The 56,040-nt window shown below is 62.9% G+C and carries 56 protein-coding genes (2 of these 56 running past the window's edge); 33 read left to right on the top strand and 23 right to left on the bottom strand.

Annotated features, from left to right (window positions below):
- From ACMT3I_RS13065 to ACMT3I_RS13035, 7 genes are all read left to right on the top strand, one after another.
- Positions 1 to 68, top strand: partial view of an L-lactate dehydrogenase gene (locus ACMT3I_RS13065; protein ID WP_414804943.1) — the 3' portion only. Its footprint begins 886 nt before the window's first position; the window shows 68 of its 954 coding nt (coding positions 887-954); its start codon lies off the left edge, out of view; the stop codon is at positions 66 to 68.
- Between the two features lie 160 nt (positions 69 to 228).
- On the top strand, positions 229 to 1,746 hold the full coding sequence (locus ACMT3I_RS13060; protein WP_414804942.1) for an amino acid permease: 1,518 nt from the start codon (positions 229 to 231) through the stop codon (positions 1,744 to 1,746).
- Positions 1,747 to 1,807: 61 nt separating this feature from the next.
- Positions 1,808 to 2,953 (top strand): LLM class flavin-dependent oxidoreductase, encoded by a 1,146-nt coding sequence (locus ACMT3I_RS13055; RefSeq protein WP_414804941.1) that lies wholly within the window; start codon positions 1,808 to 1,810, stop codon positions 2,951 to 2,953.
- A 1-nt stretch (position 2,954) separates the two neighbouring features.
- Entirely contained in the window at positions 2,955 to 3,584 is a 630-nt protein-coding gene (locus ACMT3I_RS13050; RefSeq protein ID WP_414804940.1) for an FMN reductase, read from the top strand.
- A 233-nt stretch (positions 3,585 to 3,817) separates the two neighbouring features.
- Entirely contained in the window at positions 3,818 to 5,131 is a 1,314-nt protein-coding gene (locus ACMT3I_RS13045; RefSeq protein WP_414804939.1) for an MFS transporter, read from the top strand.
- On the top strand, positions 5,128 to 7,032 hold the full coding sequence (locus ACMT3I_RS13040) for a glycoside hydrolase family 2 protein (protein WP_414804938.1): 1,905 nt from the start codon (positions 5,128 to 5,130) through the stop codon (positions 7,030 to 7,032). The genes ACMT3I_RS13045 and ACMT3I_RS13040 overlap by 4 nt, the downstream gene beginning before the upstream one ends.
- Positions 7,033 to 7,304: 272 nt before the next feature.
- Entirely contained in the window at positions 7,305 to 9,584 is a 2,280-nt protein-coding gene (locus ACMT3I_RS13035) for a polyribonucleotide nucleotidyltransferase (protein WP_414804937.1), read from the top strand.
- Positions 9,585 to 9,835: 251 nt separating this feature from the next.
- Here the strand turns inward: ACMT3I_RS13035 and ACMT3I_RS13030 are convergent, their stop codons facing one another.
- From ACMT3I_RS13030 to map, 4 genes are all read right to left on the bottom strand, one after another.
- Complete coding sequence (locus ACMT3I_RS13030) at positions 9,836 to 10,312, bottom strand: Lrp/AsnC family transcriptional regulator (RefSeq protein ID WP_414804936.1); 477 nt, start codon at positions 10,310 to 10,312, stop codon at positions 9,836 to 9,838.
- A gap of 46 nt (positions 10,313 to 10,358) precedes the next feature.
- On the bottom strand, positions 10,359 to 11,108 hold the full coding sequence (locus ACMT3I_RS13025; RefSeq protein ID WP_414804935.1) for an SDR family NAD(P)-dependent oxidoreductase: 750 nt from the start codon (positions 11,106 to 11,108) through the stop codon (positions 10,359 to 10,361).
- Positions 11,105 to 11,833: a TetR/AcrR family transcriptional regulator gene (locus tag ACMT3I_RS13020; RefSeq protein ID WP_414804934.1), complete on the bottom strand. Its 729-nt coding sequence runs from the start codon at positions 11,831 to 11,833 to the stop codon at positions 11,105 to 11,107. The genes ACMT3I_RS13025 and ACMT3I_RS13020 overlap by 4 nt, the downstream gene beginning before the upstream one ends.
- A gap of 167 nt (positions 11,834 to 12,000) precedes the next feature.
- Positions 12,001 to 12,771 carry a type I methionyl aminopeptidase gene (gene map / locus ACMT3I_RS13015; RefSeq protein WP_414804933.1) on the bottom strand — a complete coding sequence of 257 codons (771 nt, stop codon included), beginning with the start codon at positions 12,769 to 12,771 and terminating at the stop codon, positions 12,001 to 12,003.
- An 85-nt stretch (positions 12,772 to 12,856) separates the two neighbouring features.
- Between map and ACMT3I_RS13010 the strand changes: the two genes are divergently transcribed.
- The 5 genes from ACMT3I_RS13010 (at position 12,857) to ACMT3I_RS12990 (ending at position 17,523) form a co-directional block, all read left to right on the top strand.
- The gene (locus ACMT3I_RS13010) at positions 12,857 to 13,126 is read left to right on the top strand and encodes a helix-turn-helix domain-containing protein (protein ID WP_414804932.1); all 270 of its coding nucleotides are present in this window, start codon (positions 12,857 to 12,859) and stop codon (positions 13,124 to 13,126) included.
- Between the two features lie 246 nt (positions 13,127 to 13,372).
- Positions 13,373 to 14,518 carry a pyruvate dehydrogenase (acetyl-transferring) E1 component subunit alpha gene (pdhA, locus tag ACMT3I_RS13005; protein ID WP_414804931.1) on the top strand — a complete coding sequence of 382 codons (1,146 nt, stop codon included), beginning with the start codon at positions 13,373 to 13,375 and terminating at the stop codon, positions 14,516 to 14,518.
- A gap of 125 nt (positions 14,519 to 14,643) precedes the next feature.
- On the top strand, positions 14,644 to 15,603 hold the full coding sequence (locus tag ACMT3I_RS13000; protein WP_414805035.1) for an alpha-ketoacid dehydrogenase subunit beta: 960 nt from the start codon (positions 14,644 to 14,646) through the stop codon (positions 15,601 to 15,603).
- On the top strand, positions 15,603 to 16,814 hold the full coding sequence (locus ACMT3I_RS12995; RefSeq protein ID WP_414804930.1) for a dihydrolipoamide acetyltransferase family protein: 1,212 nt from the start codon (positions 15,603 to 15,605) through the stop codon (positions 16,812 to 16,814). Before ACMT3I_RS13000 ends, ACMT3I_RS12995 begins: the two co-directional genes overlap by 1 nt.
- A 49-nt stretch (positions 16,815 to 16,863) precedes the next feature.
- On the top strand, positions 16,864 to 17,523 hold the full coding sequence (locus tag ACMT3I_RS12990; protein WP_414804929.1) for a VOC family protein: 660 nt from the start codon (positions 16,864 to 16,866) through the stop codon (positions 17,521 to 17,523).
- Position 17,524: 1 nt separating this feature from the next.
- Here the strand turns inward: ACMT3I_RS12990 and ACMT3I_RS12985 are convergent, their stop codons facing one another.
- Complete coding sequence (locus ACMT3I_RS12985) at positions 17,525 to 18,454, bottom strand: HAD family hydrolase (RefSeq protein WP_414804928.1); 930 nt, start codon at positions 18,452 to 18,454, stop codon at positions 17,525 to 17,527.
- A 106-nt stretch (positions 18,455 to 18,560) separates the two neighbouring features.
- On the bottom strand, positions 18,561 to 19,280 hold the full coding sequence (locus ACMT3I_RS12980; protein ID WP_414804927.1) for a TetR/AcrR family transcriptional regulator: 720 nt from the start codon (positions 19,278 to 19,280) through the stop codon (positions 18,561 to 18,563).
- Between the two features lie 87 nt (positions 19,281 to 19,367).
- On the opposite strand from ACMT3I_RS12980, the gene ACMT3I_RS12975 reads away from it, so the two are divergent.
- From ACMT3I_RS12975 to ACMT3I_RS12955, 5 genes are read left to right on the top strand one after another with little or no spacing between them, the layout of a single operon-like run.
- Complete coding sequence (locus tag ACMT3I_RS12975; protein WP_414805034.1) at positions 19,368 to 20,975, top strand: carboxyl transferase domain-containing protein; 1,608 nt, start codon at positions 19,368 to 19,370, stop codon at positions 20,973 to 20,975.
- Between the two features lie 7 nt (positions 20,976 to 20,982).
- Positions 20,983 to 23,205, top strand: a complete 2,223-nt coding sequence (locus tag ACMT3I_RS12970; protein ID WP_414804926.1) for a biotin carboxylase N-terminal domain-containing protein — start codon at positions 20,983 to 20,985, stop codon at positions 23,203 to 23,205.
- Entirely contained in the window at positions 23,192 to 24,514 is a 1,323-nt protein-coding gene (locus ACMT3I_RS12965) for an acyl-CoA dehydrogenase family protein (RefSeq protein WP_414804925.1), read from the top strand. Before ACMT3I_RS12970 ends, ACMT3I_RS12965 begins: the two co-directional genes overlap by 14 nt.
- Positions 24,511 to 25,023: a MaoC family dehydratase gene (locus ACMT3I_RS12960; RefSeq protein ID WP_414804924.1), complete on the top strand. Its 513-nt coding sequence runs from the start codon at positions 24,511 to 24,513 to the stop codon at positions 25,021 to 25,023. The genes ACMT3I_RS12965 and ACMT3I_RS12960 overlap by 4 nt, the downstream gene beginning before the upstream one ends.
- Positions 25,020 to 25,865: an HpcH/HpaI aldolase/citrate lyase family protein gene (locus ACMT3I_RS12955; protein WP_414804923.1), complete on the top strand. Its 846-nt coding sequence runs from the start codon at positions 25,020 to 25,022 to the stop codon at positions 25,863 to 25,865. The genes ACMT3I_RS12960 and ACMT3I_RS12955 overlap by 4 nt, the downstream gene beginning before the upstream one ends.
- Here ACMT3I_RS12955 and ACMT3I_RS12950 read toward each other — a convergent pair.
- The gene (locus ACMT3I_RS12950) at positions 25,862 to 26,452 is read right to left on the bottom strand and encodes a glutathione peroxidase (RefSeq protein ID WP_414804922.1); all 591 of its coding nucleotides are present in this window, start codon (positions 26,450 to 26,452) and stop codon (positions 25,862 to 25,864) included. The genes ACMT3I_RS12955 and ACMT3I_RS12950 overlap by 4 nt on opposite strands.
- Positions 26,453 to 26,736: 284 nt before the next feature.
- Here ACMT3I_RS12950 and ACMT3I_RS12945 point away from each other — a divergent pair, with 284 nt between their 5' ends.
- Positions 26,737 to 27,699, top strand: a complete 963-nt coding sequence (locus ACMT3I_RS12945; protein WP_414804921.1) for an aldo/keto reductase — start codon at positions 26,737 to 26,739, stop codon at positions 27,697 to 27,699.
- A 47-nt stretch (positions 27,700 to 27,746) separates the two neighbouring features.
- Here ACMT3I_RS12945 and ACMT3I_RS12940 read toward each other — a convergent pair whose 3' ends face one another.
- Positions 27,747 to 28,337, bottom strand: coding sequence for a TetR/AcrR family transcriptional regulator (locus tag ACMT3I_RS12940; RefSeq protein ID WP_414804920.1), 591 nt, complete (start codon positions 28,335 to 28,337; stop codon positions 27,747 to 27,749).
- Positions 28,338 to 28,580: 243 nt separating this feature from the next.
- Between ACMT3I_RS12940 and ACMT3I_RS12935 the strand changes: the two genes are divergently transcribed.
- Together ACMT3I_RS12935 and ACMT3I_RS12930 are read left to right on the top strand one after the other, a co-directional pair.
- Positions 28,581 to 29,993 carry a M16 family metallopeptidase gene (locus ACMT3I_RS12935; protein ID WP_414804919.1) on the top strand — a complete coding sequence of 471 codons (1,413 nt, stop codon included), beginning with the start codon at positions 28,581 to 28,583 and terminating at the stop codon, positions 29,991 to 29,993.
- A gap of 121 nt (positions 29,994 to 30,114) precedes the next feature.
- Positions 30,115 to 30,717 (top strand): histidine phosphatase family protein, encoded by a 603-nt coding sequence (locus ACMT3I_RS12930; protein WP_414804918.1) that lies wholly within the window; start codon positions 30,115 to 30,117, stop codon positions 30,715 to 30,717.
- A gap of 37 nt (positions 30,718 to 30,754) precedes the next feature.
- On the opposite strand, the gene ACMT3I_RS12925 is transcribed toward ACMT3I_RS12930, so the two are convergent.
- Positions 30,755 to 31,288, bottom strand: coding sequence for a GNAT family N-acetyltransferase (locus ACMT3I_RS12925; RefSeq protein WP_414804917.1), 534 nt, complete (start codon positions 31,286 to 31,288; stop codon positions 30,755 to 30,757).
- Positions 31,289 to 31,397: 109 nt separating this feature from the next.
- On the opposite strand from ACMT3I_RS12925, the gene dapB reads away from it, so the two are divergent.
- Together dapB and ACMT3I_RS12915 are read left to right on the top strand one after the other, a co-directional pair.
- A complete protein-coding gene (gene dapB, locus ACMT3I_RS12920) occupies positions 31,398 to 32,210 on the top strand; it encodes a 4-hydroxy-tetrahydrodipicolinate reductase (RefSeq protein ID WP_414804916.1) in 813 nt (270 codons plus the stop codon).
- Complete coding sequence (locus tag ACMT3I_RS12915; protein WP_414804915.1) at positions 32,207 to 32,656, top strand: hypothetical protein; 450 nt, start codon at positions 32,207 to 32,209, stop codon at positions 32,654 to 32,656. Before dapB ends, ACMT3I_RS12915 begins: the two co-directional genes overlap by 4 nt.
- A gap of 8 nt (positions 32,657 to 32,664) precedes the next feature.
- Here the strand turns inward: ACMT3I_RS12915 and ACMT3I_RS12910 are convergent, their stop codons facing one another.
- From ACMT3I_RS12910 to ACMT3I_RS12875, 8 genes are all read right to left on the bottom strand, one after another.
- Positions 32,665 to 33,486, bottom strand: a complete 822-nt coding sequence (locus ACMT3I_RS12910) for a hypothetical protein (protein WP_414804914.1) — start codon at positions 33,484 to 33,486, stop codon at positions 32,665 to 32,667.
- A complete protein-coding gene (locus ACMT3I_RS12905) occupies positions 33,483 to 34,391 on the bottom strand; it encodes an ABC transporter ATP-binding protein (RefSeq protein ID WP_414804913.1) in 909 nt (302 codons plus the stop codon). Before ACMT3I_RS12905 ends, ACMT3I_RS12910 begins: the two co-directional genes overlap by 4 nt.
- Positions 34,388 to 34,819, bottom strand: a complete 432-nt coding sequence (locus tag ACMT3I_RS12900) for a GntR family transcriptional regulator (protein WP_414804912.1) — start codon at positions 34,817 to 34,819, stop codon at positions 34,388 to 34,390. Before ACMT3I_RS12900 ends, ACMT3I_RS12905 begins: the two co-directional genes overlap by 4 nt.
- Before the next feature lie 111 nt (positions 34,820 to 34,930).
- Positions 34,931 to 35,821 carry a TIGR01777 family oxidoreductase gene (locus ACMT3I_RS12895; protein ID WP_414804911.1) on the bottom strand — a complete coding sequence of 297 codons (891 nt, stop codon included), beginning with the start codon at positions 35,819 to 35,821 and terminating at the stop codon, positions 34,931 to 34,933.
- Between the two features lie 70 nt (positions 35,822 to 35,891).
- Positions 35,892 to 36,317, bottom strand: coding sequence for an OsmC family peroxiredoxin (locus ACMT3I_RS12890; RefSeq protein WP_414804910.1), 426 nt, complete (start codon positions 36,315 to 36,317; stop codon positions 35,892 to 35,894).
- Positions 36,318 to 36,441: 124 nt separating this feature from the next.
- A complete protein-coding gene (locus tag ACMT3I_RS12885; RefSeq protein WP_414804909.1) occupies positions 36,442 to 37,002 on the bottom strand; it encodes a DUF4395 domain-containing protein in 561 nt (186 codons plus the stop codon).
- A complete protein-coding gene (locus tag ACMT3I_RS12880; RefSeq protein ID WP_414804908.1) occupies positions 36,983 to 37,495 on the bottom strand; it encodes a thioredoxin family protein in 513 nt (170 codons plus the stop codon). Before ACMT3I_RS12880 ends, ACMT3I_RS12885 begins: the two co-directional genes overlap by 20 nt.
- A gap of 51 nt (positions 37,496 to 37,546) precedes the next feature.
- Positions 37,547 to 38,791: an amidohydrolase gene (locus ACMT3I_RS12875; protein ID WP_414804907.1), complete on the bottom strand. Its 1,245-nt coding sequence runs from the start codon at positions 38,789 to 38,791 to the stop codon at positions 37,547 to 37,549.
- 122 nt (positions 38,792 to 38,913) lie between these two features.
- Between ACMT3I_RS12875 and ACMT3I_RS12870 the strand changes: the two genes are divergently transcribed.
- Entirely contained in the window at positions 38,914 to 39,417 is a 504-nt protein-coding gene (locus ACMT3I_RS12870; protein ID WP_414804906.1) for a nucleoside deaminase, read from the top strand.
- A 36-nt stretch (positions 39,418 to 39,453) separates the two neighbouring features.
- On the opposite strand, the gene ACMT3I_RS12865 is transcribed toward ACMT3I_RS12870, so the two are convergent.
- From ACMT3I_RS12865 to ACMT3I_RS12845, 5 genes are read right to left on the bottom strand one after another with little or no spacing between them, the layout of a single operon-like run.
- Positions 39,454 to 39,702 (bottom strand): hypothetical protein, encoded by a 249-nt coding sequence (locus ACMT3I_RS12865; RefSeq protein ID WP_414804905.1) that lies wholly within the window; start codon positions 39,700 to 39,702, stop codon positions 39,454 to 39,456.
- Positions 39,703 to 39,744: 42 nt separating this feature from the next.
- Positions 39,745 to 40,782, bottom strand: coding sequence for an agmatine deiminase family protein (locus ACMT3I_RS12860; RefSeq protein WP_414804904.1), 1,038 nt, complete (start codon positions 40,780 to 40,782; stop codon positions 39,745 to 39,747).
- Positions 40,783 to 40,785: 3 nt separating this feature from the next.
- Positions 40,786 to 41,796 carry a nitrilase-related carbon-nitrogen hydrolase gene (locus ACMT3I_RS12855; protein WP_414804903.1) on the bottom strand — a complete coding sequence of 337 codons (1,011 nt, stop codon included), beginning with the start codon at positions 41,794 to 41,796 and terminating at the stop codon, positions 40,786 to 40,788.
- A complete protein-coding gene (locus ACMT3I_RS12850; RefSeq protein WP_414804902.1) occupies positions 41,796 to 43,430 on the bottom strand; it encodes an amidohydrolase in 1,635 nt (544 codons plus the stop codon). Before ACMT3I_RS12850 ends, ACMT3I_RS12855 begins: the two co-directional genes overlap by 1 nt.
- Positions 43,423 to 44,937 (bottom strand): APC family permease, encoded by a 1,515-nt coding sequence (locus ACMT3I_RS12845; RefSeq protein ID WP_414804901.1) that lies wholly within the window; start codon positions 44,935 to 44,937, stop codon positions 43,423 to 43,425. The genes ACMT3I_RS12850 and ACMT3I_RS12845 overlap by 8 nt, the downstream gene beginning before the upstream one ends.
- Positions 44,938 to 45,081: 144 nt before the next feature.
- Here ACMT3I_RS12845 and ACMT3I_RS12840 point away from each other — a divergent pair, with 144 nt between their 5' ends.
- Positions 45,082 to 45,714: a TetR/AcrR family transcriptional regulator gene (locus tag ACMT3I_RS12840; protein WP_414804900.1), complete on the top strand. Its 633-nt coding sequence runs from the start codon at positions 45,082 to 45,084 to the stop codon at positions 45,712 to 45,714.
- Positions 45,715 to 45,789: 75 nt separating this feature from the next.
- Here ACMT3I_RS12840 and ACMT3I_RS12835 read toward each other — a convergent pair whose 3' ends face one another.
- Positions 45,790 to 46,797 carry a DUF2510 domain-containing protein gene (locus ACMT3I_RS12835; RefSeq protein WP_414804899.1) on the bottom strand — a complete coding sequence of 336 codons (1,008 nt, stop codon included), beginning with the start codon at positions 46,795 to 46,797 and terminating at the stop codon, positions 45,790 to 45,792.
- A 170-nt stretch (positions 46,798 to 46,967) separates the two neighbouring features.
- Between ACMT3I_RS12835 and ACMT3I_RS12830 the strand changes: the two genes are divergently transcribed.
- The 9 genes from ACMT3I_RS12830 to ACMT3I_RS12790 all read left to right on the top strand — a co-directional run.
- Entirely contained in the window at positions 46,968 to 47,537 is a 570-nt protein-coding gene (locus ACMT3I_RS12830; protein WP_414804898.1) for a dihydrofolate reductase family protein, read from the top strand.
- Complete coding sequence (locus ACMT3I_RS12825; protein ID WP_414804897.1) at positions 47,534 to 48,382, top strand: SDR family oxidoreductase; 849 nt, start codon at positions 47,534 to 47,536, stop codon at positions 48,380 to 48,382. The genes ACMT3I_RS12830 and ACMT3I_RS12825 overlap by 4 nt, the downstream gene beginning before the upstream one ends.
- Before the next feature lie 37 nt (positions 48,383 to 48,419).
- Positions 48,420 to 49,397 carry a 4-hydroxy-tetrahydrodipicolinate synthase gene (dapA, locus tag ACMT3I_RS12820; protein WP_414804896.1) on the top strand — a complete coding sequence of 326 codons (978 nt, stop codon included), beginning with the start codon at positions 48,420 to 48,422 and terminating at the stop codon, positions 49,395 to 49,397.
- 32 nt (positions 49,398 to 49,429) lie between these two features.
- Positions 49,430 to 51,106 (top strand): ribonuclease J, encoded by a 1,677-nt coding sequence (locus ACMT3I_RS12815; RefSeq protein WP_414804895.1) that lies wholly within the window; start codon positions 49,430 to 49,432, stop codon positions 51,104 to 51,106.
- A gap of 256 nt (positions 51,107 to 51,362) precedes the next feature.
- Positions 51,363 to 52,409, top strand: coding sequence for an efflux RND transporter periplasmic adaptor subunit (locus tag ACMT3I_RS12810; protein WP_414804894.1), 1,047 nt, complete (start codon positions 51,363 to 51,365; stop codon positions 52,407 to 52,409).
- On the top strand, positions 52,406 to 53,113 hold the full coding sequence (locus ACMT3I_RS12805) for an ABC transporter ATP-binding protein (protein ID WP_414804893.1): 708 nt from the start codon (positions 52,406 to 52,408) through the stop codon (positions 53,111 to 53,113). Before ACMT3I_RS12810 ends, ACMT3I_RS12805 begins: the two co-directional genes overlap by 4 nt.
- Positions 53,110 to 54,399: an ABC transporter permease gene (locus ACMT3I_RS12800; protein ID WP_414804892.1), complete on the top strand. Its 1,290-nt coding sequence runs from the start codon at positions 53,110 to 53,112 to the stop codon at positions 54,397 to 54,399. Before ACMT3I_RS12805 ends, ACMT3I_RS12800 begins: the two co-directional genes overlap by 4 nt.
- 76 nt (positions 54,400 to 54,475) lie before the next feature.
- The gene (locus tag ACMT3I_RS12795) at positions 54,476 to 54,967 is read left to right on the top strand and encodes an N-acetyltransferase family protein (RefSeq protein ID WP_414804891.1); all 492 of its coding nucleotides are present in this window, start codon (positions 54,476 to 54,478) and stop codon (positions 54,965 to 54,967) included.
- Positions 54,968 to 55,142: 175 nt separating this feature from the next.
- On the top strand, positions 55,143 to 56,040 hold the 5' portion of the coding sequence (locus ACMT3I_RS12790; RefSeq protein WP_414805033.1) for an MFS transporter. Its footprint extends 653 nt past the window's final position; the window shows 898 of its 1,551 coding nt (coding positions 1-898); the start codon lies at positions 55,143 to 55,145; the stop codon falls past the right edge of the window.

The raw sequence follows: 56,040 nt of genomic DNA, 5'->3' as shown, positions 1-56,040 counted from the left end.
ACCGCGAAGAACAGCAGCTGCAGCACTCGGCTGAAACGCTGCGCGGCTCGATCGACCTCTTCACCTGATTGTCGAGGTCGGGCTGCCCGCCGGCCCCGGCCAAGCCCCGCCGGGCAGCAGCCACCGCATCCCGGGATTGCCCACTGTGCACCTGATGACCGCAGTCATACGATGAAGTAGCTGCGGCGCGAGTCGTCGTACTCTCGCCCTTGACGGAAGGCGCACCTGATGAGCCTGTGGCGCACGAAGAGCATCGAAGATTCACTGTCGGACTCCCACGAGAGCGGCCATAGCCTGAAGCGCACGCTCGGCGTCTGGGATCTCATGGTGATGGGCGTGGCCGTCGCTGTCGGCGCCGGGATCTTCTCGGTGGGAGCCAAAGCCGCCGGAAGCTATGCCGGCCCATCGGTCACGCTGGCCTTTGTGCTCGCGGCCGTCACCTGCGCCCTGGCCATCATGTGTTACGCGGAGTTCGCCTCGACAGTACCGATCGCCGGATCGGCATACACCTTCACCTATGCCACGCTCGGTGAGCTGCTCGCCTGGATCATCGGCTGGGACCTCATCCTTGAAATGCTCACCGCCGGCGCGGTGATCGCCAAGTACTGGGGCATCTATCTCAGCGACGTGTTCGCGCTCTGGAACTGGGACATCCCATCGACGATCAACATCCTGGGCGTCGAGGTGAGCTGGGGCGCGTTCATTATCGTCGCCATCTTCACGACCCTGCTCGTGATCGGAACCAAGCTGTCGTCACGCGTCGCCGCCGTCTTCACCGTGATCAAAGTCTTCATCGTGCTCTTCGTCATCGTGGTGGGAGCCTTCTTCATCAACCCGGCGAACTACACGCCGTTCATCCCGCCGGCGGTGCCGGCTGCCGAAGGGGCAAGTGACGTCTGGACCCAGTCACTGTTCTCGTTCATTACCGGAGCGGCCCCAGCTCAGTACGGGGTCTTCGGGCTGCTGGCTGGCGCCTCCCTGGTCTTCTTCGCCTTCATCGGATTCGACGTGGTGGCGACATCCGCTGAAGAGGTGAAGGACCCGCAGCGCACCCTGCCGCGCGGTATCTTCGCCGGCCTCGCCATCGTGACGCTCCTCTACATCGGTGTCAGCCTCGTTCTCACCGGCATGGTGTCGTACAAGGTACTGGCCGCTGATCCCAACGCCTCGCTGGCGACAGCATTCGTTGCGGTGGGGGCGACCTGGGCTGCCCAGGTGATCTCGGTCGGCATTCTGATCGGCCTGACCACGGTGATCATGGTGCTCTTGCTCGGTCTGTCGAGAGTGGTCTTCGCGATGAGCCGCGATGGTCTGCTGCCGCGCAGCCTCAGCGTCACCAGCGACAAGAGGCACACGCCGGCGCGCATCCAGATCATCGTCGGTGTACTCGTTGCGCTGATCGCGGGGCTGACGGATGTCGGTGTGCTCGAAGAGATGATCAACATCGGCACGCTCTCGGCTTTCGTGTTGGTAAGTATCGCGGTCATCGTGTTGCGCAAGAAGCGACCAGACCTGAAACGCGGCTTCCGGGTTCCGTTCTCGCCATACCTGCCGATTCTCTCTGCAGTACTCTGCCTCTGGCTGATGCTCAACCTCACGACACTCACCTGGGTGCGGTTCCTGGTCTGGCTGGTTCTCGGGCTGATCATCTACTTCGGCTACGCCAGGGGTCACGCAGTCGTCGGGCTGAAGGCCAAGGCCGAATTCGATGAGACTGTCAGGGAAAATACAGAACCACGGGAATAGGAATGGCGGATGGACCGTTGAGTCCGATATACATGCAAACGCATTGAAAAGAGGGCTTGACATGCAGTTCGGAATCTTCACCGTCGGCGACGTGACAACCGACCCAACCACTGGCCACACGCCGAGCGAAAACGAGCGCATCAAGGCCACTCTGGCGATCGCCCAGAAGGTCGAAGAGGTCGGCCTCGACGTCTTCGCCACCGGCGAGCACCACAACCCGCCGTTCGTGCCATCGAGCCCGACGACGCTGCTCGGCTACATCGCGGCCAAGACCGAGAAGATCATCCTCTCCACCGCGACAACGCTGATCACCACCAACGACCCGGTGAAAATCGCCGAGGACTTCGCCATGCTGCAGCACATCGCTGACGGCCGCGTCGACATCACGCTCGGCCGTGGCAACACCGGCCCTGTCTACCCGTGGTTCGGTAAGGACATCCGTCAGGGCATCCCGCTTGCGCTGGAGAACTACGCACTGCTTCGTCGCCTCTGGCGTGAAGAGAGCGTCGATTGGTCCGGTGAGTTCCGGACCCCCCTGCAGGGATTCCAGTCGACCCCTCGTCCGCTCGATGACGTGCCGCCGTTCGTCTGGCACGGTTCGATCCGCAGCCCTGAAATCGCAGAGCAGGCCGCGTTCTACGGCGATGGCTTCTTCGCCAACCACATCTTCTGGCCCGCATCGCACACGCAGAAGATGGTCGGCTTCTACCGTCAGCGCTTCGAGCACTACGGCCACGGCACGGCCGAGCAGGCGATCGTCGGACTCGGAGGCCAGGTCTTCATGCGCAAGAACTCGCAGGACGCCGTCAACGACTTCCGGCCGTACTTCAACAACGCTCCGGTATACGGCCACGGCCCGAGCCTGGAAGAGTTCACCGAGCAGACGCCGCTCACCGTCGGCAGCCCGCAGCAGGTCATCGACCGTACCCTCGCCTTCCGTGACTACGTTGGCGACTACCAGCGCCAGCTGTTCCTGATGGATCACGCCGGCCTGCCGTTGAAGACAGTGCTCGAGCAGCTCGACCTCCTGGGTGAGGAAGTTGTTCCCGTGCTCCGCAAGGAGTTCGCGAAGAACCGTCCGGCATCAGTGCCTGACGCTCCGACCCACGAATCTCTGAAGGCCGCCGCCGCAGCTGCAGCCTCGGTCAGCACCGCTGCAGAGCGCGCAGAGATCAACACATCAGCTACCGCCACGAAGGAGGCCTAACATGACTACGCGCACCATCGCCGTGCTCTCCGCTGGCCTCAGCCAGCCGTCATCCACACGGATGCTGGCCGACAAGATCGCGGCAGCGACAGTTGCCCGTCTGGCCGATGATGGCATCGAGACAAACGTCGTGAGTTTTGACCTGCGTGACTACGCGCAGGACATCACGAACAACATGCTCACCGGGTTCCCGAGCCCGAAACTCGATGAGGTCATCGAAGCCGTGACTGGTGCAGACGGTCTCATCGCTGTCACGCCGATCTTCACCACGAGCTTCAGCGGCCTGTTCAAGTCGTTCTTCGACGTGATCGACAACAGGGCTCTGACCGACATGCCTGTCGTGATCGGCGCGACGGCCGGAACCGCACGTCACTCGCTGGCACTTGACTACGCCATCAGGCCGATGTTCACCTACCTGCACTCCGTTGTCGTTCCGACAGCTGTGTTCGCTGCCTCCGAAGACTGGGGAAGTGGCGCAGACAAGGTCAAGACCCTGCCAGACCGCATCGATAGGGCGGCTGGTGAACTGGCAGCCCTGATCGCGGTGTCCGACCGTTCGAGCGAGGTGCGAGATCCATTCGCACTCGACGCCTCGTTCAGCCCCACCGGTGGCTTCCAGCCCGAGTTCTAAACCCGATCGTCGGGCTGGCCGGCCCGTCGGTCGGCCAGTTCGCTGGCTGGCGCTTGCGTCGAGAATCGCCGTTTCGCCCGAGAGTCGCCGTTGCCACGGCGACTCTCGGCAGGAACGGCGATTCTCGCGTTCCGGGCCGTGTGGGGAGTCCCAGCCCCGGGAACTCGTCGACTGGCCAGGAACTGCGCCACTAGAGTGGGAGCTTTCCCGGTCAATGGCGAACAGGATCCACTATGACGACGGTGTCAACGGGGCACACGGCCTCCGGCAAGAGGAGTGCCCTCTCGAAACGAGTGTGGTTCGCGCTCGTGATCGTTGGCCTGATGGGCCAGCTCGCCTGGACTGTCGAGAACATGTATCTCAACGTCTTCGTCTACGACACCATTTCGGACGATCCGACGGTCATCGCTGCGATGGTGGCGGCTAGCGCGCTGACTGCAACTGTCGCCACACTTCTCTTCGGCGCCATCAGTGACAAAGCAGGCCGCAGACGGGTCTTCATCGCCGGGGGCTACGTGCTCTGGGGCCTTTCGACAATGGCGTTCGGCCTGATCTCCGTCGAGGGGTTCGAGAAGTTCGCATCGGTGGCGGATGCCGTCATCCTCACTGGTATCGCCGTCGTACTGCTCGACTGTGTGATGAGCTTCTTCGGATCGAGTGCGAACGATGCGGCGTTCATGGCCTGGGTGACCGATGTCACGAACACCGAAAATCGGGGCAGGGTCGAATCAGTCCTCGCCGCGCTACCCCTGCTGTCGATCCTTATCGTGTTCGGGACTGTCGACGGCTTTGCGGCCAGCGGACAGTGGTCGACGTTCTTTACCCTGATCGGTGGTGCGATCATCGTTGTCGGTGTGATCGCCTGGTTCCTCGTGCGTGATGCTCCCGGCATCGCGGCGCAGCCAGACGGCGTTTTCAGGTCGATCGCCCACGGGCTGCGGCCGAGTGTGGTGCGGGCCAACCCGCGCCTCTATCTGGCCTTCTGCGTGACGCTCGTGCTCGGCATCGCCACCCAGGTGTTCCTGCCGTACCTGCTCATCTACATTCAGCGCTATCTGAAGATCGAGGCGTACGCGCTGGTGCTCGGTATCGTGCTCGTCGGCGCCGCAACGTTCAGCGTTCTTGGCGGCCGCGTCATCGACCGGGTGGGCAAGCTGAACTTCCTGCCCTCGGCAGTCGTGCTGTACGCACTGGGTCTGTTCCTGATGTTCTTCGCCCGCGACACCGTCTTCGTGATCGTCGCTGGCACGGTGATGATGACCGGGTTCATGCTGTCGGTCGCCGCGATCGGCGCAGCAGTGCGCGACTACACACCGGTCGATCGCGCCGGTGCAGTGCAGGGCATCCGAATGCTGTTCACCGTGCTGCTGCCGATGCTCACCGGCCCATTCATCGGCGCTGCAGTCATCCGCGGTGCCGATGAATACTACGAAGACCTCGGCGTGCTCAAACAGGTGCCGAGCCCTGGCATCTTCCTGGCTGCCGCGATCGTCGTATTGCTGGTGCTCATTCCTGCCAGGATGTTGCGTAAGCAGGCAGCCCGATGAGTCGGCGACACACCACGCTCGCGCTGGAACCGCTGCTGACACCCTGGGGCGAAGTTCTGAACGTCGATAGTCCACTGCCCGAATATCCGCGGCCCCAGCTGGTGCGCGACAGCTACCAGAATCTCAATGGCCGTTGGCAGTACGCGATCAGCCCTGCAGACGCTTCGGGTATAGATGCCGCTCCTGCGGTATTCGACGGCGACATCGTGGTGCCGTTCTCACCCGAATCACTGTTGTCCGGAGTGCAGCGGCAGGTGCAACCCACCGACGTGCTGCACTACAGTCGAGAATTCGTCCTCGCCGGTGCCGTGATGCCATCTGCTGACGAGCGCGTTCTTCTGCATTTCGGTGCTGTCGACCAGCGGGCGCAGGTGTGGCTGAACGGCATCCTGCTCGGTGAACATATCGGTGGCTACCTGCCGTTCTGTTTCGATGCCACCGACGCGCTTGCTGTCGAGGGAATCGGGCACGGTGTCGGCAGCCACACCCTGCGCGTCGTGGTGCACGATCCGAGCGACACGAACGAACTGTCGCGCGGTAAACAAAAGTTGAAGCGCGGTGGCATTTGGTACACCGCGCAATCAGGCATCTGGCAGACGGTCTGGCTCGAGCGTGTCCCGGTCCTTCGGATCGACAGCCTGACTCTGGTGCCGCAGCTTGACGCCGGCGGTGTGCAGGTGACGGTGCACACGACGAATGCCGTCTCGCACCCTGCGACGAAGCACCCGTCGATAGAGGTTCGCTGTCGTATCGAGCTGCGTGCAGAGGGCGAGCTGGTCGCGACGGTCGACGCGTCAACGAATCAGTCAGTACTGCTGACCGTGCCAGACCCACAACTCTGGACCCCAGAGACCCCATTCCTCTACGACGTCACAGTGACGATGGGGGATGACCGGGTCGAGAGTTATGTCGGCTTGCGATCGTTCGGAATGGGGCCAGACGCGCACGGCATCCCGCGGCTGCTACTGAACGGCAAGCCGTACTTTCACGCAGGCATCCTCGACCAGGGCTACTGGTCTGACGGACTGTACACACCGCCGTCCGACGCAGCGATGGTGCACGACATCCAGAGCATGAAGGACCTCGGCTTCACGATGCTGCGCAAGCACATCAAGATTGAGCCGCTGCGCTGGTATTACCACTGCGACAGACTCGGGATTCTGGTCTGGCAGGATCTGGTCAATGGTGGCGGCGACTACAACCCGATAGTCGTCACGGCACCGGTGCTCACCCCACTCACGTTGAACGACAACAGGTACGGTGCGTTCGCCCGCACGGATGCCATGGCCAGAGAGCACTGGAAGGCGGAGCTCGTCGAGACGGTTGAGCTGCTGCGCAACGTTACGAGCATCGCGGTCTGGGTACCGTTCAACGAGGGTTGGGGACAGTTCGATGCGCTCGAGGCCACGGCTACGCTGCGCCGAATCGATCCGACCCGCACGGTCGACCACGCCAGCGGATGGCACGATCAGGGCGGGGGAGACCTCACCAGTCTGCACGTCTATTTCCGGCGGTTCAGGGTGCCCAAACGTCGAGAAGCGACAGCCCATCGCGCGCTCGTCGTGTCGGAATACGGTGGCTACAGCCAGCGGCTCCCTGAACACAGCGTCAGCGCACGGGAATTCGGGTACAAACGGTTTGCGACGACGGCTGCGCTCGCCGAGGCATTCGTCAGACTGCACGAGCGCGAAATTATCCCGGCGATCGCGGGCGGTTTGTCAGCCACGGTATACACCCAGGTGTCTGACGTCGAAGACGAAACCAACGGTGTGCTCAGCTATGACCGCAAGGTGGTGAAGATCCCGAGAGACGTACTGCGCAGCGTCAATGCCCAGCTGACACTCGGTGATCCGGTGGTGGTGCGGTCCGACGCGAAGCAGGGACGCGAAATGAATCGATAGGGCATTACCAGCCTTGTTTGAGAGCCCTCTGTTAGACTCGTCACGGTCAATCCTCTGGATTGGTCACAGAACAGTGCTCACAGAGTGCTGTGGAGCAGGCTGGCAGGACGCTGGTCCTCGGTGGTGGTTTCCCAACACGTTGGTGAATTTCTACTGGTGGCCAGCACAAACACGGGATAGATCCGTGGCTGAAGTTTCTGCCTGTTCCCTGCTCCGATGTATCCACTCGCGCGCCATACGGGCAAACGAGTCTAAACAAAGGAGTAGACCTCTTGGAAGGTCCAGAAATCACGTTCGCAGAAACCGTTATCGATAACGGCAAGTACGGAACACGCACCATCCGCTTCGAAACTGGGCGCCTTGCCCAGCAGGCGCAGGGTTCTGCCGCCGCTTACATCGACGAAGAGACAATGCTTCTCTCCGCCACCAGCGCGAGCAAGCAGCCGAAGGACAACTTCGACTTCTTCCCGCTGACCATCGACGTCGAAGAGCGTATGTACGCTGCTGGCCGCATCCCGGGTAGCTTCTTCCGTCGCGAAGGACGCCCATCCACCGAGGCGATCCTCACCTGCCGTCTGATCGACCGGCCCCTGCGCCCGTCGTTCGTCGACGGCCTCCGCAACGAGATCCAGGTTGTTGTGACCGTTCTCGCCATCGCTCCCGATGAGCTGTACGACGTGCTCGCGATCAACGCGGCATCCATGTCGACCCAGCTCGCAGGCCTGCCGTTCTCCGGACCGATCGGTGGCGTTCGCGTTGCTCTCGTTCCCGACGAGAACGGTGGCGGCCAGTGGGTTGCCTTCCCGAAGCACTCGCAGCTTGAAGACGCTGTGTTCAGCATGGTCGTTGCCGGCCGTCTGATCGACGGTGGCGCCGATGTCGCGATCATGATGATCGAGGCAGAAGCAACCGACAACGCGTGGAACCTCATCAAGGCCGGCGCTATCAAGCCGAACGAAGAGGTCATTGCTGAGGGCATCGAAGCATCGAAGCCGTTCATCAAGCAGCTCATCGAAGCTCAGCAGAAGGTTGCGGATGCCGCAGCTAAGCCGACCGCTGACTTCAAGCTCTTCCCGCCCTACGAGCAGGAGACCTACGACGCAGTCGCAGCTCTTGCTGAGGACGAACTGAAGAACGTTTACCAGATCGCAGCCAAGGTCGAGCGTCAGGATGCTGACGATGCACTCAAGGCTCGCGTCAAGGATGCAATCGCAGCCAAGATCGAAGCAGGCGAACTGCCCGCTTCAGCTCTGGGCCAGGTTGGCGCGGCATACAAGTCGGTCACCAAGAAGGTTGTGCGCACCCGCGTGCTCAACGAAGGCATTCGCATGGACGGACGCGGCCTGGCCGACATCCGCCCGCTCGATGCAGAAGTTGCTGTCATCCCGCGCGTGCACGGCTCGGCGATCTTCCAGCGCGGAGAGACCCAGATCCTGGGTGTCACCACGCTGAACATGCTCAAGCTAGAGCAGACGATCGACTCGCTGAACCCGGTCACCAAGAAGCGTTACATGCACAACTACAACTTCCCGCCTTACTCGACCGGTGAAACCGGTCGCGTCGGAACGCCGAAGCGCCGCGAGATCGGCCACGGAGCGCTCGCTGAGCGTGCCCTGGTTCCCGTGCTGCCGACGCGTGAGGAATTCCCGTACGCCATCCGTCAGGTGTCTGAGGCTCTCAGCTCCAACGGTTCGACGTCGATGGGTTCTGTCTGCGCTTCGACCCTGTCGCTGCTGAACGCCGGTGTGCCGCTGCGCGCACCCGTCGCCGGTATCGCCATGGGCCTGATCTCCGACACGGTTGACGGTGAGACCCGCTACGCGGCTCTGACCGACATCCTCGGTGCAGAAGACGCACTGGGCGACATGGACTTCAAGGTTGCCGGCACCGCCGACTTCGTGACCGCGATCCAGCTCGACACCAAGCTCGACGGCATCCCCGCCTCGGTTCTCGGTGGCGCACTGAAGCAGGCACGCGACGCTCGTACGACGATCCTCGCCGTGCTGAACGCTGCAATCGATGCTCCTGACGAAATGGCACCGACCGCGCCTCGCGTGATCTCGGTCCAGATCCCCGTCGACAAGATCGGCGAGCTGATCGGCCCGAAGGGCAAGACGATCAACGCCATCCAGGACGAGACCGGCGCTGACATCTCGATCGAAGAAGACGGCACCGTGTACATCGGCGCTGTTGACGGACCGTCGGCTGAGGCTGCGCGTGCGCAGGTCAACGCCATCGCGAACCCGACCAACCCCGAGGTTGGCGAGCAGTTCCTCGGAACTGTCGTGAAGCTCGCCGCATTCGGCGCCTTCGTCTCGCTGCTCCCGGGCAAGGACGGACTGCTGCACATCTCTGAGGTGCGCAAGCTCGCCGGTGGCAAGCGCGTTGAGAACGTCGAAGACGTACTCGGCGTTGGCCAGAAGGTCCTCGTTGAGATCACCAAGATTGATGACCGTGGCAAGCTGTCGCTCGCCCCGGTGCTTGAAGAAGGTGCTGACACGGAAGGCCGTGGCGCCACTGGAGAGCACGCTGACGCTCCGGCTGAAGGCTAGTCACATAGATCTCCCGGTTCGCCTCTCGCCAGGCAGCCGGTGAGACGGAGGGCCCGTTCTGCTTCGGCAGGCGGGCCCTTTCGCTTGCCCGGATGTGTCCATCCGCTCGTCGAGAGTCGTCCTTTCGGCCGAGTGTCGCCGTTGCAGCGGCGATTCTGGACAGGAACGGCGACACTCGGCGGATGCTGCCCTCGCGCAAGCGGAGAACTTGCGCGCAGCGCCTACGCGTAGGAACCGTGCGCCGAAGCCAATCAGCCCGCAGAATCCAGACCGCGATCAAGCAGCGGCTGAACGCGATATGGGATGAGTTCGCTCATCGCGAGCGAAGTCGCCGTGCGTTCGACGCCGTCGACCGCGAGAATAGTGCCGTCGATGCGGAACAAGTCGTCGGCATCCGTGCACACCACTCGAATCTGCAGGTCGGCGTCGCCGCTCATACCATGCGCCTCGACGATTTCAGGGATGAGCGCCAGCTTCGCGACGATCTCGGCGAGCCGCTTCTGCTGCAGATGCACGTCGATGAATGCCGTGAGCGGATACCCGATCGCGGCCGGATTGACACGGCGGTCGAACGACAGGAAGGTGTTCGACTCGGCGAGCCGCGACATGCGGGCCTGGATCGTGTTGCGTGAGAGGCCCAACCGGTTTGCGAGTGCTACGAAGGTGCTGCGCGGATCGTCGCTGAGCGCGCGCATCAAGCGGATGTCTGTCGAATCGACGGTGATCATGGGCAGACCCTAGCAGCTAGGGTCTGCCCATCACGGGTGAGGCCGACTAGTACAGCTTGATCGAACCGCCGTCTGCCATCAGCGTCTGGCCGGTCATGTAGTGGGAGTCTTCGCTGGCAAGGAACACGACGATCGGCGCGATGTCGGTCTCTGGGTCGCCGAGGCGACCGAGCGGGATACCGTCGATGACTTCCTGGTACGCGTCTGGGAAGGCGTTGCTCCACTGCACGATGCCGGGGGTCAGCGCGATCGGAGACACGATGTTGACGCGGATGCCGTCGGCTGCCCACTCGTTGGCTGCCACGCGTGAGACGGCGCGGATGGCTTCCTTCGCAGCGGCGTATGTGGCCTGCGTCGGGAGGCCCTTGATGCCGGCGCCTGAGGCGAAGTTCACGATGCTGCCGGTGGTCTTGACGAGCTCCGGGTGAGCGGCGCGCATCAGGTTGAATGTGGCCATCAGGCCGGTGCCCATCGACAGGTCCCACATTTCGGGGGTCGTCTCCAGGATGGGAGCCTGGCGGGAGGCGTGGGCATTGTTCACGAGCACGTCCAGCTTGCCGAAGCGCGCCACTGTCTCTGCGACGATCTCGGTTGCGCTCTGTGGGAGGGAGATGTCCTTCGCGATGAAGTGCACCTCTCCGAGGTCTGCGAGGTCGGCGACCAGCTGGTCACCCTGGTCCTGGTTGAGATCGACGACGACGACCTTCGCGCCCTCTGTGAGGAATCGGCGCACGATTCCCTGGCCGATTCCGCCGGCGCCGCCGGTGATGATTGCTACCTTGTTTTCGAGCTTCATGGGTTACCTTTCAGTTGTCCGGCGTCTGGAACAGGCGGTGTCCGGAGGGTCTCGATGCGCAACTCGACGCCATCGAGAAAGTTCTGAACGGTGAAGTCCAGCGCTCGATGCGTCGAGGCGCGAGTGATGCCGCGCTCGTGGAAGCGGGCGGCGATGGGGTGTGAGCTGCGGGCATCCGCTGACCAGCCGTCTATGACGCGACCCGTGCGGCCGGTCTCGAAGCCGGGCTCTGCGCCGCCGGTCCCTGTGCCCCCGGGATTGGCAGCGAAAACGATGCTCGCGGCGCCAATGGCCAGCGCTGAGATGCCGAGCAGGCAGTCGAAGCCCTCGTCGAGGGGTAACCCTGCGTCGTGCAGCTTGCCCAGCAGGGTCTCGAGCTGGTCGAGTGTCGCCATGTTGAGCAGCCGGTCGGGTGTCAGCACGATTCGCAGCAGCCACGGGTGGGCTTCAAATGAACCCCAGTTGGCATCGGCCATGTGCACGAGCAATTCGCGCCAGGAGGCGTCGCTGGTCGGTAGCAGGGGGAAATCGCGCACGGCTGCCCCTGCCATCAAGAAGAGGAGAGCGTCGCGATCATCAACGTGCCGGTAGAGCGCCATGGCCGACACATTGAATGCCGCAGCAACCCGCCGCATGGAGACAGCATCAAGGCCGTCGCTGTCGGCGATCACAACTGCTGCCGAGACAATGGCGTCGACGGTGAGCGGAGTGGCGGGCGCGGGCATGTTTACAGTGTATACGTGACTCGGAACGCAAGCAATAATCGCGGCAGCGCACACGGCTGGCGAGTGATTGTTCTTGCACCCGCATCAAATTTGTCTCCGGGCTGACATTCGAGCACGCGGAACAGCCAGGAGGACGAGCGCGCAGTGCTACACGCCGGGACTCATGGCTACGCGCGTGGTCTGGTGAGCGTGATCGGACCGTCGTCGGTGATCGCGATGGTGTGTTCAGAGTGCGCCGTGCGGCTTCCGTCTGCGCTGCGCAGGGTCCAACCGTCTGGGTCAGTCCGCAATTTGTCGGTCCCGCGCATGAACCACGGTTCGATCGCAATGACGAGCCCAGGCTTGAGGGGGAAGCCGCGGCCCGGTCGGCCGTCGTTGGACACGTGAGGGTCGCCGTGCATTGTGCGTCCGACGCCGTGGCCGCCGAACTCCAGGTTCACGCTGAGGCCTGCCTCGTGTGCCACGCTACCGATCGCATGGGAGATGTCACCGGTCTTGTTTCCGACTACAGCGGCAGCGATCCCGGCGTGGAGCGCGCGCTCGGTAAGCGCGATGAGTTCGATGTCGTCAGGATTAGCTGTGCCGACCACGAGGCTGATCGCGGAGTCGGCGACCCACCCGTCGACGCTCGCCGCGAAGTCGAGAGAGAGTAGATCGCCATCCCGAAGACGATAGGGGTGGGGCTTGCCATGCAAGACCGCGTCGTTCACCGAGGTGCACAGTACGTATCCGAATGGCCCTGAGCCGAAGGACGGTGCGTAGTCGAGGTAGCAGGATTCGGCACCGCGCTGCCGGATCAAGTCATGAGCGAATGCGTCGAGGTCGAGCAGGTTCACGCCGACAGCGGCGCGAGCTTTCAGCGCCTGCAGGGTTGAGGCGACGAACTCACCGGCTGCCTGCATCTCGTCGATCTCGCCTGGTGTGCGTAGTTCGATCATCTCGTTCTCTCCGATCCTGTGGTGCCGGCATCGACGACGTCGAGGCGGGTACCGGGATTACTATACCGGTACTATCATTGGTGTCATGGTTCGCGTTCCCCTCACTGCCGCCGAAATCAGGCGAGGTCAAGACTTGGGTGCTGCGCTGCGCGCGGCGCGCGGTTTACGAACAATGGTTGCCGTTTCGTCGCGAGCTTCGGTTTCGGTGGAGACCTTGCGCAAGATCGAGACCGGACGCAGTCCGTCGCCGGAATTCTTCACGATCGTTCGGATCTGCTCGGCATTGGGCATCACGCTGGATGAGCTACTGCTGTTCAGCGTCGACAACGAAGTTGAGGCTGCGGCAGCTACATAGCCTCTGCACCAGGAGCAGGCCACTGTTCACGAAAGTGACTTCCAAGTGGGGTGATTTGTGGCATCCGCTTGAGAGATTGCACACCGGGTGCCCCCAAATTCACGCATTGTGCCCAAGGCATAACGAAGTGATTGTGCTTGCTGTCGGCCGGGCGTATTCTCACTGTATCTCGGCAATGGCGCCGCAGAGGGCCGGACGCCACAAGCACCCCGGTCCTGATCGTGACAGAAAAGGTTGCGTGCAGACATGTTCACAGAAGCTCCCGATGCCAGGGTCAGACCCGATATCGATGATGTGCTCCAGCTGATCACCCCGCTCGGGGATCGCGTGGAGAGTCCGGCGTTAGACCCGTGGATTGCGGATGTCACGCCGGAGCACCTCGGCTCCCTGTACCGGGACATGGTCGTTGTCCGGCGGATCGACAGCGAGGCCACGGCACTTGCGCGGCAGGGCGAGCTGGGATTGTGGCCGCCGTTGCTTGGCCAGGAAGCCGCGCAGGTCGCCTCGGCCAGGGCACTGCGCGCGGACGACTTCGTCTTCACCAGCTATCGAGAGAACGCGGTTGCGTACTGCCGCGGCGTTGGACTAGCCGACCTGGTGCGCTCGTGGCGCGGAACAGCGCCCTCCGGCTGGAATCCATACGACGTTGGCATGGCGACCCCCTCGATCATCATCGGGGCACACACGCTGCACGCGGTCGGTTATGCCATGGGCTGCGATCTCGACGCGGTCGACTCCGTGGCCGTCGCCTATTTTGGCGATGGAGCGACGAGCGAGGGCGACGTCAGCGAGGCCATGGTGTTCGCTGCCAGTTTTCACCTGCCGGTGATCTTCTTCTGCCAAAACAACCAGTGGGCCATCTCGGAGCCCGTCGGGTTGCAGTCGGTGCGGCACCTCGCTGACCGCGCTCCCGGCTTCGGTATCCCCAGCCTGCGGATCGACGGCAATGACGTCCTCGCGGTACTGGCCGCGACCCGCATCGCGCTTAACCGCGCGCGCAGCGGCGGTGGCGCCACATTCATCGAGGCCGTGACGTACCGGCTCGGTCCGCACACCACCGCAGACGACCCCACCCGCTATCGGGATGCCGCCGAACTCGAATCGTGGCAGGCAAAGGATCCGCTCGTGAGGCTCCGCCATCTGCTGGAGCGAGAAGGGATATTCACGCCCGTCTTCGAGGAGGAGACGACGCAGAAAGCGGATGCTGTGGCTGCCGAATTGCGCGCCGGTTGCGTCAACGATCCCGAACCAGAACCCCTCCGGCTCTTCGACCACGTGTTCAGCACCGATCACCGCGGGATCCAGGCGCAACGGGCAACGTACTCCGACTATTTGGACAGCTTTGACGTCGCGGAGAGCGGCACCGTATCCGACGGGGAGGCCCGGTCATGAGCATCACGACAGAACCTGCATCCGCGCCTGCATCGGCACCGTCATCAGTCACGGGCCCTGCCTCCGTGACAGTGCCAGGTGCAGCGCCCGCAACAGGGCCAACCCCGCCACCCACCACGCTGACCATGGCGAACGCCATCAACGCGGCGCTTCGCCAGTCCATGCACGACGATGACAAGGTTCTGCTCCTCGGCGAGGACATCGGCGCCCTTGGCGGTGTGTTCCGTGTGACAGACGGCCTGCAGCGCGAGTTCGGCCCGCGGCGCGTGATCGACACCCCGCTCGCAGAGTCGGCGATCATCGGTACCGCTGTCGGCCTGGCGTATCGCGGTTATCGGCCGGTGTGTGAGATCCAGTTCGACGGCTTCATCTACCCCGGCTTCGACCAGATCGTCAGCCAGGTGGCCAAGCTGCACTATCGCACGCAGGGCGCAGTGCGGATGCCCATCACCATCCGGGTTCCCTTCGGCGGAGGAATCGGCGCCGCAGAACACCACTCCGAATCCCCGGAGGCCTACTTCGCCCATACTGCCGGACTGCGCGTCATCGCCGTCTCAAACCCGCAGGACGCATACAGTCTGCTGCGACAGGCGATCGCCAGCAACGACCCTGTGATCTTTTTCGAGCCCAAGCGCCGCTACCACGTCAAGGGCCACGTAGACGAGACGCTCGGCACCTCGTTGGGCGACGCGGTCGTGACGACGCCGGGAACGGATGTCACCCTGGTCACCTACGGCGGGCTCGTCGCGGTCGCGCAGGATGCAGCCAGCGCCGCCGCCGACGAAGGCGTATCCATTGAAGTCATCGACCTGCGCTCACTTGCTCCGATCGATTTTGACTGCATCACGGCATCCGTTCGAAAGACCGGTCGCCTGGTGGTGAGCCACGAGGCAGCCCTGTCGGGTGGAATCGGTGGGGAGATCGTGACAGGCGTGATCGAACGCTGCTTCACCAGCCTCACCGCGGCGCCCGTTCGCGTGACCGGATTCGACATTCCGTACCCGCCGGCGCGGATGGAACGGCATCACCTTCCCGACCTCGACCGAATGCTCGACGGGGTCGACCGAGTGCTTGGACGTCGCTGATGATCAAGGTATTCACGCTGCCGGATCTGGGCGAAGGACTCACCGACTCGGAGATCGTGAGCTGGCTGGTAACCGCCGGTGACACCGTCGAACTCAACCAGCCGTTGGCCGATGTTGAGACTGCCAAGGCGACGGTTGAGCTGCCATCGCCGTTCGCAGGCGTCATCACCCAGCTGCACGTTGGCCCTGGCGATGTTGTGCAGGTGGGGGAGCCCATCGTCAGTTTCGATGTGGCCGGTGCCGATGACGATGCCCCGCAACCGCAACCGCAACCGCAACCGGCGGAAGAACCAGAAGCTGTCGCGGATCTGGCACAGGACCCAGATCCAAACCCAGCACAAGTGGCTGAACTCGAACGCGAGCCCGTCCTTGTTGGCTACGGCGCCGCAGCTGAACGGGGAGGTCGTCCCATCCGCAGGCCACGTAAGCCCCTGACGTTGCCCCACCAGATCGTCGAGACGAGCACGGTCGAGGTCGACTACTCCCAGGACGGCACTCAGGAATACGATCACGAACCAACAACTGAGACCCGCACGCCCGTCACCGGCATCCGTCGACAGACCGCGGCTGCCATGGTACAGAGTGCCTTCACCGCGCCACAGGCCAGCGAATTTCTGACAATCGATGTGACGCCGACGCTGGAGCTCCTTGAATCATTGCCGATGTCGAACGGGCATCGAGTCGGTATTCTGGCCGCGGCCGCGAAGGCGCTCTGCATCGCGGTTCGCCGCAATCCGGCGCTGAACGCCCACTGGGACGAGGCCACAGACGAGATCGTCGTGTTTCATGGGGTCAACCTTGGCATCGCCGTCGCGACACCGCGCGGGCTGATTGTGCCCACCATCGCGCACGCAGAAAACCAGACACTGGTTGAACTGACCGATGCCATCGCGCGGCTGGCCGATACGGCGCGAGCCGGACAGACGCGCCCGTCCGAGCTGACGGGCAGCACGATCACAATCACGAATATAGGGGTGTTCGGGGTCGATGCAGGCACCCCCATCCTCAATCCGGGTGAGGCGGCAATCCTGGCGCTGGGCGCCATCCGCACACTGCCGTGGGAACACAACAACGCGGTTGCCCTTCGCCGGGTGATGACGCTCACGCTGACCTTCGATCATCGGCTGGTCGACGGAGAACAGGCAGCGAAGTTCCTGACTGATGTGGGAGCAATCCTTGCTAGGCCCGGAGTGGTGCTGACGATGGTCTAGCGATCAGACATCACTTGACCCTGTGCAGCGGGCAGGGGAGAGTGAGACCATGAATTCGCCAATCGTGCTGACCCCCACACTGACCGCGTCAGCGCTGACCGAGAGTGGCTTCGTGCACTTCGACGGCCATCTGTATACCGAATTCGTCACAGGCACTTTCGCCAGCGGACTCGAGTTTGTTGGTCGAATCGGCCAGGCTGCAGAGGAAGCGAATCACCATCCGGATGTGCGCCTCAGCTACGGCAGTGTCGCGGTTGACTTGAGCTCTCATGACGCGGGTGGTGTGACCGATCGCGACGTGCGGCTGGCCATCGTCATCCATCGCATCGCGCGCGAGGTCGGTCTCTCTGCGACCGGCGCATTCCCTGGTCGGTATGACGTGGCTATCGACTGCACCGATACCGAGGCGATCAAGGGATTCTGGCTTGCGGCACTCAACTACGTCGAGACAACAGGCGAGAACGGCATTGAGTTGATCGACCCAATTGGTGTCGGTCCGCGAATCTGGTTTCAACACATGGAGATTGCGCGCACGGATCGCAATCGCATCCATCTTGATTCGTACGTGCCCGCAGCGGATGCCGAGGAGCGGGTTGCCGCAATCATCGCCGCGGGAGGGACGCTCGTCACCGATGAGTTCGCCCCCGACTGGTGGGTCATGGCGGATGTCGAGGGCAATGAAATGTGCGTCTGCAGCTCAACGAACTAGATCATGCTGCAGGTGAAGACCCGTAAACATTGCTCCAGTCATCCTTGATGCTGACCACCGTCCAGCCGTGGTCAGCTGCCAGCTCCACTGTCTTCTCTGCTCCGGTCGTGTAGGCGAATTCACGTTCGTCATCGTCATGGTTGATGACAAGGGCGAATGCCGCTGACTCGAGCATCTCGATGTCGACATCTCCGTTGCCGGCAGCGAACACCGGGAGTCGACCAGTATGGGCGAAAATATGCTCCGGCTTACCTGGGCCGAGATCGAGGCCACCCAAGCCTTCTGCTGCCCGAACGATGACCCCGTCGGAGTATCGGTACCCGGCAGCTGTGCCAATGATGTTCTCCTTGTAGATGCCCCAGGTCTCTTCGGCGAACACTCTCATGAAATCTCTCCCGCCGCCGGAGCACACGAACACCCGAAAATCATGGGCTGTCAGGAATTCGATGAGTTCGAGCATCGGCTTGTAGACCAGCTCTGTGTACGGAACGCCGAACTTAGGTTGCTTCACCGTTGCCAGCCAGGCGCGCACCTCGGCGTCGAACTCGTCTGGGGTTGTGCCTGCCCACGAACGAATGAAGGCATTCAGTAGTGCTTCGATAGTCGCGGGATCCTGGGTCCCGACGCCGGCAAAAAATGCCATATCGCTTTCTACCAGAGCCTTGTATGGCTGTGTGCTGGCAAGCGATGGATCCCCTTTCACCTCCTCGCCCCATTTGCGGAAGACGAAGTCGAACTGGGCAGGCAGCGGCTGCTCTGACCAGAGCGTGCCGTCGTTATCGAATGTGGCGATCCGATCAGCGAGAGGGATGAAGCCCTGCCCCGCGGTCGTGGCCGTGGCGACAAAGTCCAGGATTGCCTGTTTGGCCGGCCCGTCTTTCCAGCTCGGCAGTGCAGTTTTCGTCTTCGGCTGGGCTGTTTCAGCAGGCATGGTTGGTCCTTTCGCGAGCGGGCCCTGGGTGAGGGGCGCACGATAGACACGATGCCTCGTCAGGCACGAAGGGTCGTCACCCGTTTAGGGTGATGGCGGACGCGGGTCAGCCAGGTCCCTCGAGATCTATGGTGAGTGCACCGAGTGCCATCGCTTCGAGCAGAACACGGACGGCGCTGTGCGCGTGCGCGTGCGCGTGCCCGTGCCCGTGCCCGTCCTGAAGCGTCGCTGCTTCATCCGCTGCTGTATTCGATGCGGGAGCGTGGGATGTCGTGCTGTACGGCGTCGAGTTCATGAGACCGAATACCGCGTGAGCCCTGGTTCTCAGGAGCCCTCTATCCGCGTGTGGGTTCAGCGCACCGAGGACATCAACCCACGTTTCGACGTAGCGGCGTTGCAGGGTACGCACGGTATGGCTGTCGGCATCGCTCAGATTCTCGAGGTCTCGATCCTGCACCCTGATGACATCAGGCTGCGTCAGTGCGAAATTCACATGGAATGCGACGAGCGACCGTAGCGCTGATGCGGCATCCGGTGCGGCAGCGACAGCTGCGTGGCCACCGGCGACGAGATCGTCGCTGACCCCGACCAACAGGGCGGCCAGCACTGACTGCTTTCCAGCAAAATGGCGATAGATCGCTGGGCCGCTTACTCCGGTGGCGGCGCCCAGGTCTTCGATTGTGACCCCGTTGAACCCCCCTGCGGCAAAGAGGCGTGCTGATGCCGCCAGGATTGCCGCCCTCCGTTCAGCTTTGGCTTCCCCCCGGGGAGTGGGGTTGCGTTGCATCCGGGGGAGTTGTTCGCCGTGCATTCCTTTGTCCTGCATCGATCCCTCTCCCTCTGGACAATTCAGTTAACGAATACTAACTTGAATTGAGGATCAGCCCACGCTGATCGAGGCGGGACATTGTCAATGGAGACACTCGGCAGTCACACGGATGCGAGCAGTGCGTCGTTTAGACAGAACACGGCAGATCAGCGCGCGCTTGTGCGCGAGCTCAAGCAGCGACTGGAGCAGAGCGCGAGCGGTGGCCCTGAACCGTCAAGGGTGAGGCACGTCGCGCGCGGCAAGCTGCTGCCGCGAGAGCGCATCGATCGCCTGCTCGACCCTGGGAGTCCGTTCCTGGAGATCGCACCGCTGGCGGCAACCGGCCTGTACGACGATGAGTCGCCCGCTGCAGGCCTGATCGCTGGAATAGGTCTCGTACACGGTCGCCACGTTCTCGTTATCTCGAACGACGCTACGGTGAAGGGCGGAACGTATTATCCACTTACCGTGAAAAAACATCTGCGGGCGCAGGAGATCGCGATGGAGAACCGGCTGCCATGCATCTACCTCGTCGACTCCGGTGGTGCGTTCCTGCCGATGCAAGATGACGTCTTTCCTGATCGCGATCACTTCGGCCGCATCTTCTACAACCAGGCAACGATGTCGGCCAGGAAGATCCCGCAGATCGCCGCCGTGCTCGGGTCCTGCACTGCAGGTGGGGCCTATGTGCCGGCCATGAGCGATGAGACGGTTATCGTGCGCGGGCAGGGCACGATCTTTCTCGGTGGGCCGCCGCTGGTGAAGGCAGCGATCGGCGAAATCGTCACGGCTGAAGAACTCGGCGGTGGTGACCTGCACGCCCGTGTGTCCGGGGTGAGCGACCACCTGGCCGATGATGACGACCACGCCCTGCAGATTGTGCGTGACATCGTGGCCACCCTGCCGACCGAGCATCCACCGGTGTGGGATGTGCAGGAGCCGGTGGCGCCTGCAGCACGCGAGCAGGATCTCTACGGCGTGGTACCGACGGATGTGCAGGCCGCCTATGACGTGCGCGAGGTGATCGCCAGACTGATTGACAGCAGCGAGTTCCACGAGTTCAAGCGCGAGTACGGCACCACGCTGATCACCGGATTCGCCCACATCCACGGGCATCCGGTTGGCATCATCGCCAACAACGGCGTGCTGTTTGCCGAGTCGGCGGAGAAGGGCGCGCACTTCATAGAGCTGTGCGACCAGCGTGGAATACCGCTCGTCTTTCTGCAGAACATCGCCGGATTTATGGTGGGCAAAGACGCGGAGGCCGGCGGCATCGCCAAACGCGGGGCAGCGATGGTCACCGCCGTCGCGACTGCGCGGGTGCCGAAATTGACAGTCGTTATCGGCGGCTCATTTGGCGCAGGAAACTATTCGATGTGCGGACGAGCCTATTCGCCGAGGTTTCTCTGGATGTGGCCAGCCAGTCGCATCTCGGTGATGGGCGGCCCGCAGGCATCGGCTGTGCTCGCCACGGTGAAGCGTGACCAGCTGGAAGCCAGGGGCGAGACGTGGAGTGCTGCCGACGAAGCAGCATTCACCGCGCCGATCACCGCGCAGTACGAGCGTCAGGGAAACCCTTACTACTCAACCGCCAGACTGTGGGATGACGGCATCATCGACCCCGCGGACACGCGAACAGTTCTCGGGCTGGCGCTTGACGTCTGCTCGCGCGTGCCACTGCCCGACACGGCCTTCGGCCTCTTGAGGATGTGACCAGCTGATGCCTGAGCGCATACAGACAGACCCAACCAGCAGGCCGTTTCACACTGTGCTTGTAGCCAACAGGGGCGAGATTGCCTGCCGGATCATCGGCACGTTACGCGAGCTGGGCATCCGCTCCGTTGCGGTGTTCAGCGACGCCGACCGTGGCGCGAAGCATGTGCGGCTAGCGGATGTCGCCATTCGGCTGGCGCCTGGCCGGCATGGGCCAGACGACACGTACGTCGACGGATATCTGAACGGTGCCGAGGTCGTGGCTGCTGCGCGCGAATCGGGGGCGGAAGCGATCCACCCTGGCTACGGATTCCTCAGCGAGAATGCTGAATTTGCGCAGATGGTGACTGCCGCCGGGCTCGTCTTCGTCGGTCCGGGCGCCCCTGCCCTCACGCTGATGGGCGACAAGATCAGCGCGAAGAATCACGTCGCACGCTCGCAGGTGCCGGTAGTTCCCGGCATAAACGAGTCAGGCCTTAGCGATGCTGAACTGATCGACGCAGCCACGACGATCGGATTTCCCCTGTTGGTCAAGCCGTCGGCCGGTGGCGGCGGCAAGGGCATGTATGCGGTGAACTCGCTCGCTGAATTGCCCGATGCACTCGCCTCAGCCAGACGGGTCGCCGCCAGGGCGTTCGGAGACGACACGCTCTTCCTCGAGCGTCTGATTGCGCAGCCGCGGCACATCGAAGTGCAGATCCTGGCCGATAACCATGGCAACGTGATCCATCTCGGCGAACGGGAATGCTCGCTGCAACGTCGTCACCAGAAGGTCATCGAGGAGTCACCGTCGCCGCTCATCACCGGGCTGGCGCACGGCGCCGAGCTCAGGGCACGCATGGGAGAGGCGGCATGTGCGGCGGCCAGAAGCGTCGATTATTCGGGGGCAGGAACCATCGAGTTCCTGGTGTCTGACGCGGCACCTGACGAGTTCTACTTCATGGAGATGAACACCCGACTCCAGGTGGAGCATCCGGCCACCGAGTTAGTGACCGGCATCGACCTGGTCGCCTGGCAGCTCTGGATCGCGGCCGGCGATCAGCTCACGCTTCGCCAGGATGACATCCGCTTCACCGGCCACGCGATTGAGGCGCGGGTGTACGCCGAAGATGCAGCGCACGGTTTTCTGCCATCGACTGGCAGCGTGCTCGCGCTGCGGGAGCCGGCTGCTGCCGGTATCAGGCGTGACAGTGCGCTGATACCCGGCCTCGAGGTCGGTGGGCAGTACGACCCTTTGCTCGCAAAGGTGATCGCGTGGGGAGCGGATCGCGCCACCGCCCTTGCCCGACTTGATGCTGCGCTTGCCGACACCCTGGTCCTTGGGGTCTTGACCAACATCGACTACCTGCGCGTGTTGCTAGCCGACACCGATGTGCAGGCCGGTCGCCTCGACACCGGGCTCATCGAACGGATCGGTGATGCGCATCCGCTGCCTGAAACGCTGAACAGCGAGCGGATGCTGGCAGCTGTCGCCCTGTTCCTGCACTGGGACGCGTGGCAGGCTGCAACCAACGAATGGCAACGTCCATCGGGCTGGCGGCTCGGTCAGCCGCGTGCTGTGTCATACGTCCTGACGAGCGATGCCGGGCAGATCGAGGTGCGGGTGAGCGGCACACCGGAGCAGGCCACCGTGGTGGTGGGCGACGGTGAGACCGTGACCGCCAGCATCCGGCGCCTGAATGATTCGATGTTCGAGCCAGCGCCACCTGGCGAATGCACCCGGTTCAGTGTCGACTACAGCGGCCAGGTTCACACGGTCGATCTGGTCGAGGATGGAGCGCGACGGACATCCGACGGGTCGCGAACCATCTGGATCGGCGAGGCCGGAGCATCGACGGCTGTCCGACTGGCCTCGGCGGCCGAGCGGATCGCATCGAGGCGATCGGGTGGGGTCCAGGAGCCAGGAGCGACCGATCCGCAGCTGCGCTCGCCCATGCCAGGCACCGTGACGAACGTCAGCGTAATCGATGGAGACAGCGTCGACAGTGGCGCGGCCATCCTCACGATCGAGGCGATGAAGATGGAGCACACACTCGTGGCAGCGCTGGCCGGGATAGTGCAGATCGCGCTGTCGGTCGGTGACGTCGTGGCTCGCGGCCAGGTGTTGGCCACCATCACGCCGGCCGTTGCGGAACCGATACCGCACGTTGCCGCGAGTCAGAACGCACACGAATTGCCCAGTGGAACCGCAGAACCAATGCAGAGTGGAGAGCACCATGAGCCCGTATGAACTCACCGACGATCAGCAGCGACTGCGCGACCAGGTGCGTGACTTCGCCGATACCGTCGTCGCACCCGCGGCCTACGAATATGACACCAAGCGCAGCCTGCCATACGGCATCATCGCGAGCATGGGGGAAATGGGCCTGTTCGGTCTGCCGTTCCCGCGTGAGTATGGCGGGAGTGACCGTGGCTACCTGGCGTTGTGCCTGGCCATCGAACAACTGGCCAGGGCAGACCAGAGCATCGCCGTCACGCTCGAAGCAGGCGTCGGCCTCGGTGCCATGCCGATCTTTAGAAGCGGCAGTCAGGCGCAGAAGGAACGTTGGCTGCCGAGCCTTGCCGCTGGCACATCGCTTGCCGGATTCGGGCTGACCGAGGCCGAAGCCGGGTCGGATGCCGCTGGAACGCAGACCACCGCCGGGCTGGTGGCGGGCGCCGGCGCTGGCAATGGGTCAGGCGCGACAGGTTCGGACTGGGTGATCAACGGCAGTAAGCAGTTCATCACCAACTCAGGAACCGACATCACTGCCCTCGTCACGATCACTGCCGTCACCGGCCAGTCGAGGCGGCCGGACGGATCGGTGAAGAAGGAGCTCAGTGCCATCCTGGTGCCGAGCGGCACGCCGGGTTTCACTGTCGAACCCGCATACGACAAGGTCGGCTGGCACACCTCTGACACGCATCCGCTCACCTTGCGCGACGTGCACGTTCCTGAAGAGAATCTGTTGGGGGAGCGGGGGCGAGGATTCGCCAACTTCATCCAGACGCTGGACGAGGGACGCGTTGCTTTCGCCGCGCTCTGCACAGGCGCGGCCCAGGGCTGCCTGGAGGAAGCTATTCGTTATGCCAGGACCCGCAACGTCTTCGGCACGAGCATCGGCTCGAATCAGCACATTGCCTTCACCATCGCCCGGATGCAGGCCAGGGTTCACTCTGCACGGCTGGCCTACTACGACGCGGCGCTCAAGCTCGCGCACGGCAAGCCGTTCAAGCTTGAGGCCAGTCTGGCCAAACTGATTTCAAGCGAAGCAGCCATGGATAACGCGCGCGACGCCACCCAGATCTTCGGCGGATACGGCTTTCTCAATGAGAATCCGGTCGCTCGCCACTATCGCGACTCGAAGGTGTTGGAGATCGGCGAGGGTACGACAGAGGTTCAGCTCATGGTCATCGCGCGCGAACTGGGATTCAATGGATTTGAGGCCAGCCGCAGCGGCGCAACCAGTGCAGGCGACGCCACCGGTGCAGCCGGCGCAGGTGCGACCAGTGAGCCGACCGTCGGTCAGGCCGACGGAGAGGATGGGCAGGCCGCGTGACGACGACCAAACCAGACGATGACGAGATTGACGGCCGCACGGTGGTCGTGCAGCGCGGCCTCTACTTCGAAGAGTTCGATCAGTCGACGCTCTATCTGCACCGGCCAGGCCGCACGGTGACCGAGGCTGACAACGTGCTCTTCACCACTCTCACAATGAACACGCAGTCGCTGCACCTCGATGCGGCGTGGGCAGCGGAGCAGCCGTTCGGGCAGCGACTGGTCAACTCGATGTTCACCCTGTCGACGCTGGTGGGCAGCTCGGTTGCTCAACTCACCCAGGGCACTATCGTGGCCAATCTGGGGTTTGCCAACGTGACTTTCCCGCATCCGCTGTTCCACGGCGACACTCTCTATTCCGAGAGCATCGTCACCGCCAAGCGGCTCTCGGTGTCGCGGCAGGGCCAGGGTGTCGTCACTCTGACACACACGGGTAAAAACCAGGACGGCATCGTGGTGGCCACCGCAGTGCGAACCGTTCTGGTCTGGTGCGAGGACGCAGCATCATGACCTTTGACATGGGACCAGCGCTCCTGTTCTGTCCTGGCGACCGCCCCGGCCGCTTCGGCACAGCCCTCGAGCGAGCGGATGCCGTGATCATCGATCTCGAGGATGCCGTCGCTCCGACCGCCAAAGAAGCGGCAAGACAGGCGCTCATGGCAAGCCGCCTCGACCCCCTACGCACGATAGTACGGGTGAACCCCGTCGGCAGCGACGAGTTCGAGCATGACCTTCTCGCCCTGTCGGCCACGGAATACACCACGGTGATGCTCTCCAAGGTGACTGCAGGCTCCCAGGCGGTTGCCCTCGCTGGCTACCAGGTTATTGCGCTCTGCGAGACGGCCGCCGGTGTGCTGGCCGCACCGCACATTGCCGCAGAGCCCAACGTGGTCGCGCTGATGTGGGGGGCAGAGGATCTCGTCGCTTCCCTCGGCGGAACAACGAGTCGGCACCCTGACGGTCGCTTTCGCGACATCGCCAGGTACGCCAGAGCGAGCGTCCAACTTGCGGCCGGTGCCCAGGGCAAGGCGGCGATCGACACTGTTCATCTGGTCATCGACGACCTCGATGGCCTGCTCGCCGAAGCGACGGATGCCGTCGCCAGTGGTTTCGCGGCGACCGCCTGCATCCATCCAGCGCAGGTCGGCGTGATTCGTGCTGCCTATCGACCCACACACGCAGAGGTGGAGCGAGCACACGCTATCGTCGAGGCATCGAAGGGTACGCACGGCGTATTCGTCTATGACGGACGGATGATCGACAGCCCGGTGTTGCGGCAGGCCGAGGCCCTGTTGCGGAGGGAACACCACACGGAGCCGGGTTCGACATCCGACTCCAGCCCGGGAGCCTAGGCCTCTTTGGTTACCGCTTCAGTCTGAGTTACCGCGTCAGTCTGAGTTACCGGTTCAGCCTGGTCATTCGTGTCTGTCGTTGCACCCGCCTTGGCGGCAGCGATCGCGCGTTCGACAGCCTTCACGAGTTCTGGCGACTCAGGCGTGACTGTGGGAGCAAATCGATCGATGATCTGGCCGTCTGCACTGATGAGGAACTTCTCGAAGTTCCACTTCACCAGGCCGGGCAGGATGCCGTGCTTGAACTTGGTGAGCTGCGAATACAGCGGGTGCTGGTTCTTGCCCCGCACGTCAATCTTGGTCGTCAGCGGGAAGGTCACGCCGAAGTTCAGTTCGCAGAACGACTGGATCTCGTCTTCATTTCCCGGCTCCTGATTGCCGAACTGGTTGCATGGCATACCAAGCACCACGAAATCCTCGCCATCGAAGCGCTCGTACAAGCCCTCAAGCCCCTGGTATTGAGGAGTGAATCCGCAGTGGGATGCCACGTTTACAACCAGCACAGTCTTGCCCTTGAACTGGCCGAACGTACTCTGTGTTCCGTCGATCATTGTCAGAGGGATGTCGTAAAGCGTGGAGTCACTCATAGGGCAAATCTACGCCAGACCGACGTGCAGAGGCTGCACGTTTGCCCTGCATTTGAGTCTGCTCGAATGAGCGAGACCGGCCTCGGATGCACATTCGCGAATACTCAGATAAAAGTTTCGCCGCATGACGCTCCGTTCGCCGACTCTGACCTATTCTCAAATACGGGGGAAGGGTCACTATGTTGCATGCACGCGCACCACTACACAACGGATCGGTTCACACCGACACAGGAAAGCACGCACTAAATGGGGCTGGCGCGGGGCGTGCTGAGCACTACGGGCATGTGGAACATGACGATCGGGCGGAGTCTCAGGGGGGCTCAGACACCCTGCGTCAGCTTCCAGATACCGATCTTCAGGTCTATCCGCTCGCACTGGGGGGCAGCGTATTCGGTTGGACTGCAGATGGATCGACGAGTTATGACATTCTCGACCGGCACCACGAGCTGGGTGGAAACTTTGTCGACACCGCAGATAGTTACGCCGCGGGGCGTAGCGAAGTGATCCTGGGCGGGTGGATGCGCAGCCGCCGCACGAGAGATAGCACGATCGTCGCTACGAAGATCGGTCGCAACCTCGACAACCCTGGCTTGGCGCCTCGCAGTATCGTCGGGGCAGTGGATGCCTCGCTCGAACGGCTACAGACTGACCGCATCGACGTGCTCTACTTTCACCTCGACGACAGCGACGTTCCCCTTGAAGAGAGCCTCGGTGCTGTCGATGTCCTGGTGAAATGCGGCAAGGTTCGACATCTCGCCGCGTCGAACTTCTCTGCAGAGCGATTGATGGAGGCACGGGTGCTCGCCGCCAATGGGCTCCCGCGATTCATCGCGCTACAGAGCCACTACAACCTGGTGCACCGAGAAGCATTCGAGAGCGAACTCGCCCTGGTCACCCGGGCACAGGGGCTCGGGGTGATGCCGTACTTCGCCCTCGCCCACGGTTTCCTGACGGGCAAATACCGCACTAAGGCGGATGTCGTGAACACTGCACGCGGGGCTCGAGCGGCCCACTATCTGCATCGCCGCCCACTCAGGGTGCTCTCCATCATGGAGCGGATCGCCGCCGAGCATGACGCACCGCTTGCGTCGGTCGCGCTGGCCTGGCTGCTGTCGCGAGACGGGATCGTTGCCCCGGTTGCCAGCGCGAGTTCGCCCAGTCAGGTTGAGGGCTTGATGGCCGCCGCACGGATCTCGCTGACCCGCGATGACCGCCACGATCTCGACAAGATTTCTGCCTGGGCGTAGAAGCTCGCTGTGGCGTGACCTGTCCCGCAGGTGAAACTGTGGAGACTTTAGCGAGTGCTCTCGTCGAGGATGCGCTGTACTGCACGTCCAAGAGCCGCGTTGGCTGCGATGGGGTCGCCGAGGTGGGCGCTGGCGACAGCGCCGTCCCTGGCCAAGGTGAAGTCATCCGCTGCGTCACCGGGACGCGGGTGTCCCATGCCGCGGAACATGTTTTCAAGCTCTGTGGCGAACCATTCACGGTGATCAGTGACAGCGATGCGCACAGGGTGCATCGGATCGGTGAACTGGGCAGCTGCGTTGATGAACGCGCCACCTTGGAAGTTCGAGTTCATCAAGTCATTCGAGACCGAGGACACGAAAGCGCGCAGTCGCCGCTCGGGAGTGTCAAAACGGCCCTCCAGTGACAGGACGAAGTCGCGGGTGCTCTTGTCGCGGCCCTGGACGTAGGCGACGATGAGCGCGTCCTTCGACCTGAAATACTTGTAGAAGGTGGCCTTGGTCACGTGAGCTTCGGCGATGATCCGATCGACGCCGACGGTGTGGACGCCTTCGCCGTAGAACAGGTTGTCTGCCGTCTCAAGAATGCGCACCTTGGCATGCGTCGTTGGCCTGACCGTCGACTTGTCCACTTCGACCATCTGGTCAACTCCTTCGTAGGTACGCGTTCCGCGTGCTGTGGGTGCCTGGCACCACCGGGGGCGTGGGCTGTCGCTGACAAAAATTCACGGCGAAAGCCCGATCATGGGTGATTCGAAGAGGGGGGTGATGTCTCCGAAGACCCAATATCCAGACTTTAGCATATTGAAACAGACTGGTCTGTCTGTCCCCACGAAATCTGCAAAAACCCGCTTGAGGGGCAGGAACGGTAGGGTGGAGGAGACATGACCGGTGCAGTTGAACTCCCCTTAGACCTGGCCGAACTATCGTTCCGTGCCGCAGGCGATGCTCTCGTTAGACGAAGCGTTCTACCCAGCGGTGCACGCATCCTCAGTGAACACGTGCCTGGCGCTCGAAGCCTGACGATCGGCTTTTGGGTGGCCGTCGGCTCCAGGGACGAGCTTCCTGAGCACTACGGTTCGACACACTTCCTTGAACACCTGCTGTTCAAGGGGACGAATACTCGATCTGCGCTTGATATCGCGGTGGCATTCGACTCGGTCGGTGGCGAACACAACGCGATGACTGCCAAGGAATACACCTGCTACTACGCCAAGGTGCAAGACCGCGACATGGCAATGGCCGTCGACGTCCTCGCCGACATGTTCACGTCGTCGCGCATCGATCCTGACGATTTCGACAACGAGCGTGGCGTCATCCTCGAAGAGCTTGCGATGGCTGACGACGACCCGGCAGATGTCGCAAACGAGCGCCTGTTCGAGTCGGTATTCGGCGACCACCCGCTCGGTCGCCCGATCGGTGGCAGCCCCCGCACCATCAAGGCAGCTACCCGCGAAGCCGTCGTCGAGCACTACCGAATGAACTACCGCCCACAGGATCTCGTGATTACGGTTGCCGGCGCCGTCGACCACGACGTACTCGTTGCGCAAGTCACTCGCGCCTTGGCCCGCGCGGGCTGGGACCCCGAGGAGTTCGCTACACCCGTAGAGCGCCGAAGCGGCAGCGCATCGCTGTTGACCCAGGGCAAGTCCCTTGCTGTCGTCAACCGGCCCCTCGAACAGGCCAACATGCTCATCGGCATGCCAGGCCTCGTCGCCGCAGACAGCCGACGCGTCACGATGAGCGTGCTCAACTCCATCTTCGGGGGCGGCATGTCGTCGCGTCTGTTTCAGGAAGTGCGTGAAAAGCGTGGACTTGCGTACTCGGTCTACTCGTTTGCGCCCGGATACTCGGATGCCGGATTGTTCGGCATGTACGCCGGCTGCACGCCGACGAAGGCCGGACAGGTCGCTGAGCTCATGTTGTCCGAGCTGCACCGTCTCGCCGATGATGGCGTGACACCTGACGAAATGCGCCGGGCTGCCGGCCAGCTCTCCGGTGCCTCTGCATTGGCTCTCGAAGATTCAGACACCAGGATGTCGCGGCTCGGTCGTTCTGAACTCACCCTGGGCGAATTCGCCGATCTTGATGAGGCACTTCGGCGCATGGCTGCGGTTACAGCCGATGACGTGCAGGAGCTTGCCACGGAGCTTGCCTCCGGAGAGCTGTCGATCGCGGCTGTCGGTGCCATCGACGACGACGCGTTCGCCTCGGTCATCGACGCATCATCGAGCCGAAGATCCGTACCGTCGGCCATCGGCCAGACGGCGCCGGTCGAGCCCGCAACTCGGCCCTAAACCAATACTCCCCAACGGTGCATCGTGATGCACCAGACGCCGCGCTTCTGCGCGAACTCCGGCCTGTTCTACCTGCCCAATACGCTTCAACACGTCGCTACACAATGAAAGAGGGACAACGATGCCCCACTACATCTATCTGGTTCGACACGGAGAGCAGCAGGACGCCGAGCACGGCATGCCTGACGGCCCTCTGTCCGCACGCGGCAAGCGTCAGGCTCGGCTGTTGGCCGAGCGACTGGGCGGCGTACCGTTCACTGGCGCCTGGCACTCACCCCTGCAGCGCGCAGCGGAGACTGCAGAGATCATCGCCGATCGTCTGCCGTCGCTGACACCCGAACCCTCGGCGCTGCTTTTCGACTGCTTCCCGTCGGGCAAAAGCGTCGACACGCCGTCGGCATACGATCCGTTCTTCGGCGCAATCTCCGACGCGGAGATCGACGCTGGCAGCGCTCAGATGGAGGATGCGGTCGCGGAGTTCCTGCAGTCACGACCCGGTGACCGACACGACCTGTTGATCACCCATAACTTCGTGATCGCCTGGTTCGTGCGCGAGGTACTCGGCGCTCCAGATTGGCGTTGGGTGGGAATCAACCAGGGCAACTGTGGCCTCACGGTGTTGCAGCAGAGGCCGGGAAGGCCCTGGACGCTCGTCACCCACAACGACCTCGGACACCTTCCGTTTGAACTGCGAACCGGACTGCCTGACAACCTGATTGTTTAGGGCGGGAGCGAACGTCGCTCACCCGCAGGTCCCTTGCTCAGCTGGGGGAGCCTGCGGTGTTGCGCAGTTTCTTTCCGTACCAGTGAGTGGCGTTCGGGTTGTCGTTGTACGGCGGAATGTTCTCGAAGCCGGCGCTCGTGTACAGGCTCGCTGCGGCGGCCAGACTGGCATTCGTGTCGAGCACAAGTTCGTCAGCGCCTAACTCCCGTGCTCGACGTTCGAGTTCGTCGAGCATCAGGCGGCCCCAGCCTTTGCCGCGCGCCTCTGGTCTAAGAAACAGGTGTTTGATCTCGTAGCGCATGGCTCCTGTGGGGGAGTCATCGATACGACGGATGCCGCCGCATCCCTCGTTGATGATCTCAGCGACCTCTGCGCCATCTGCCTGGTCGTTGGCAGCTTCGCCGATGAGCAGAAAGACCCCATTCGGCGGCAGGAACTGCTTCGGATCGGGAAACGTGGTGCGGTAGACACCCTGATCGGGCGGGAACGTCGTCTCCCTGTCTGCGAAGTACTGAGTGAGCAACGCGAGCGCCCCGACGTCCGACGCAGATACAACGGTGAATTCAGGCATGACCCAAGGGTACGGTGCCGTGCGCCGAGCAGCTAGGTGGTCTGCGTCACACGGGGCCGAACGAGTAACGCCACACAGCCCAGGCCCTCGCGATTGGTAGATTGGAACAATGACTACACGGGTGGCCGTTGCTGGCGCAACAGGAAAACTGGGGCGCGTTGTCGCCGAACTGGTCGAGGCGGCTGACGGCTACGACCTCGTCGCCCGGCTCGATTCGCGAAGCGAGCTCACTGAGATGATCGGTGCGGATGTCGTCGTCGACGTCACGGTGCCCGGCGTCAGCCAGAGTGTCGTCGACTTTGCTGTGGCCAACGGCATCCGTGTTCTCGTCGGAACATCAGGCTGGTCCCAGGAGCGCATCAGCGTGCTCGAGGCGACCGTCGCCGGCCGTGGCGACACCGGCGTTATCATCATCCCCAACTTCTCAATCGGATCGGTGCTTGGTACCGCGCTCTCGACGATCGCCGCTCGTTTCTTCGACTCGATCGAGATCGTCGAGGGGCACAGCGCATCCAAGGTTGATTCTCCGTCTGGCACAGCGGTGCGCACGGCTGAACTGATCGGTCAGGCACGGGACGAGCGCGGACCCGTGATCGCGCCGCACACCGACCAGCGAGCCAGAGGACAGCAGGTGGCGAGTATTCCGGTGCACAGCCTGCGCCTGGCCGGCCTCATCGCCAAGCAGGACATCATCTTCGGCGGGACGGGGGAGACCCTCACCGTCAGCCACACCACGTTCTCGTCGTCATCGTACGAGCAGGGCATCCTGTTGGCGCTTGACGCCGCGCGAGAAGCGCGTGGTGTGACAGTCGGCCTGGATAAACTGCTTGACCTCGGGATCGGTGGGGCTCCGGATGCCGCGAGCCGCGACACCTCACTGTCGGGCAGTTTGCTTCCCGACGACGGAACGGCAGCAGAATGAAGGGCCGTGCCGCGGCCATCGTGATGGCAGTCTTACTGGCGTTCTATATCGTGCTTGTGGGCTGGCGCGCGCTGCTGTTCATCGGCAGTGGTGAAGCCGTCGGCATCGCGATCGGCATTGCACTGATCGTGCTGCCGCTCATCGGAGTCTGGGCACTGATCCGCGAATTGACCTTCGGTGCAACAACCGAGCGCCTGGTGAAGCAACTGGAGGCCGAGGGCGCGTTGCCAGAGGAAGAGCTACCGGTACGCCCCAGCGGTCGCCCGGAGCGAGAGGCGGCGGATGCCCAGTTCCCGATGTATCAGGCTGAAGTGGATGCCGACCCCGACAACTGGCGCGCCTGGTTCCGTCTCGGCCTCGCCTACGACGCCTCAGGTGATCGTCGAAGGGCGCGGGGCGCGCTGAGGCACGCGATCGCACTCGAGAAGACCGCCAAGACGGCGTAGCGAGCCAGCTAGTTTTTCGGTGTTGCCTTTCGCAGCGTGAGGTACCCGCAGGTGGCGGCAAACAGCGTCGGAATGAATAGCCAGCTGAAGAAACCGGCGATTCCCTGAGCGGTGAACCACGCGATGACGGCTGTCCAGCTGCTCGTGAACGTGATGAGTGCGGCGGCCCCCAGGATGAGCACGGCGAGGGAGACCCAGAAGACGAGCATCCCTGGCATCCGCCACCGCATGTAGATCGTGGCCACCGATGCGCCGAGGAAGAAGATGAACATCTGCATCGAGAAGAAGGTCAGCAAATCCACCCACCAACCGTCAACGCCGAACCACAGCGCGTTGAACATGTGGGCGCCTATGCCCCAACCGTTTGTCAGCTTCTCGATCTGGGTCAGCAGCATGAACGCCACTGCATTGAATGCGGAGATCATCACGAACAGAAGCGACGTCCCGAGGTAGAAATCGCGGCGGGTGACGCTGAAACCGAGAGCAAACGGGAAGGTCATTCCGATCGCCTGTACCGCTACGACGATCAGGTACCACTGCGGGGCGAGAACTGCCCAACTGTAGCGCTGGCCAACGAGCGCTGTAGGGCTGTTGGGGTCGCTGCCCGTCGAATAGGTGATGATCACCGAGATGATCAGCGTGATCACAAACGCTGTCCCGACGATAATCCAAGGAATCCCGACGTAGGTACGAAGGTCTACGAGGTGTAGGCGGGCCACGTTCCAGATGCGGGCGATTCTGCCAGGTGCGTGCACTGTCGCAGGGGCAAAGTCTGTCATTGTCGTCTCCGGCTGTGAGGCACTCGTCTGGCTGGATGTCGCTGTGCTCATGAGTTCTGGCTCCATTCCGCTGCTGATAGGCCTGATGTCTTCCGTACGATGAGCTGCTGCAGCGAAACAGGGCCAAGCTCTAGTCCAGCGGCTTGGGCAGCCTGTCGATCCGACTCTGAAAGTCCACTGATCGTCACAGATGCGAGGCCACCGATCCCGTCGCGGTGCAAAACTGTGCGGCCGGCGACGAAGGCATCGACATCCGCTGCCCGCCCGACGACGGTGCTCGCGCTACCCCTTAACTCGTCGGCATCCTGGTCGAGCAGGATCCTGCCCTCGTCGATGAGCAGCACATGCTCGAGCAGATTGCTGACCTCGTCGATGAGGTGGGTGGAGAGGATAACGGTGCGCGGATGCTCTGCGTAGTCCTCAAGTAGGCGATCGTAGAAGATCTGCCTGGCGACGGCATCCAGGCCAAGGTACGGCTCGTCGAAGAAGGTGAGCGGTGCGCGGGAGGCCAGTCCGACGATGACGCCGACCGCGGAGAGCTGCCCGCGGGAGAGCTTTCTGATGTCGCGCTTCAGTGGCACCCTGAACTCGTCAACGAGTTCGGCTGCGAAGTCCGCGTCCCAATTCTCGAAGAACCACGGGGCGCTGGCCAACACGTGCTTGGGCATGAAGCTGCTCGGGTACTGCTGGCTCTCCTTGATGAAGCAGATCTTCTGGAGCAGGCCCGCATTCTCAACCGGGTTCTCACCGAAGACGGCGATGTCACCGCTGGTGGCGAACTGCTGCCCAGTGAGCAACTGCATGATGGTGGTCTTGCCTGCGCCGTTACGGCCGAGCAGTCCGTAGATCTTGTTCTGCTCGACGGTGAACGAGACATTGTCGATCGCCGTGAATGAGCCGAAGCGCTTCGTCAGTCCCTCCACGCGTACAGCAGTGGCAAGAGTGGTGCTTGTCATGAGGTGACCGTCGCTTTCGTCGAGGTGCCGTTCTGCTGCGCACCGGAGTATTCATTGGCTGGGATGCCTGCTTCTGCAGCATCCGTTTGGATCAGGGCGACCAGCTGTGCCGGCGAGATGTCGAGCTTCGCGGCTTCAGCGAGCAGTGGTCGCACGTAGTGGGTGCGGAACTCCTCGGTGCGACGAGCCAGCAGACGATCCCGCGCCCCGGTAGCAACGAACATGCCGATGCCTCGCTTCTTGTAGAGGATGCCGTCGTCAACGAGCCGGTTGACGCCCCGGCCAGCGGTGGCCGGGTTGATGCGATAGAACGCGGCGAACTCATTCGTCGAGGGAACCGGACTTTCTTCGGCGATGACGCGGTCGATGATGTCGTTCTCGATCTGCTCTGCGATCTGAACGAAAATCGGCTTGCCATCATCGATCAAAGGGTGCCTGCTCTCAGGTGCGTCCCGAGTCCACGGGTTAGTTGGTTATGTAACTAACCAACCATGCGGGCGCGCCAGTGTCAACCCCATTCTCGGGGTGTGCTCGGCGGATCAGGACGAGCTGAGCATCCAGGCGATTGCAGCCGCTGGTGTGGTGTGAGTGAAGGTGAAGCCATCGGAGAGCAGCTTCTCTGGGCGTACGTCTTGATCGGCCAACAGAAGCTGGCGGCCGGCATCCTGCAGCGCCAGCGTGATCGCAGCCCGGGGGACGGGCAGTCGGTACGGGCGGTGCATGGCATCAGCCAACGCGTGCATGACGTCATTTGCCGTTGCGGGCTGTGGCCCGACCAGGTTTACCGGGCCTGAGAGGGCTGAGGTCATCAGGTGGACGATAGCAGCGGCTTCGTCAAGCAGGCTAATCCACGGCCAGTGTTGGCGGCCGCCGCCGAGGGGACCGGCTAACCCGAGCGCGGTGAGGGGAATGAGCGGTTTCAGCGCCCCGCCACGCGCCAGCACCAGGCCAGAGCGGAATGTGACGACTCTGGTGCCCTCGGGTGCGCGATGCGCTTCATGCTCCCAGGTCGAGACGACATTGGCGAGAAAATCGTGGCCGGGACTGGACGACTCGGTGAGTACCTCGCCTGGCCGATTGCCGTAGATGCCGACGGCTGAGGCGTTGAGCAGAACTTGAGGGCGCTGCGATGCTCGCTTGATCGCATCCGTCAGGGTTCGCGTCGCACGGACGCGGGAGCTGAGGATGGTGCGTCGATACCCGGGCGTCCAGGGGAGCCGGGCCAGCGAAGCGCCCGAGAGGTTGATCACTGCATCCGCACGTTCGATCACACCGGGGTCCATGCTGAGCTCTGCCGGTCTCCACTGGTACTCGCCGGGTCGAAGCGGCTCGCGCCTGACGAGGCGGAGGACATCGTGCCCAGCTGCCTCAAGTTGGCGGCAGACTTCTGTGCCGATGAGACCAGTGGAACCAGAGACCAGAACGTGCATGAATATGACCGGCCTTCGACCAGAACGATGTGCGAGTGGGCTGCATCCGGCGGCCTATTGCCGCCGTCGGTTAAGCGAGTTCTGCTTCGAGGGTGATCGGGATGCCGGCGAGAGCCTGCGAGATCGGGCAGTTGACCTTGGCATCCTCGGCGAAGACCAGGAACTCGGCCTCGGTCAGCCCCGGAACAGTCGCGTTCACCAGCAGGTGGCTTCCGACGACACCCTTGCCCGGCTGGAACGTGACGGCAGCAGTGGTCTGGATGCTTTCGGGAACGTGTCCGGCTTCGCCGAGTGCGTTCGACAGCGCCATCGAGTAGCAGGCGGAGTGAGCAGCCCCGAGAAGCTCCTCTGGGTTGGTGGTGTTCGCTTCGCCCTCTGCGCGTGCCTTCCAATTGACGGGGAACTCAGCCGCCTTTGAGGAGTCGAGGCTGGTGGTGCCGCGGCCGGTCGCAAGCGGGCCGGTCCACACTGTCGTTGCTTCGCTGGTCAGTGCCATGGTGAAACCTCCTGAAGTTGTGTGCCCCAGCCTATCCGCACGATCAGTTCAGCAAACTGAGAACCTGCTCCCAGCTGTTGCGAAGTGTTGAAGCTGTCAGGTGCCAGCCGATTGCGTCCAGGCCTCAGGCGGAGGTGACCGTGCGGACCGTGCGGCCGAGGACGCCTGCGCGCACCAGCAAGAGGTAGATCTGGCAGCCGAGGCAATAGCCGAAGACACTATTGAGGAACGCAGCGACGAATGCTGTGGCAGCGGCGATCGGCACAGCGAGTGGCAAGCCGAGCAGTCCAAGCAACACCCCGAGTCCGGTCACGACGAGTCCGACGCCCTGTGCGAATGTCGGCGGTGCAGGGGCCTCCAATTCAGTCGGTGGTGCCAGCCGAGGACGAACCAGTTTCCTGAACAGAAGTCCATAGGGGTGTGCCGAAACTCCGGCGAATGCTCCCCAGGCGAAAAGCGCGGCGATCGCGGCGAGCAGCACAAGTGCGGCCGTCGCGGCGCCGACCAAGGCCAGATACACGACGACAAGCAGGAGCACTCCGGTGATCGCTGCGCTAAATCGTAGACCGCGCGGGTCGATGCCTGATTGCGTGGCTGGCAGGCGATCGCTGGCTGTCGCGTGACTGGTTGGCTCAGCAGCGGCCGAGGTATCACCGATCCGGTGATCAGAGCGGGGTGTTGACATGGTTGTTCCCTTCGCTGTGGCGTCCGGTCAGTGCGTCGAGGTGCTCGGTCACGCTGTCGCGCAGCGGAAGGCCGTTGATTCTGGCCGTGAGTGCGCCATCAGAGCCGAGAACGAGGGTGGTCGGTGTCTGGAGAATCCTGAAGCGGTTCGCGAGGTCTGCCCGGTGAGTGAGGTCGATATCCAGGTGCACCACGCCCTCGCGGGTGGACGCAACCTCGCCCAGAAGTCGCCGGGTCGCCGGGCACCTCGCGCAGAACTCGGTGGAGAACTGCACGAGCGTTGCCCGGGAGCCGAACGGCGCTGAGCTGCCGAGGTCTGCCGGCGTCAGCGGATGTGCGGCTGTCGCGCCGTCGAGGCGCGGTGCGAGCGGCAGGGGAGCACCGGCATCCGTCACCACGTGCAGACTGCCCTGGCGAGTACGCCAGAGCAGCCCGACGACAGTGGCCGCCGCTATCAATCCCACAACGAGGAGGAGGGCAAGAAGCGGATGCATGCCAGTGACGCTACGCGTCCCGTGGGCAACCGAAACTTCTGTGACAGCAGATTACGCGGCTGGCAGCCAGGTCCGAGTTGCGACGACGAGCGCTGTGACTCCGTTGGTGAGTGTCGGCTCGATGACGGGAGCGTAGTGCGGTGAATGGTTGGACGGCACAGTGAGCAGGGCTGGATCGTTCATGTCTCCCGTGGTGAACAGTGAGGGATCGGTGCCGCCGAGAAGCCAATACGACAACGGCGCGCCCGAACTTGTGGCGAAGATTCCGACGTCTTCACTGCCCGCGCCTGCACCCGGATCGAGAATCTTGTCTGCACCCAGCCAGTCGGCGAAGGCGTCGAGTGTCTTTTTCAAAGCTGCAGGATCGTTGACGACGATGGGAAAGCGCTCGATCTCGGTGATCGTCGGTTGCTCTGTGGCCCCGGCGGTTGCTGCCTCGCCCCGCGCGATGCGATCGACGCTGTTCAGGATGTGCTCCCGAACTGAAGACTCGTAACTGCGGATGTTCAACTGCAGCTCTGCGTCACCGGGAATGACGTTGGCGGCGTCACCGGCGTGGATCGACCCGACGGTGAGTACCGCGGTGGCAGTGCTTGGAACCTCTCGAGAGATGATCGTCTGCAAGCGCATGACTGTTGCCGCTGCCATCACGATGGGGTCGATTGAGGACTGCGGCATCGACCCGTGTGCGCCCTTGCCGACGAGGTGCACGCGAAGCGAATCTGATCCAGCGTATGACGGGCCTGGGTGGCCGGCGATCTTTCCGGCTGGCAGGGGAGCGACGTGTTGGCCGAGCACGACATCGGGCTTCGGAAACCTGTCGAACAGGCCGTCATCGACCATCGCCTGCGAGCCGGCCCCGAGCTCTTCAGCGGGCTGGAACACGATCATCAGTGTGCCGGCCCAACTGGCGGTGTCTCGGGAGAGGATCTCCGCAGCGCCCAGCATGCAGGTGATGTGCATGTCATGGCCGCAGGCATGTGCAACTGGAACGACCTTGCCGTTGCCATCTTTCGACGTGATCGTGCTGGCATAGTCGAGCCCGGTGTCTTCCTTGACGGGCAGGGCATCCATATCTGCACGCAACAGGGCCGTGGGACCTGAACCGTTTTTCAGGAGACACACGACGCCTGTCTTTCCGATTCCTGTCGTAACCTCGAAACCCAGATCCTTCATGCGCTGAGCGACGAGGTCGGCGGTGCGGTGCTCCTGGAAGCCGAGTTCCGGATGACGGTGGATGTCCTTGTAGAGATCGGCGAGCTTCGGATCTACCGAGATGTTGTCGTGTGCAGACATGAAAAAATCCTCCCGAGTGTCTTTTCGGTCAGGCTACCCACGACTCTCGATGCCGGACAGGGCACGGCGTCAGCTCACAGCTGTTGTTCGCCAGACAGCCGCGGATCCGATTGAATAGGGCAATGTCCACAGATCTGAGCTCGGTGTCTGAGCCAACTGCGATTGACCTGGCCCGCCTCCGCGATGCGATCGAGGTGGCCAAGCTCGCGGTAGAGCATGGCAATCACCCGTTCGGTGCTGTCCTGGCCGATGCATCGGGAGAGGTCGTGCTCGAGGCAGAGAATCGGGTGACCACCGACGTCGATCGCACAGCGCACGCCGAAACGATGTTGATTCGTCTGGCGTCGCATCGGTTCACGTCGGCGGAGCTCCGTGAGTACACGCTCTACACGAGCTGCGAGCCCTGCGCCATGTGCTCAGGAGCGATCTATTGGTCTGGGGTGGGTCGAGTTGTCTATGCGCTCGCCGAAGACCAGCTTTATGCGATCACCGGCGCAAACCCCGAAAATCCCACCATGCGTCTACCGTGCCGCGCAGTATTCGCAGCGGGACAGCGCGACACGATTGTTGTCGGTCCTGCGCTGCAGGATGAGGCCGTGCAGTCGCACCTCGGTTTTTGGAACTAGTCGTCCAGCACGTGGGCCGAGGCCGCCGAACCCTGCCTAGTCCTTCGAGTTCTTTCGCCTACGAGTGAAATACCCACACAACCAACCGATCAAAAAGATCACGCTGATTGTCAGCCACTGCGGCGAACGGACGCTGATCCACAGCAAGTCGATTGAGACGGTGCTGGTGTTCTGGATGATGAAGATCACCGTCAGAATGAAGAGCACGAGTGCAATCCAGTTCATCGGCGTCAATCGGGCCAGGAAATTCGGCTTGACCGTTTTCTTTGTAGCGGATGTCGACACTGAGCACTCCGTTCGCTCGCGAGGCGGTAAGTACCGCTGAGCCTACCGAACGGCGGGTTGCTGCTGTGTGATGCAGTGGATGCCGCCACCGCGCTCAAACAGTGGGCGAGCGTCGACGGTGACCACTCGGCGACCCGGGTATGCATCGGCCAGGATCGCTACGGCATCCGCGTCATGCTCGTCGCCGAAGGAGCAGGCGATCACGCCGTCATTCACGAGAACATGGTTGACATAGCTGTAGTCGACGAATCCACCGGCATCGCGCAGCGTTGCCGGTGCAGGCAGGTCGATGATCTCGAACGGGTTCCCCCGAGCATCCCGTGCCTGCGAAAGCGTCTCGCGGATGAGCGCGGTGATGGCGTAGTCCGGATGCGCCGGATCGCGCTGGTCATGCAGCAGCACCCGACCTGGCGACGCGATCGTAGCGACGATATCGACGTGACCGCGCGTGCCGAACTCTTCCGCGTCACGCGTGAGACCACGCGGCAACCAGACGGTGTTTGTCGTTCCTAGCGTGCGGGAGAACTCTGCCTCGACCTCAGCGCGAGAGATGCCGGGGTTTCGTCCGGGGTCACGCTGCACCGACTCGGTGGCGAACACCGTGCCGAGGCCGTCGACGTGGATGCCGCCACCCTCGTTGACCAGCGATGAATCGATGCGCTCTGCGCCTGCCCATTCCGCAACAGCCGGTCCGAGCGTGCTGTCTTTGTCCCAGTGCGCCCATTCCTGCTGGCCCCACCCGTTGAACACCCAGGTGACTGCGCCGAGCCGACCTGGCTCTGCATCATTGACGACAAATGTGGGGCCGCTGTCTCGAATCCACGCGTCGTCGATGTCACGGACCTGCAATTCAATCTCAGATGACAGATAACGCGGAGCGATATCGGCATCGGCGGGCGCGACGACGACGTTCACCGGCTCGAAGTCGGCCGCAGCGTTGGCAACTGCCGCCCAGGTCTGCCTGGCTGATTCGGCATCGGCCGCGCTCTCGCCCAGCGTGTAGCCGCTTGTCGGCCACGCCAGCCAGAGCCGTTCGTGGCGGTCGCCTTCAGCCGGCATCCGCCAGGTTGAATCGGTCATCGTTTACTCCGCGACGGGCATAGTCAGCACGCCATAGGTATCGGGGCGACGTGTCGCCAGGAACGGGAACAGGTCGAGCCAGTCGTCACGCTGCCCCAGGTCAAGGTCGGCCACCAGCACGCAGGCCTCATCGCGCGGCGCTTCGACGAGCACACGGCCATACGGGTCACTGATGAACGACGAGCCATAGAAGGTGTTTCCCGGTGTGCCATCAGGCTTGATTTCGGCACCGGTGCGGTTGGGTACGACCATGAACAGACCGTTGGCGATGCCGTTGCCCACGATCACCTGGCGCCAGAGCGGCATGGTGTCGAAGTCGGGGTGGTCGGGCTCTGAGCCGATCGCTGTCGGGTAGACAACGATGTTGGCACCGCCGAGAGAATAGGCACGCGCGACCTCGGGAAACCACTCGTCCCAGCAGGTGGGCAGGCCGAAACGTGCGCCGTCGATGCCGTCGAGCTCATAAACGGGGTATGGCTCGTCGGCCGGCCCCTGCCTGAAGTACTTGTCTTCGTAGTATCCAGCCGTGACCGGAATGTGCAGCTTGTTTGTCGCCGCGACAATCTCGCCCATCGGACTCACGACGACTGCGGTGTTCAGGCCCAGCCCGTCGGACTGGCCGTCGCTCTGCTCGGCGGCATTCGGCGCCGTGCGATACAGCGACACGTGCACGTAGATGCCGGCCCGGCGGGCAGCGGATGTCGCGAACTCAAGCGTCGGGCCAGTCTCCAGATCTTCGGCCTGATCGCTGGCCACACCGGTGGGAATGGTGTCTGCCGGGTAGCGGCTGAGCGTGATCTCGGGCAGGAAGACGATTTCTGCTCCCGCCGCGGCTGCCGCGTCGACCGCCGCATCCAGCCAAGAGCGCAATGCGTCGGCATCCGGGTCCCAGGCGTGCTGCACCAGCGCGATCCGCACGGGAGCCGGGGCCTCGCGATCAACCGGGGCGAGCGACGGGAAGTCGCCCGTCGATTCGATCACGCGAATGGGCGATTCGAGGGGCGTTGCTGCCATTAGAGGGCTCCCTGGTAGTTCAGGCCGCGGTACTGCACTGATCCGTCGACGAGGGTGGCGACGATCGGGACGTCGGCGAGGTCGTCTGCGTCGAGTGCCAACGGGTCGGCACCGAACACCGTGAGGTCAGCGCAACGGCCTGGTGCGATGGTGCCGAGTCGATCTGACTGCCCGATCGACGCAGCGGCGTGGCTCGTGTAGCCCTCAAGCGCCATCCTGGCCGTGAGCGCCTGCTCAGGCTGGCAGGGCGCGGCATCCGGGTGGCCGACCTGCCTGCGGAGCTGGGCATCGGCCATGATCGCACGCGGGTCGAACGGTGCAATTGGCCAGTCAGAGCCGAGGGCGAGGATGGCTCCGCTGTCGCGAATGTCTCTCGTCGGAAAGCCGCGAGCGGTGCGCTCAGGCCCGAGTCGACGCGACCAGTTGTCGCTGCCGTCTGGCTTTGTGTAGTGCGTGCAGTGAGTGGGCTGCATGCTCGCGGCGACGCCGAGGGCGGCGAACCGCGCAACGACTGCCGCGGGCGCCGTTTCGATGTGTTCGACGCGGTGGGTGACTCTTCTCTCGAGCAACGCCATGGTGTCGAGCACGTACTCGATGCCGGCGTCGCCGATGGAGTGGGTGGCGGTGGCCACGCCGTGTGCGTCGAGCCAGCTGAGGGCGGCGCGATACGAGGCGGGGTCTGGCCAGAAGCTGTCGCGGGACTGCCCGAGGGAGTCCGGCTGGGCGAGCCAGGCCGTTCCGTTGTCGATGGTGCCGTCGATGAACAGCTTGACGCCTTCGACGCTCCAGCGTCGGCCGGCAGTACCCTGTATCGCCAGCAGCTCCTGCAGGTCGGCTTCCGTGGCGCCGGGGTTGCACCATGGTGCGAAGCGCAGGCGCAACGGCAGGTCGAGCTCGGCTTCGAGGGCGTTCAGCATGTCGACCGGGGAGCCGGTGAAGTCCATGGCGTGGCCACCGGTGAGGCCGGTGGCCGACATCTGGTGGAGGATGTCAAGGAAACGACCGGCCAGTACCTCCGGCGCGTCCTCCGGCAGGTGCAGCTGCACGAGGTCCATGGCATCCCACTCGTACAGCATGCCGGTGGGCGTGCCGGTTGCGTCGCAGGCGATGCTGGAGGCCTGGCCGAAATCGCGCGGCCCGGTCACACCGGCGATCTCAAGGGCGCGCGGGTTGGCCAGCGCAGAGTGCCCGTCGAACAGGCGCAGGAACATCGGCAGACCATGCGTGACGGTGTCGAAAACATCCCCGCGGATGTCGTCGGTGCCGAACACGTTCAGGTTCAGTCCCCAGCCAAGCACCCAATCGTCACGCGACAGATCGACAGCGTATGCCGAGAGTACCGCGCGGGCCTCCTCAATGGTGTTGACGCTCGTGAGGTCGACCCCGCTCGCCAGGGCAGCACCCATGATCGGGTGGATGTGCGCGTCCGTCAGCCCCGGCGTGATGGTCGCGTCGCCAAGATCGAGGGAGGTGGCCGCCTGCCAGTCGGCGGCATCCGCTCTGGTGCCCACTGAGACGATAAACCCGTCTCGAATGCCGATCGAGGTGATCTCGGCGTCGGCACTGCCATCGCCCACCATGGTGTGCACCCTGTCGGCATGCACCACGAGATCGAGGGGGGTGGAGTTAGTCATTGGTGATGCCTCCGATGCGGGCGTAGACCTCGGGACGGCGACGCTTGATGACGGCTGCCGCGATCACACCGACCAGGAACACTGTGGGGGTGACGGCGACGAGAATCGCGTTGAACAGAACGTCGGTTGAGCCGGTGAGCAGCTCCATGGTCGACGTGACCAGCAGCGTGACGGCCAACAGAGCGATAGTGGCGAGCACGGCAGCGGGCACCACGTACCAGCGTCTGGCCAGTTCGCGGTGGCGCCGGAAGAAGACAATCACTGCAACGCTGGTCAGGGTCTGCAACATGATGATGCCGACGACGCCAGGAGTGTTCACCCAAATGAGCAGCTGCATGTACGGGTCAAGACCGAGTACGGCAAAGAAGCCAACGATGATGATGGCGACGATTGACTGCACGATGCCGGAGACGTACGGCGTGAGACGTGTGGGGTGCAGCGTGCCGAGGCGGGCGGGAAGCACGCCATCGCGGCTGAGCGACAGGGTGTAGCGGTTGATCGCGTTGTGGAAGGCGAGCTGTGACGCGAACACGCTGGTGACGATAAGGACGTACATCAGGGCAACGCCCCACTCGCCGACGTACTGCTGCATGGCGACGAAGGCCAGGTCAGCGGTGTGCTCGCCGGCGACGGCAACGATATCGGCGCTGCCGAACGCCTGGACGAGGATCCAGATGGAGAAGGTGTAGAAGATGGCCATGAAGCCGACAGCGATGTAGGTGGCGCGCGGCACGGTGCGGTCGGGGTTGCGTGCTTCTTCGCGGTAGAGCGCGGATGACTCGAAGCCCATGAACGCGGCGAACGCGAAGCCAAGGATGGCTGCGACGCCAGGGACGAAGACGTTCTGTGGCGCAAATGAGTCGAACGTGAAACCGGATGCTCCACCAGCGGCAAGGACAGCGACGGCCAGCACGAGCAGGATCAGGGTCTCGACAGTCAGTAATACGACGAGCACCTTGGCGCCAACGTCGATGCCACGGTACCCGAGGAAGTAGACCAGCCCGATGGCGATGCCGGCGAAGACCCACCATGGTACGTCGACGCCCGTGAAGGCAGCGACTGCACCGGTGGCCTGCACGCCGAGCAGACCGTACAGGCCGATCTGCAGCGCGTTGTATGACACGACTGCGACAAGGCCCGCACCGAGACCCGCGTGCTTACCGAGGGCGTGGGAGATGTAGCTGTAGAAGCCTCCGAGTGCCCTCACATGCTTGGTCATGGCCATAAAACCGACGGCGAAGAGAGCGAGCACGAGGCCGGCAATGATGTAGGCGCTCGGGGTGCCGACGCCACCGATGCTCATCGCCAGCGGTGCAATACCCGCGATGATCGTGAGCGGTGCAGCGGCAGAGACCACGATGAAGGCGATGGACGCTGTGCCGAGGACATCCTTCTTCAGGCCCTCTGGAGTTCCGGAAGCCCCTCCGTCTTCGCGTGAAGTGCCGCCGGGCGAGGGGGCCGGGTTCGACGTTGATTCCGTCGCGCCATCTGTGGTAACGAATGCCATTCGTTTATTATGTTGAGCAGCTGTTACGCGGTCAATGCCCAATTATGACGGGTGTGTAAATTCGATTGCACGGTGCGGGATCAGTTCGTAAGGCAATGAGCTTCGTGCTTAGGCTTGACCCCAGGTTCGACTCAGGAGGAACACATGTCGCGACCCACTGTCCCGATTCTCTCGGTAGACATCATCACTGATGCGAGCATCCGTCTACTCGAAACGACGGGTACCTTCACGATCCCCAAACTGGCGAAGAGCCTGGGCGTGACGCCGTCGTCCCTCTATAACCATGTCAGCGGTCGTGAAGAGATTATTGAGCTGATGCGCGGCGAGCTGCTCGAGCGCTTTCCGGTCGAGGGCGACGAGACCATCGGACGCGACGACTGGGAGGGGCTCGTGCTCGGCACCGTTCGGGCATTGAGGCGCACATACGCCGCGGTGCCGGCCCTTGTGCCCCTGTTGTTCTGGCAGACGGTTTCTCACCCCGCCGTCGTCGCCTCGTACGATCGCCTCGCCACCCGCTTCAGCAAGGCGGGATTCGCCGACGATGAGCTGATCCCGCTCATCAGCATGCTCGACAGCTTTGCCTACGGTGCGGCGCTCGACATCAAGGCACCGAGTGAAGTGTGGCGCTTCTCCGAGATACCGGGCAACGAGGACTCGAACCCCAGCCCCCTCCAGCGAGCGCTCGCCGCAAACGATGCCGAGACCCGTGCCGAGCGATCATTCGAATACGGCTGCCAGTTGTTGATCGCCGGGCTCAGGCAGCGGATGCCCCGCTAGGAGCCAAAACTATCCCAGTGCACCACGGCGCCGCAGCGAATGGTACGACCGGCCATCGCCACGACGCTGCCATTGCTAGGACTGCGTCGCCAGAACTCCGGGAACCGAGTACGTGAACGAGCCGTCATAGCCGTCGAGTTGTACAGAGATGGGTTGTGTCGTCCCAGTGGTGTCGGAAGCGATGCAGGTGAACGTCGTACCCGTCAGTGAGCGCGGGCACTTGATCGCGTATGACATGCCTTCTGCCTGCAAGTCTGCCGTGATCACATCCTCGATCCCCTCCATCAGTTGGGGGACGGCGAGTGAGAGCGCCCAGAACACGAGGAGCACGCTACCCCCGGCAGCGGTGATCACATTGGCGCCCCATACCCAGATCGGTGCTGCTCCCACCCCGGCATTGCGGCGCAGAACGATGGTGCGGGCGATCAGATAGCCTGGCGCGCCCAGGAACGACCAGGCCCAGTGCGGGACGACCTCGTGCCCCCAGATGCGCAAGCGGCGAGTGTCTCGCCTCGCCCAGCCGATGGTGAGCAGGAATGGAATCAGGAACAGGCGTACCTGGACCCAGCCGGGGGTGCCAGTCGATGAACTCACCAGCACGGTGATGACCAGACAAATCAGCGTCAGCCAGGGGGTGAAGGCCAGCAGCCACACCGAGACGCTGCTCCATCTGCTGGGTATGTCGCGGAAATGCGTGATCTCTGCAGCGGGCTCCGCCGACCAGGTCTGCACAGTCGTTGCGGGCTTTGATTCGCGGTCCCACTGATAGTCGGACACTTCAGCGATGCGTGGGGCGATCGGAGCCAGTGCTGCGGCCGAAGCCAGCGACTCGGCGCGTTCCCGGAGCTCGCGCCTGGTGAGAGGAGCCGGCTCGGCAGGCGAAGCGTCGGTTTCGGTTTCGGTTGCGGTTGCGGAAGGGGAGGCGGTTGCAGTCGCTGGCGCTGGCGCTGGCGCCTGAATCTGCGGGGGAATCGGATGCACGTTGTCGGTCCACACGTCACCGTTCCACCAGCGCAGCTGCAGCGAACCACCCGGGTCGACGTACCAGCCGGCTGGCACCGCATAGCCAGATTCAGTGTTCACCAATGATCCCCTCATCGCCGTTGAACAGACTCCTGAGGGTGACCGAATTCCAGCTCGACCACCAACCCCCGTGCGGGGGTCGCCGGGAGTCGTGCTGTTACATCCTTCGGGCAAGAACGGCGCCTTCGCAGATCTGCGCACTGTCGGACGCCGGTGCTAGCGTGCGAAATATGAAAGCAGATTTTGCGGCATCCGTGTTCATCGGAACCAGTCTCGACGGCTTCATCGCCAGGGAGAACGGAGACATTGAGTGGCTGACCAAATGGGACGCCGTGCTCGGCGATACAGGTTTCGACGCATTCTTTGCCTCGATCGATACCCTCGTTGTCGGCCGCAATACCTACGAGACGGTCAGAGAGTTCGAGCCGTGGCCATACGAGGGCAAGCGCGTACTCGTCTTCAGCCGAACGATGGCGGGTCGGCACACAGCCGATGAGCTCGAGCCACTCACCAGCATCCATGATTCGCTCGACGAGGTCGTCACGACCCTGAACGACGACGGCGCTCGCCGGGTATACGTTGATGGCGGTCAGACGATCCAGACGTTCCTGCGCGCAGGGCTGATCACCGACATGATCATCTCGCGCGCTCCCGTGCTTCTTGGCAGCGGCATCCCACTCTTCGGCCCGCTCGACCATGACATCGAACTCAGCCTGACGGGAATGCGCCAACTCAACGGAGGGTTCAGTCAAACAACGTACAAGGTGGTGAACGACGTAGTGAAGGGGAGTGCGTCATGACTCGGATCGCTGTAACAGGGGCCACAGGGCACATCGGATCGAGAGTCGCACGCGGACTGGTCTCCGAGACTGTCGGCGATGAGCTCACCGTGAGGCTGATCGTTCGCGACCCCGCACGCGCACCGCGAATCGATGGCACCGAGATCGCCGTCGCCGAATACAGAGACGGCGACGCGGCTCAAAAGGCACTCGAGGGGGTTGACGTTCTCTTCATGGTGTCTGCGCATGAATCGGCCGACCGGGTGCATGAACACGTGACATTCATCAACGCCGCGGCCCGGGCCGGCGTGCGCCATATCGTGTACACCTCGTTCGTCGGAGCAGGAGATTCTGCCGGCTTCACGCTGGCCCGCGACCACGGTGCCACCGAGGCCGCCATCCGCGACAGCGAAATGGACTACACGTTCCTTCGCGACAACTTCTACCTCGATCTGCTGCCGGAATTCGCCGATCAGAACGGCGTCATCCGGGGCCCGGCAGGCGACGGCGTGACAGCGGCGGTGGCCAGGGCGGACGTCGCGGACGTCGCGACAGCCGTCCTCCTTCATCCCGACCAGCACCTCAACGTGATCTACGAACTCACCGGGGGAGAAGCGCTGAACTTTGGCGAACTTGCGCGTCGCGCATCCGCTGCCACCGGAAAACCGTTCACGTTCGTGAACGAGACCCTCGAGGAAGCCTTCGCTTCCCGGTCACACTATGGGGCTCCCGATTGGCAGGTTGAGGCATGGGTGAGCACGTACACGGCGATCGCTGACGGCGAGTTGGCCCGGGTCACGCATGACGTCCAGACAATTGCCGGGCATGCTCCGCGCACTCTTGAAGACGTCCTGAGTAACCGATAGGCACGCTGGGGCTTCTCGACCCGATAACCTGTAAAACGTGTCTACGTCTTTGAATCCCTTCGGTCAGGTTCTCGTCGCTCTCGTCACCCCCTTCACCGCCGACGGTGAAGTGGACTGGGCGGGGGTCGAGAAGCACATCGACGACGTCATCAATGCCGGAGCCGATGGCATCGTCGTGACCGGTACCACCGGTGAAACGTCGACGCTGACCGACCCGGAAAAGCTCAAACTGGTTGAGGTCGGCAAATCTGTCTCCGCCGGGCGCGCCAAGATCATCACCGGCGGCGGCTCGAACGAAACGGCACACGCCATTCAGCTGGCCCAGCGCAGCGAGAAAGCCGGCGCCGACGGCAACATGATCGTCACGCCGTACTACAACAAGCCCACCCAGGCCGGCGTGCTCACTCACTTCCGGATGATCGCCGATGCTACCGACCTGCCCGTCATCCTCTACGACATCCCGGGCCGCACCGGCATCCCAATCGCCTACGACACGATCCTGCGCGCGGCCAAGCACCCCAACATCCTCGCAATCAAGGATGCCAAGGGCGATTTCGCGCAGGCCAGCCGAGTACTCAACCAGACAGATCTGCTTTACTTCTCGGGCGACGACGCCAACATCCTGCCGCACCTGGCCATCGGTGGCACGGGCCTGATCGGTGTCACAGCCAACGTGGCAGCCGCCCCGTACCGCGTCATCATCGACGCGGTCAACGCAGGTGATCTGGCAACAGCTACAGCAGCCCACCAGCAGCTTGAACCGCTGGTACGCGCAGTGATGACTCACGTACCCGGCACCGTCGCAGCTAAGTACATCCTGCACGGGCTGGGTCGTATCGGCAGCCCGCGCGTTCGCCTTCCGCTTGTCGGCCCCGAGGAATGGGAGGCCGCGAAGATCGAAGACGAGATCGACCTGGTCAAGAACATTCCGGGCGTCGACTTCTCCAACTTCCGCCCTGACCGCAACGCCGCCGCAGGTGGCGCATTGCCCAAGGTAGCGGGCACCACACGCTAAACACACCCGAAAAACTCACCTGAGGAGGGCATATGCCCAACGACGTATACGATCCGCCCAAGCTTAAGCCGGGCACACTCCGCATCACCCCGATCGGCGGAATCGGCGAAATCGGCCGAAACATGACCACCTTCGAAATCGACGGCAAAATCTTGATCGTCGACTGTGGAGTGCTGTTCCCCGAAGAGCACCAGCCCGGTGTCGACCTGATCCTTCCTGACTTCAGCCCCATCCGCGACCGTCTCGACGACATTCTCGGCATCGTGCTCACGCACGGTCACGAAGACCACATCGGCGCGGTTCCCTACCTGCTCAAGCTGCGCGCCGACATCCCCCTGATCGGTTCAGCCCTGACGCTCGCCTTCATCGAGGCCAAGCTCAAGGAGCACCGCATCAAGCCGTTCACGCTGACGGTGAAGGAGGGCCAGGAAGAGATCATCGGCCCGTTCGAGCTCGAATTCGTGGCCGTCAACCACTCGATCCCCGACGCTCTCGCTGTTGCGATTTTCACCGATGGTGGCTCTGTGCTGCACACCGGTGACTTCAAGATGGACCAGCTGCCGCTCGACAACCGCCTCACCGACCTGCGCGACTTTGCTCGCCTCGGCGAAGAGGGCATCGACCTGTTCCTGGTTGACTCCACCAACGCAGACGTTCCCGGCTTCACGCCGAGCGAGCGTGCGATCGGCCCGGTGCTCGACGACGTCATTCGCCGCGCACCGCGCCGAGTCATCGTTGCCAGCTTCTCCAGCCACGTGCACCGCGTGCAGCAAGTTCTCGATGCAGCACACGCCAATGGTCGCCGCGTCGCACTCCTCGGCCGCTCGATGGTGCGCAACATGACGATCGCCGCCGAGCTTGGCTACCTCAAGGTTCCCGAGAACGTTCTGGTCGACTTCAAGAAGGCCAAAGACATCCCAGACGACAAGATCGTCTACATGTCCACCGGTTCGCAGGGTGAGCCGATGGCCGTTCTCAGCCGCATGGTCAACAAGGACCACCAGATCGAGGTCGGCGAGGGCGACACTGTCATCCTGGCGTCCAGCCTGATCCCCGGCAACGAGAACGCGGTCTACCGCATCATCGACGGCCTCACGAAGCTCGGCGCGAACGTCGTGCACAAGGGCAACGCCAAGGTGCACGTCTCCGGACACGCGGCCGCCGGCGAACTGCTCTACGTCTACAACATCCTCAAGCCGAAGAATGTGCTCCCAGTGCACGGTGAATTCCGTCACCTGGTCGCCCAGCAGAAGATCGCCGTCTCGAGCGGTATCCCGATTGAGAACACGATCCTGGCCGAAGACGGCACCGTCATCGACCTGCTCGATGGCGTTGCAACGGTTGTCGGCCAGCTCGACATCGGCTTTGTCTACGTTGACGGCTCGACCGTCGGTGGTGTGACGGATGCCGACCTCAAGGATCGCCGTATCCTCGCCGAAGAGGGATTCATTTCCATCATCGTCGTCGTTGACGCGAAGACCGGAAAGATTGTCTCCGGACCAGAGATCCACGCGAAGGGCTTCGCCGAGAAAGACTCCGTCTTCGATGCAGTCATCCCGAAGATCGCTGCGGCGCTGGAGGAGGCATCCCACAACGGTGTGCGCGACTCGCACGCACTGTCGCAGATCATCCGCCGTGTCGTTGGCCGCTGGGTATCGAGCAGCCTGCGCCGTCGACCGATGATCGTTCCGCTGGTCATCGAGGCGTAAGTCAGAACAAAATCGAGAATACGTATTCTCGTTCAAGCGGGGTGGGCCATGGCTCACCCCGCTTTTGTGTACCCGTTCGTCTGCGTGGTGCTGCACGGATGAGTGACCGCCGTTCGTGTTCGCGGCCGTCATCCTCCGGAGGGCGTGTGTGCTCAACCTGCACTCATCCTGTGGATGTATTTCCTGCTCAGAACCAGTTTTCGATCTCTGTGCCCCCCTAGTATCGGAACATTGTTGTCGATCGGACGGGGTACCGGTGAACGTTGCACGCAAATGGGTCTTTCCCATCATCAGATTGGTCGTCATTGTGGCGATCGCCATCGCGCTGGTGAAAATCGCTTTCTTCCCCGATAGCGCAGAGGCCAACGATCCTGCGCAGCCGACGGGACAAATCGTGCAACCACAGATCCCTGTCGAGATCGGCACCATCACAAACGACGTCACGCTTCCCGCGACTGTGCAGGCAGACGCTGCTGTGCCGGTGCGCGCTACCGGGCAGGGCACCGTCGACGAGGTCTTCGCCTCGGCCGGCCAGAACGTTGCCGCTGGCGACACCCTCTACGACATCAAGGTCGAAACAATCCGTGAGCCTGTCGAGTCAACGGATGCCGCGGGCAACGTCACCGTTACACAGCCGCGTCCCGCCGTCACCTTCGCGAAGGTCACGGCCCCGATCAGTGGCGTGCTGAGCTCGTTCACCGTCCTTCCCGGCCAGTCAGTTGCCGTCGGAGATGCCGGCGGCCAGATCGCTCCTCCGACTTTCTCGGTGAGCGGATCGCTCAGTCCCGAGCAGCAGTACCGGCTGCTCAACCAGCCGACCGAGGCATCGATAGCCATCACCAACGGACCAGCACCGTTCACCTGCACCGGCCTCGTGATTTCAACACCACTGGCCGGCGCTGACACTGGCACCACACCGGGCGAGACCGGGACCGGCTCGACAGGTGGAGGAACCACGGTGCGCTGCGCCATCCCCGCTGATGTCACTGTCTTCTCCGGACTTGCTGCTCAGATCACCATCGCAGGCGGCAAAGCAGAAAACGTCCTCGTTGTGCCGACGACATCGGTCAAGGGAACGGCGAAGACCGGCATCGTCTGGGCTGTGCTCGCAGACGGAACGACTGAAGAGCGCCCTGTCACCCTCGGGATGACCGATGGCACGCTCGTTGAGGTCATCGAGGGCCTGGTCGAGGGCGACATGATCAACCAGTTCGTTCCCGGCGTCGTCGCTCCAGATGAGAACGGCTGCATCACGAATGCTGACGGCAGCATGGAGTGTGCCGACATGGGAATCGGCTCGTGACCCTGCTCAGACTTGAAGAGGTCACCCGCACTGTCAACCTGATTGATGCACCGCCCCTCACGATTCTGAGCGGAGTGAATCTTGTCGTATCGGTTGGGGATCGCATTTCAATCGTTGGTCGCTCCGGTTCGGGCAAGTCGACACTGCTTAACATGCTCGGACTGCTCGACACCCCGACCACAGGGGAGATGTTCTTCGACGACAAGCCCGTGCAGTCGCTTTCGGCCAACGCGCGTGACCGAGCCAGGGGGCGCGATATCGGCTTCATCTTCCAGCAGTTCAACCTGCTCCAAGGGCGCACTGCGCTCGAGAACGTGATGACCCCGTTGCTCTACGCTGACGGCCGTCAGTTCTGGCAGCGCAGCAAGATCGCAATGGAGATGCTCGAGCGGGTGGGGCTCGCCAGTCGGGCCACTGCCATGCCAGACAAGCTCTCGGGCGGTGAACAGCAACGTGTCGCTATCGCCCGTTCTCTCGTGCGTGGGCCCCGGCTGATCCTTGCCGACGAACCCACTGGTGCCCTCGACCTCGAAACCGGGGCGAGCGTCATGCAACTTCTTGATGAGGTGGCAACAGCATCGGGAGCTGCACTCGTCACCATCACTCACGATCCGGCAATTGCCGAGCTTGCCTCGACACATTTCAGGCTCGATCATGGCTTGCTCACCCCGTCGGGTGTTGCGGTTGAGGCGGTGCCCGCATGACGCGCTTCCTGAGCGGGGCTGTTGGCGCGTTCGTCGAGGCATGGCAAGAAGTGCGCATCCACAAGACGCGCGTCATGATGTCGCTGATCGGTGTGGCCGTCGCTGTCTGTGCAATCACCACTGTCGTCGGACTCGGTGGGGTCGCCAACCAATCGATGATTGAACAGTACGAGAGCCAGAGTGGCCGTCCTGCCAACCTGCAGCTGAATGCCTCGATGGGTGACGGTAGTGCGCCGTCTGGAGAGGTCATGAACGCGGCTTGGGCGACGGCGATCGAACGCTACGACATCAGCTTCTCGAGTCGGGTCATCAACAGCAGCCAGCTCGTCCAATTTGCGGATGGCGCGATGAACGTGCCGACGACGGGCGTCGATGAAGCGTATGCCGCCATGCATCGGATACGTCTGACGGATGGCAACTGGTTCAGCTCAGCTGACCGCGAGCGGCTTGCGCCGGCTGTCGTCGTGAACTCCGTGTACTACGACCGGTTGGGCAGGCCTGATCTCGCCACCCAGCCGACCACAGTCCTGACCGGCCAGCAGAACACGACCGCCGTCGTCATCGGCGTCGTCTCGACATCGGAATGGGAAAACCAGCCGCGGTTCTACATGCTCGTTGACGCGCTGCAGGCTCTTCCTCCCGCGGCGCAGGCGTCATCATCGGGTACCAGCGGTGGGATGGCCACTGGCTTCGGTGGCGGAAGCTTCGGCTACAGTTTCGGCGCGCAGCCCCCGATGTACGAGGTATGGGTGCCACCGGAAGTCGCTGACGAGATGACCAAAGCATTGCAGCGTGACGTACAGGGCGCACTCGGAAAAGACGCTAACGTGAATGTCAATCGCAATGACTACGGTTCGTGGGGAATCGGCGATCCGTTCCTTCCAATGAAAATCATGGTCGGCGGAGTTGCCGGGCTTGTTCTACTGCTCGGCGCGCTTGGCCTGGTCAACATCGCCATGGTCACGCTCAAACAGCGCATTCGTGAGATCGGAATCCGTCGCAGTTTCGGTGCAACTGCGGGTCGAGTCTTCTTCTCAGTCATGATGGAAAGCGTGGCGGCGACGGTTGTCGCCGGGCTGTTCGGAGTAATTGCGGCTGTGCTAATCGTCAAGAACCCATGGGTCGAGGGCCTGATAGGTCAGGGGATGGTGACTGACTTCCCGCCGTTCCCCGTCGAGGCCGCCATCCTGGGCCTCGTGGCATCAACTGTCGTCGGCGCTCTCGCCGGTCTCCTGCCCGCGCTCGTTGCCGTGCGGGTCAAGGTGATCGACGCCATCCGCTACTGAAAACTCGTAACCTGACGTTCTCGCAACGGAGAAGTCCAGAAACCAGCACGAAACAACTGTGAAGTATTGTCACTTTATGGAAGGCTTTCGGGTTCGTGAAGCTGTGCCGAGTGATGCCAGACTGCTCACCGACATGATGGTCGAGGCTGTCAACTGGAACTGGCTGCAGTCGCGCCCGCGCATGGCAGTGCTCGCCGACAGGGACTTTTCGCACTACGTCTCCGGCTGGCAGAAGCCGGGCGATGGCGGTTGTGTTGCCGAAGGCGACGAGGGCTCACCCGTCGGGGCCTGCTGGTATCGCCTCTTCGCCGCGAACGACCCCGGTCATGGATTCCTCGGACCAGGGGTGCCCGAGCTGATTCTGGGGGTGAGCCCACTTTGGCGGGCGCAGGGTGTTGGACGGGCGCTGCTGGATGCCGTCGTCACCCAGGCGCGAACAGCGGGGCACGCTCGCATAAGCCTGAGCGTGGAGCGCGACAATTACGCCGTTAATCTCTATCGCTCTGCCGGTTTTTTCCGGATCGCCTCGACGGGCACCCGCGACACTATGGTGCGAACACTGCGTTAGTCGGCGGTGAGGTGCCGGGCACAGTTGCCATGAGTTTTTCTCACTGCATGCGCGCGCAAGCTGGTACGTTCACCTCAGACGACGTGCCAACAGTGCGGGGGCCAGCGTGAAAAAGTGGACAGCAGTAAGCATTCTGGGCGCGGCCCAGTTCGTAATGGTGCTTGACAGCACTGTGATGAACGTGTCAATTTCCACGGTCGTCAAAGATCTCGACACCACGGTGTCCGCCATGCAGAGTGCGATCACGTTCTACACCCTGACCATGGCAGCGGTGATGCTGCTCGGCGCGAAGCTCGGAGACGTGTGGGGGAGGCGCCGGGCTTTCGTGATCGGCGCCATCGTCTACGCGCTCGGCTCGCTCACCACGGCGCTCAGTCCGAACTTCGCCACGCTGTTCATCGGCTGGTCAGTGATCGAAGGCCTGGGCGCTGTCTTGGTCATCCCCGCGATCGCTGCACTCGTGGCCAGCAACTACGAGGGTAAGGACCGCATCAGCGCGTACGCCATCATCGGCGCGATCTCTGGCGCGGCTGTCGCTGCCGGGCCGCTGATCGGTGGGTTCTTCACCACCTATCTCAGCTGGCGCTACGTGTTCGCCAGCGAGGTCGTGATCATGTTCGTGGTCCTGTTGGTGGTGCGGAAGGTGGCAGACACCAGCACGCCGCAGCGCATCAGCATCGACGTGCTGAGCGTGCTGCTGTCGGCCATCGGGCTCGTTCTCATCGTCTTCGGGATGCTGCAGAGCAAGACCTGGGGCTGGGTGCGCCCATTGCATCCTCCCGTCATCAACGGCGTCACCATCGCGCCGCTTGGTATCTCGCCGACGGCATACCTGGTTCTCATCGGGTGTGTGCTGCTGTGGTGGTTCTTCGTGCGCCAGGAGCAACTCGTTTCCCGGTCGCGAAATCCGCTCGTGCATGTGTCGATGTTCGGGATCCGGCAGCTGCGCAGCGGCTTGAGCGTGCTGGGGGCGCAGTACGCGATCACGGGCGGCATATTCTTCATGATCCCGATCTATCTGCAGATGACGCTCGGCCTCGATGCCCTGGAAACGGGCGTCAGGATCGTCCCGT

It is taken from the genome of Leifsonia sp. A12D58, from assembly GCF_047530025.1.
Lineage (GTDB): Bacteria > Actinomycetota > Actinomycetes > Actinomycetales > Microbacteriaceae > Cryobacterium.
The sequence above is the reverse complement of the archived record's forward strand: the minus strand, read 5'-3'. Positions and strand labels throughout refer to the sequence as shown.

Coding starts and splice junctions, on each gene's coding strand:
- ACMT3I_RS13060 (WP_414804942.1), top strand. CDS start 229: ATGAGCCTGTGGCGCACGAAGAGCATCGAAGATTCACTGTCGGACTCC.
- ACMT3I_RS13055 (WP_414804941.1), top strand. CDS start 1,808: ATGCAGTTCGGAATCTTCACCGTCGGCGACGTGACAACCGACCCAACC.
- ACMT3I_RS13050 (WP_414804940.1), top strand. CDS start 2,955: ATGACTACGCGCACCATCGCCGTGCTCTCCGCTGGCCTCAGCCAGCCG.
- ACMT3I_RS13045 (WP_414804939.1), top strand. CDS start 3,818: ATGACGACGGTGTCAACGGGGCACACGGCCTCCGGCAAGAGGAGTGCC.
- ACMT3I_RS13040 (WP_414804938.1), top strand. CDS start 5,128: ATGAGTCGGCGACACACCACGCTCGCGCTGGAACCGCTGCTGACACCC.
- ACMT3I_RS13030 (WP_414804936.1), bottom strand. CDS start 10,312: ATGATCACCGTCGATTCGACAGACATCCGCTTGATGCGCGCGCTCAGC.
- ACMT3I_RS13025 (WP_414804935.1), bottom strand. CDS start 11,108: ATGAAGCTCGAAAACAAGGTAGCAATCATCACCGGCGGCGCCGGCGGA.
- ACMT3I_RS13020 (WP_414804934.1), bottom strand. CDS start 11,833: ATGCCCGCGCCCGCCACTCCGCTCACCGTCGACGCCATTGTCTCGGCA.
- map (WP_414804933.1), bottom strand. CDS start 12,771: ATGATCGAACTACGCACACCAGGCGAGATCGACGAGATGCAGGCAGCC.
- ACMT3I_RS13010 (WP_414804932.1), top strand. CDS start 12,857: ATGGTTCGCGTTCCCCTCACTGCCGCCGAAATCAGGCGAGGTCAAGAC.
- pdhA (WP_414804931.1), top strand. CDS start 13,373: ATGTTCACAGAAGCTCCCGATGCCAGGGTCAGACCCGATATCGATGAT.
- ACMT3I_RS13000 (WP_414805035.1), top strand. CDS start 14,644: ATGGCGAACGCCATCAACGCGGCGCTTCGCCAGTCCATGCACGACGAT.
- ACMT3I_RS12995 (WP_414804930.1), top strand. CDS start 15,603: ATGATCAAGGTATTCACGCTGCCGGATCTGGGCGAAGGACTCACCGAC.
- ACMT3I_RS12990 (WP_414804929.1), top strand. CDS start 16,864: ATGAATTCGCCAATCGTGCTGACCCCCACACTGACCGCGTCAGCGCTG.
- ACMT3I_RS12985 (WP_414804928.1), bottom strand. CDS start 18,454: ATGCCTGCTGAAACAGCCCAGCCGAAGACGAAAACTGCACTGCCGAGC.
- ACMT3I_RS12980 (WP_414804927.1), bottom strand. CDS start 19,280: ATGCAGGACAAAGGAATGCACGGCGAACAACTCCCCCGGATGCAACGC.
- ACMT3I_RS12975 (WP_414805034.1), top strand. CDS start 19,368: ATGGAGACACTCGGCAGTCACACGGATGCGAGCAGTGCGTCGTTTAGA.
- ACMT3I_RS12970 (WP_414804926.1), top strand. CDS start 20,983: ATGCCTGAGCGCATACAGACAGACCCAACCAGCAGGCCGTTTCACACT.
- ACMT3I_RS12965 (WP_414804925.1), top strand. CDS start 23,192: ATGAGCCCGTATGAACTCACCGACGATCAGCAGCGACTGCGCGACCAG.
- ACMT3I_RS12955 (WP_414804923.1), top strand. CDS start 25,020: ATGACCTTTGACATGGGACCAGCGCTCCTGTTCTGTCCTGGCGACCGC.
- ACMT3I_RS12950 (WP_414804922.1), bottom strand. CDS start 26,452: ATGAGTGACTCCACGCTTTACGACATCCCTCTGACAATGATCGACGGA.
- ACMT3I_RS12940 (WP_414804920.1), bottom strand. CDS start 28,337: ATGGTCGAAGTGGACAAGTCGACGGTCAGGCCAACGACGCATGCCAAG.
- ACMT3I_RS12935 (WP_414804919.1), top strand. CDS start 28,581: ATGACCGGTGCAGTTGAACTCCCCTTAGACCTGGCCGAACTATCGTTC.
- ACMT3I_RS12930 (WP_414804918.1), top strand. CDS start 30,115: ATGCCCCACTACATCTATCTGGTTCGACACGGAGAGCAGCAGGACGCC.
- ACMT3I_RS12925 (WP_414804917.1), bottom strand. CDS start 31,288: ATGCCTGAATTCACCGTTGTATCTGCGTCGGACGTCGGGGCGCTCGCG.
- dapB (WP_414804916.1), top strand. CDS start 31,398: ATGACTACACGGGTGGCCGTTGCTGGCGCAACAGGAAAACTGGGGCGC.
- ACMT3I_RS12915 (WP_414804915.1), top strand. CDS start 32,207: ATGAAGGGCCGTGCCGCGGCCATCGTGATGGCAGTCTTACTGGCGTTC.
- ACMT3I_RS12910 (WP_414804914.1), bottom strand. CDS start 33,486: ATGAGCACAGCGACATCCAGCCAGACGAGTGCCTCACAGCCGGAGACG.
- ACMT3I_RS12905 (WP_414804913.1), bottom strand. CDS start 34,391: ATGACAAGCACCACTCTTGCCACTGCTGTACGCGTGGAGGGACTGACG.
- ACMT3I_RS12895 (WP_414804911.1), bottom strand. CDS start 35,821: ATGCACGTTCTGGTCTCTGGTTCCACTGGTCTCATCGGCACAGAAGTC.
- ACMT3I_RS12890 (WP_414804910.1), bottom strand. CDS start 36,317: ATGGCACTGACCAGCGAAGCAACGACAGTGTGGACCGGCCCGCTTGCG.
- ACMT3I_RS12885 (WP_414804909.1), bottom strand. CDS start 37,002: ATGTCAACACCCCGCTCTGATCACCGGATCGGTGATACCTCGGCCGCT.
- ACMT3I_RS12880 (WP_414804908.1), bottom strand. CDS start 37,495: ATGCATCCGCTTCTTGCCCTCCTCCTCGTTGTGGGATTGATAGCGGCG.
- ACMT3I_RS12875 (WP_414804907.1), bottom strand. CDS start 38,791: ATGTCTGCACACGACAACATCTCGGTAGATCCGAAGCTCGCCGATCTC.
- ACMT3I_RS12870 (WP_414804906.1), top strand. CDS start 38,914: ATGTCCACAGATCTGAGCTCGGTGTCTGAGCCAACTGCGATTGACCTG.
- ACMT3I_RS12860 (WP_414804904.1), bottom strand. CDS start 40,782: ATGACCGATTCAACCTGGCGGATGCCGGCTGAAGGCGACCGCCACGAA.
- ACMT3I_RS12855 (WP_414804903.1), bottom strand. CDS start 41,796: ATGGCAGCAACGCCCCTCGAATCGCCCATTCGCGTGATCGAATCGACG.
- ACMT3I_RS12850 (WP_414804902.1), bottom strand. CDS start 43,430: ATGACTAACTCCACCCCCCTCGATCTCGTGGTGCATGCCGACAGGGTG.
- ACMT3I_RS12845 (WP_414804901.1), bottom strand. CDS start 44,937: ATGGCATTCGTTACCACAGATGGCGCGACGGAATCAACGTCGAACCCG.
- ACMT3I_RS12840 (WP_414804900.1), top strand. CDS start 45,082: ATGTCGCGACCCACTGTCCCGATTCTCTCGGTAGACATCATCACTGAT.
- ACMT3I_RS12830 (WP_414804898.1), top strand. CDS start 46,968: ATGAAAGCAGATTTTGCGGCATCCGTGTTCATCGGAACCAGTCTCGAC.
- ACMT3I_RS12825 (WP_414804897.1), top strand. CDS start 47,534: ATGACTCGGATCGCTGTAACAGGGGCCACAGGGCACATCGGATCGAGA.
- ACMT3I_RS12815 (WP_414804895.1), top strand. CDS start 49,430: ATGCCCAACGACGTATACGATCCGCCCAAGCTTAAGCCGGGCACACTC.
- ACMT3I_RS12800 (WP_414804892.1), top strand. CDS start 53,110: ATGACGCGCTTCCTGAGCGGGGCTGTTGGCGCGTTCGTCGAGGCATGG.
- ACMT3I_RS12795 (WP_414804891.1), top strand. CDS start 54,476: ATGGAAGGCTTTCGGGTTCGTGAAGCTGTGCCGAGTGATGCCAGACTG.